The 56,335-nt window shown below is 66.3% G+C and carries 53 protein-coding genes and 1 pseudogene (1 of these 54 cut by a window edge); 24 read left to right on the forward strand and 30 right to left on the reverse strand.

The genetic code is table 11. The features are described from left to right. Positions 1-1,341 (forward strand): annotated as a pseudogene (locus AC5Y47_RS06940) (PE family protein); the annotation flags it as partial. After that, positions 1,338-2,015, forward strand: a complete 678-nt coding sequence (locus tag AC5Y47_RS06945) for a hypothetical protein (protein WP_499943177.1) — start codon at positions 1,338-1,340, stop codon at positions 2,013-2,015. The pseudogene AC5Y47_RS06940 and the gene AC5Y47_RS06945, both read left to right, overlap by 4 nt. Here AC5Y47_RS06945 and AC5Y47_RS06950 read toward each other — a convergent pair. Genes AC5Y47_RS06950 through AC5Y47_RS06965 form a run of 4 tightly spaced genes read right to left on the reverse strand, consistent with a single transcriptional unit; the run spans position 2,001 to position 6,844 of the window. Beyond that, complete coding sequence (locus AC5Y47_RS06950; RefSeq protein ID WP_499943178.1) at positions 2,001-3,548, reverse strand: acetolactate synthase large subunit; 1,548 nt, start codon at positions 3,546-3,548, stop codon at positions 2,001-2,003. The two genes, AC5Y47_RS06945 and AC5Y47_RS06950, sit on opposite strands and share 15 nt — an antisense overlap. Then, positions 3,545-4,384, reverse strand: coding sequence for an amidohydrolase family protein (locus AC5Y47_RS06955; protein WP_499943179.1), 840 nt, complete (start codon positions 4,382-4,384; stop codon positions 3,545-3,547). Before AC5Y47_RS06955 ends, AC5Y47_RS06950 begins: the two co-directional genes overlap by 4 nt. Positions 4,385-4,397: 13 nt before the next feature. Then, complete coding sequence (locus AC5Y47_RS06960; RefSeq protein WP_499943180.1) at positions 4,398-5,165, reverse strand: fructosamine kinase family protein; 768 nt, start codon at positions 5,163-5,165, stop codon at positions 4,398-4,400. Further along, entirely contained in the window at positions 5,162-6,844 is a 1,683-nt protein-coding gene (locus tag AC5Y47_RS06965; protein ID WP_499943416.1) for an acyl-CoA synthetase, read from the reverse strand. Before AC5Y47_RS06965 ends, AC5Y47_RS06960 begins: the two co-directional genes overlap by 4 nt. 4 nt (positions 6,845-6,848) lie before the next feature. Between AC5Y47_RS06965 and AC5Y47_RS06970 the strand changes: the two genes are divergently transcribed. Beyond that, positions 6,849-7,688 (forward strand): crotonase/enoyl-CoA hydratase family protein, encoded by an 840-nt coding sequence (locus tag AC5Y47_RS06970; protein ID WP_499943181.1) that lies wholly within the window; start codon positions 6,849-6,851, stop codon positions 7,686-7,688. A 398-nt stretch (positions 7,689-8,086) separates the two neighbouring features. Beyond that, complete coding sequence (locus AC5Y47_RS06975; protein ID WP_499943182.1) at positions 8,087-9,004, forward strand: type IV toxin-antitoxin system AbiEi family antitoxin; 918 nt, start codon at positions 8,087-8,089, stop codon at positions 9,002-9,004. Here the strand turns inward: AC5Y47_RS06975 and AC5Y47_RS06980 are convergent. The 3 genes from AC5Y47_RS06980 to AC5Y47_RS06990 form a co-directional block, all read right to left on the reverse strand. Next, positions 8,941-9,603, reverse strand: coding sequence for a sensor domain-containing protein (locus tag AC5Y47_RS06980; protein WP_499943183.1), 663 nt, complete (start codon positions 9,601-9,603; stop codon positions 8,941-8,943). The two genes, AC5Y47_RS06975 and AC5Y47_RS06980, sit on opposite strands and share 64 nt — an antisense overlap. Positions 9,604-9,635: 32 nt before the next feature. Then, positions 9,636-11,279 carry a serine/threonine-protein kinase PknH/PknJ gene (locus AC5Y47_RS06985; RefSeq protein ID WP_499943184.1) on the reverse strand — a complete coding sequence of 548 codons (1,644 nt, stop codon included), beginning with the start codon at positions 11,277-11,279 and terminating at the stop codon, positions 9,636-9,638. A gap of 93 nt (positions 11,280-11,372) precedes the next feature. Continuing rightward, complete coding sequence (locus AC5Y47_RS06990) at positions 11,373-12,590, reverse strand: cytochrome P450 (protein WP_499943185.1); 1,218 nt, start codon at positions 12,588-12,590, stop codon at positions 11,373-11,375. 45 nt (positions 12,591-12,635) lie between these two features. On the opposite strand from AC5Y47_RS06990, the gene AC5Y47_RS06995 reads away from it, so the two are divergent. Then, positions 12,636-13,346 (forward strand): acetoacetate decarboxylase family protein, encoded by a 711-nt coding sequence (locus tag AC5Y47_RS06995; RefSeq protein ID WP_499943186.1) that lies wholly within the window; start codon positions 12,636-12,638, stop codon positions 13,344-13,346. A gap of 57 nt (positions 13,347-13,403) precedes the next feature. On the opposite strand, the gene AC5Y47_RS07000 is transcribed toward AC5Y47_RS06995, so the two are convergent. Continuing rightward, on the reverse strand, positions 13,404-14,435 hold the full coding sequence (locus AC5Y47_RS07000; RefSeq protein WP_499943187.1) for an LLM class F420-dependent oxidoreductase: 1,032 nt from the start codon (positions 14,433-14,435) through the stop codon (positions 13,404-13,406). Between the two features lie 61 nt (positions 14,436-14,496). Between AC5Y47_RS07000 and AC5Y47_RS07005 the strand changes: the two genes are divergently transcribed. Genes AC5Y47_RS07005 through AC5Y47_RS07020 form a run of 4 tightly spaced genes read left to right on the forward strand, consistent with a single transcriptional unit; the run spans position 14,497 to position 18,631 of the window. Then, the gene (locus AC5Y47_RS07005) at positions 14,497-15,486 is read left to right on the forward strand and encodes a Zn-ribbon domain-containing OB-fold protein (RefSeq protein ID WP_499943188.1); all 990 of its coding nucleotides are present in this window, start codon (positions 14,497-14,499) and stop codon (positions 15,484-15,486) included. 15 nt (positions 15,487-15,501) lie between these two features. Further along, a complete protein-coding gene (locus AC5Y47_RS07010) occupies positions 15,502-16,563 on the forward strand; it encodes a thiolase family protein (protein WP_499943189.1) in 1,062 nt (353 codons plus the stop codon). After that, positions 16,563-17,741, forward strand: coding sequence for a thiolase family protein (locus AC5Y47_RS07015; protein WP_499943190.1), 1,179 nt, complete (start codon positions 16,563-16,565; stop codon positions 17,739-17,741). The genes AC5Y47_RS07010 and AC5Y47_RS07015 overlap by 1 nt, the downstream gene beginning before the upstream one ends. Positions 17,742-17,749: 8 nt before the next feature. After that, complete coding sequence (locus AC5Y47_RS07020) at positions 17,750-18,631, forward strand: TIGR03619 family F420-dependent LLM class oxidoreductase (protein ID WP_499943191.1); 882 nt, start codon at positions 17,750-17,752, stop codon at positions 18,629-18,631. Positions 18,632-18,715: 84 nt separating this feature from the next. Here the strand turns inward: AC5Y47_RS07020 and AC5Y47_RS07025 are convergent, their stop codons facing one another. After that, positions 18,716-19,243 (reverse strand): gamma carbonic anhydrase family protein, encoded by a 528-nt coding sequence (locus tag AC5Y47_RS07025; protein ID WP_499943192.1) that lies wholly within the window; start codon positions 19,241-19,243, stop codon positions 18,716-18,718. 114 nt (positions 19,244-19,357) lie between these two features. Between AC5Y47_RS07025 and AC5Y47_RS07030 the strand changes: the two genes are divergently transcribed. Both AC5Y47_RS07030 and AC5Y47_RS07035 read left to right on the forward strand, forming a co-directional pair. Continuing rightward, entirely contained in the window at positions 19,358-20,515 is a 1,158-nt protein-coding gene (locus tag AC5Y47_RS07030; RefSeq protein ID WP_499943193.1) for a 3-ketosteroid-9-alpha-monooxygenase, oxygenase component, read from the forward strand. A gap of 5 nt (positions 20,516-20,520) precedes the next feature. Further along, the gene (locus AC5Y47_RS07035; RefSeq protein ID WP_499943194.1) at positions 20,521-20,967 is read left to right on the forward strand and encodes a hypothetical protein; all 447 of its coding nucleotides are present in this window, start codon (positions 20,521-20,523) and stop codon (positions 20,965-20,967) included. Between the two features lie 16 nt (positions 20,968-20,983). Here the strand turns inward: AC5Y47_RS07035 and AC5Y47_RS07040 are convergent, their stop codons facing one another. From AC5Y47_RS07040 to AC5Y47_RS07070, 7 genes are all read right to left on the reverse strand, one after another. Next, positions 20,984-22,129, reverse strand: a complete 1,146-nt coding sequence (locus AC5Y47_RS07040; RefSeq protein WP_499943195.1) for a sulfotransferase family protein — start codon at positions 22,127-22,129, stop codon at positions 20,984-20,986. Continuing rightward, the gene (locus AC5Y47_RS07045; protein WP_499943196.1) at positions 22,129-22,911 is read right to left on the reverse strand and encodes an SDR family oxidoreductase; all 783 of its coding nucleotides are present in this window, start codon (positions 22,909-22,911) and stop codon (positions 22,129-22,131) included. The genes AC5Y47_RS07040 and AC5Y47_RS07045 overlap by 1 nt, the downstream gene beginning before the upstream one ends. Next, a complete protein-coding gene (locus AC5Y47_RS07050) occupies positions 22,908-24,035 on the reverse strand; it encodes a hypothetical protein (protein WP_499943197.1) in 1,128 nt (375 codons plus the stop codon). The genes AC5Y47_RS07045 and AC5Y47_RS07050 overlap by 4 nt, the downstream gene beginning before the upstream one ends. Positions 24,036-24,126: 91 nt before the next feature. Further along, positions 24,127-24,408, reverse strand: coding sequence for a hypothetical protein (locus AC5Y47_RS07055; RefSeq protein ID WP_499943198.1), 282 nt, complete (start codon positions 24,406-24,408; stop codon positions 24,127-24,129). A 52-nt stretch (positions 24,409-24,460) separates the two neighbouring features. Continuing rightward, positions 24,461-25,504 carry a 4-hydroxy-2-oxovalerate aldolase gene (gene dmpG, locus AC5Y47_RS07060; protein ID WP_499943199.1) on the reverse strand — a complete coding sequence of 348 codons (1,044 nt, stop codon included), beginning with the start codon at positions 25,502-25,504 and terminating at the stop codon, positions 24,461-24,463. Then, the gene (locus AC5Y47_RS07065; RefSeq protein ID WP_499943200.1) at positions 25,501-26,415 is read right to left on the reverse strand and encodes an acetaldehyde dehydrogenase (acetylating); all 915 of its coding nucleotides are present in this window, start codon (positions 26,413-26,415) and stop codon (positions 25,501-25,503) included. Before AC5Y47_RS07065 ends, dmpG begins: the two co-directional genes overlap by 4 nt. Before the next feature lie 21 nt (positions 26,416-26,436). Continuing rightward, on the reverse strand, positions 26,437-27,222 hold the full coding sequence (locus AC5Y47_RS07070) for a 2-keto-4-pentenoate hydratase (RefSeq protein WP_499943201.1): 786 nt from the start codon (positions 27,220-27,222) through the stop codon (positions 26,437-26,439). Between the two features lie 72 nt (positions 27,223-27,294). On the opposite strand from AC5Y47_RS07070, the gene kstD reads away from it, so the two are divergent. Then, positions 27,295-28,977, forward strand: coding sequence for a 3-oxosteroid 1-dehydrogenase (kstD, locus tag AC5Y47_RS07075; RefSeq protein WP_499943202.1), 1,683 nt, complete (start codon positions 27,295-27,297; stop codon positions 28,975-28,977). 1 nt (position 28,978) lies between these two features. Then, positions 28,979-29,839 (forward strand): enoyl-CoA hydratase ChsH3, encoded by an 861-nt coding sequence (gene chsH3 / locus AC5Y47_RS07080; protein WP_499943203.1) that lies wholly within the window; start codon positions 28,979-28,981, stop codon positions 29,837-29,839. A 264-nt stretch (positions 29,840-30,103) separates the two neighbouring features. Here the strand turns inward: chsH3 and AC5Y47_RS07085 are convergent, their stop codons facing one another. From AC5Y47_RS07085 to AC5Y47_RS07115, 7 genes are all read right to left on the reverse strand, one after another. Beyond that, entirely contained in the window at positions 30,104-30,973 is an 870-nt protein-coding gene (locus AC5Y47_RS07085; protein ID WP_499943204.1) for a hypothetical protein, read from the reverse strand. Between the two features lie 602 nt (positions 30,974-31,575). Further along, complete coding sequence (ltp2, locus tag AC5Y47_RS07090; protein WP_499943205.1) at positions 31,576-32,733, reverse strand: 17-hydroxy-3-oxo-4-pregnene-20-carboxyl-CoA lyase; 1,158 nt, start codon at positions 32,731-32,733, stop codon at positions 31,576-31,578. Further along, positions 32,733-33,134: a MaoC family dehydratase gene (locus AC5Y47_RS07095; RefSeq protein WP_499943206.1), complete on the reverse strand. Its 402-nt coding sequence runs from the start codon at positions 33,132-33,134 to the stop codon at positions 32,733-32,735. Before AC5Y47_RS07095 ends, ltp2 begins: the two co-directional genes overlap by 1 nt. Next, on the reverse strand, positions 33,131-34,075 hold the full coding sequence (locus tag AC5Y47_RS07100) for a bifunctional MaoC family dehydratase N-terminal/OB-fold nucleic acid binding domain-containing protein (protein ID WP_499943207.1): 945 nt from the start codon (positions 34,073-34,075) through the stop codon (positions 33,131-33,133). The genes AC5Y47_RS07095 and AC5Y47_RS07100 overlap by 4 nt, the downstream gene beginning before the upstream one ends. Further along, a complete protein-coding gene (gene fadE29, locus AC5Y47_RS07105) occupies positions 34,072-35,235 on the reverse strand; it encodes an acyl-CoA dehydrogenase FadE29 (protein ID WP_499943208.1) in 1,164 nt (387 codons plus the stop codon). Before fadE29 ends, AC5Y47_RS07100 begins: the two co-directional genes overlap by 4 nt. Continuing rightward, on the reverse strand, positions 35,235-36,239 hold the full coding sequence (locus tag AC5Y47_RS07110; RefSeq protein WP_499943209.1) for an acyl-CoA dehydrogenase family protein: 1,005 nt from the start codon (positions 36,237-36,239) through the stop codon (positions 35,235-35,237). Before AC5Y47_RS07110 ends, fadE29 begins: the two co-directional genes overlap by 1 nt. A gap of 7 nt (positions 36,240-36,246) precedes the next feature. Next, positions 36,247-37,485 carry a cytochrome P450 gene (locus tag AC5Y47_RS07115; RefSeq protein WP_499943210.1) on the reverse strand — a complete coding sequence of 413 codons (1,239 nt, stop codon included), beginning with the start codon at positions 37,483-37,485 and terminating at the stop codon, positions 36,247-36,249. A gap of 121 nt (positions 37,486-37,606) precedes the next feature. Here AC5Y47_RS07115 and AC5Y47_RS07120 point away from each other — a divergent pair, with 121 nt between their 5' ends. Genes AC5Y47_RS07120 through AC5Y47_RS07130 form a run of 3 tightly spaced genes read left to right on the forward strand, consistent with a single transcriptional unit; the run spans position 37,607 to position 40,481 of the window. Further along, positions 37,607-38,770, forward strand: coding sequence for a steroid 3-ketoacyl-CoA thiolase (locus tag AC5Y47_RS07120; RefSeq protein WP_499943211.1), 1,164 nt, complete (start codon positions 37,607-37,609; stop codon positions 38,768-38,770). A gap of 31 nt (positions 38,771-38,801) precedes the next feature. Further along, a complete protein-coding gene (locus AC5Y47_RS07125; RefSeq protein ID WP_499943212.1) occupies positions 38,802-39,254 on the forward strand; it encodes a nitroreductase family deazaflavin-dependent oxidoreductase in 453 nt (150 codons plus the stop codon). 3 nt (positions 39,255-39,257) lie between these two features. Next, positions 39,258-40,481: a class I SAM-dependent methyltransferase gene (locus tag AC5Y47_RS07130; protein ID WP_499943213.1), complete on the forward strand. Its 1,224-nt coding sequence runs from the start codon at positions 39,258-39,260 to the stop codon at positions 40,479-40,481. On the opposite strand, the gene AC5Y47_RS07135 is transcribed toward AC5Y47_RS07130, so the two are convergent. Then, positions 40,478-41,398, reverse strand: coding sequence for an SDR family oxidoreductase (locus AC5Y47_RS07135; protein ID WP_499943214.1), 921 nt, complete (start codon positions 41,396-41,398; stop codon positions 40,478-40,480). The two genes, AC5Y47_RS07130 and AC5Y47_RS07135, sit on opposite strands and share 4 nt — an antisense overlap. A gap of 17 nt (positions 41,399-41,415) precedes the next feature. Further along, entirely contained in the window at positions 41,416-42,207 is a 792-nt protein-coding gene (locus tag AC5Y47_RS07140; RefSeq protein ID WP_499943215.1) for an SDR family oxidoreductase, read from the reverse strand. A gap of 57 nt (positions 42,208-42,264) precedes the next feature. Between AC5Y47_RS07140 and echA20 the strand changes: the two genes are divergently transcribed. From echA20 to AC5Y47_RS07165, 5 genes are read left to right on the forward strand one after another with little or no spacing between them, the layout of a single operon-like run. Then, positions 42,265-43,020 (forward strand): (7aS)-7a-methyl-1,5-dioxo-2,3,5,6,7,7a-hexahydro-1H-indene-carboxyl-CoA hydrolase, encoded by a 756-nt coding sequence (echA20, locus tag AC5Y47_RS07145; RefSeq protein ID WP_499943216.1) that lies wholly within the window; start codon positions 42,265-42,267, stop codon positions 43,018-43,020. Beyond that, the gene (ipdA, locus tag AC5Y47_RS07150; protein ID WP_499943217.1) at positions 43,017-43,901 is read left to right on the forward strand and encodes a cholesterol ring-cleaving hydrolase subunit IpdA; all 885 of its coding nucleotides are present in this window, start codon (positions 43,017-43,019) and stop codon (positions 43,899-43,901) included. Before echA20 ends, ipdA begins: the two co-directional genes overlap by 4 nt. Beyond that, a complete protein-coding gene (ipdB, locus tag AC5Y47_RS07155; RefSeq protein ID WP_499943218.1) occupies positions 43,898-44,644 on the forward strand; it encodes a cholesterol ring-cleaving hydrolase subunit IpdB in 747 nt (248 codons plus the stop codon). Before ipdA ends, ipdB begins: the two co-directional genes overlap by 4 nt. Beyond that, entirely contained in the window at positions 44,641-45,708 is a 1,068-nt protein-coding gene (gene ipdC, locus AC5Y47_RS07160; RefSeq protein WP_499943219.1) for a (3aS,4S,5R,7aS)-5-hydroxy-7a-methyl-1-oxo-octahydro-1H-indene-4-carboxyl-CoA dehydrogenase, read from the forward strand. The genes ipdB and ipdC overlap by 4 nt, the downstream gene beginning before the upstream one ends. After that, a complete protein-coding gene (locus AC5Y47_RS07165; RefSeq protein WP_499943220.1) occupies positions 45,705-47,759 on the forward strand; it encodes a fatty acid desaturase in 2,055 nt (684 codons plus the stop codon). Before ipdC ends, AC5Y47_RS07165 begins: the two co-directional genes overlap by 4 nt. Positions 47,760-47,819: 60 nt before the next feature. Here the strand turns inward: AC5Y47_RS07165 and AC5Y47_RS07170 are convergent, their stop codons facing one another. From AC5Y47_RS07170 to kstR2, 3 genes are all read right to left on the reverse strand, one after another. Further along, the gene (locus AC5Y47_RS07170) at positions 47,820-48,692 is read right to left on the reverse strand and encodes a DUF559 domain-containing protein (RefSeq protein WP_499943221.1); all 873 of its coding nucleotides are present in this window, start codon (positions 48,690-48,692) and stop codon (positions 47,820-47,822) included. A 147-nt stretch (positions 48,693-48,839) separates the two neighbouring features. Further along, positions 48,840-50,000, reverse strand: coding sequence for a steroid 3-ketoacyl-CoA thiolase FadA6 (fadA6, locus tag AC5Y47_RS07175; protein WP_499943222.1), 1,161 nt, complete (start codon positions 49,998-50,000; stop codon positions 48,840-48,842). Positions 50,001-50,002: 2 nt separating this feature from the next. Further along, positions 50,003-50,605, reverse strand: a complete 603-nt coding sequence (gene kstR2, locus AC5Y47_RS07180) for a TetR family transcriptional regulator KstR2 (protein ID WP_499943223.1) — start codon at positions 50,603-50,605, stop codon at positions 50,003-50,005. Positions 50,606-50,775: 170 nt separating this feature from the next. Between kstR2 and AC5Y47_RS07185 the strand changes: the two genes are divergently transcribed. Continuing rightward, positions 50,776-52,479, forward strand: a complete 1,704-nt coding sequence (locus AC5Y47_RS07185; RefSeq protein WP_499943417.1) for a PPE family protein — start codon at positions 50,776-50,778, stop codon at positions 52,477-52,479. A 59-nt stretch (positions 52,480-52,538) separates the two neighbouring features. Here the strand turns inward: AC5Y47_RS07185 and ipdF are convergent, their stop codons facing one another. Together ipdF and ipdE1 are read right to left on the reverse strand one after the other, a co-directional pair. After that, the gene (ipdF, locus tag AC5Y47_RS07190; protein WP_499943224.1) at positions 52,539-53,327 is read right to left on the reverse strand and encodes a (5R,7aS)-5-hydroxy-7a-methyl-1-oxo-2,3,5,6,7,7a-hexahydro-1H-indene-carboxyl-CoA reductase; all 789 of its coding nucleotides are present in this window, start codon (positions 53,325-53,327) and stop codon (positions 52,539-52,541) included. Then, positions 53,324-54,472 carry an acyl-CoA dehydrogenase IpdE1 gene (gene ipdE1 / locus AC5Y47_RS07195; protein WP_499943225.1) on the reverse strand — a complete coding sequence of 383 codons (1,149 nt, stop codon included), beginning with the start codon at positions 54,470-54,472 and terminating at the stop codon, positions 53,324-53,326. Before ipdE1 ends, ipdF begins: the two co-directional genes overlap by 4 nt. 48 nt (positions 54,473-54,520) lie before the next feature. Between ipdE1 and fadD3 the strand changes: the two genes are divergently transcribed. Continuing rightward, positions 54,521-56,050 (forward strand): 3-((3aS,4S,7aS)-7a-methyl-1,5-dioxo-octahydro-1H-inden-4-yl)propanoate--CoA ligase FadD3, encoded by a 1,530-nt coding sequence (gene fadD3, locus AC5Y47_RS07200; protein WP_499943226.1) that lies wholly within the window; start codon positions 54,521-54,523, stop codon positions 56,048-56,050. Continuing rightward, a protein-coding gene (locus AC5Y47_RS07205) for an acyl-CoA dehydrogenase family protein (protein ID WP_499943227.1) crosses the window boundary here: on the forward strand, positions 56,050-56,335 show its 5' portion. Its footprint extends 848 nt past the window's final position; the window shows 286 of its 1,134 coding nt (coding positions 1-286); it begins with the start codon at positions 56,050-56,052; its stop codon lies beyond the right edge, outside the window. Before fadD3 ends, AC5Y47_RS07205 begins: the two co-directional genes overlap by 1 nt.

Genomic DNA, 56,335 nt, shown 5'->3' on the forward strand with positions numbered 1-56,335 from the left:
GGCGACGGGGGCGGCGGCGGCATCGGCAGCAAGGGTGGCGACCCCGGCGCCGGCGGGGCTCCCGGCGGCGCCGGCGGTTTCGGCAATCTGGGCAAAGGTGGCGACGGCGGCAACGGCGGCGCCGGTGGCAAGGGCGGCAGTGGCGCCAACGGTGTCAACACGCCGATACCCACGACGGTGGCGCAGGCCGGTACCGGCGGCAACGGCAGTCCGGACGGCACCACTGCGACCGGCGGTGATGCCGGCACCGGTACAGCCGGCAGCCCCAGCAGTGGCTCTCCGAATGGTCAGGTTCAGCAGGGCGGTAACGGTGGCAACGGCGGCGCCGGAGTCAACGCTGCCGCAGGCGGCACCGCGACCGGTGGCAAGGGCGGCCAGGGCGGCGACGGCAGCCTGTTCGGCGGACCCGGCGGCAACGGCGGAACGGGTGGCACCGCCACCGAAAACGGCACTTCCGGAATTGCCGCAGCCGGAATCGGGGGCAACGGCGGAGACGGGAATGGCGGTGACGGCGGCAAGGGCGGAACGGGCGGCAATGCCACCGTGACCGGCGATGCCGGGAAGGCTACCGGCGGAAACGGCGGCAACGGTGGCGACGCCAATCCCGTCATCATCTCGAGCAAGGCGGTCAGCAACGGCGCCGACGGCGGTGCCGGCGGCAACGGCGGAAACGCCACAGTCGCTACCAACGGGCAGGCCTTCGGCGGCAAGGGTGGCAACGGGGGCAGCGGTGACCACGGCACGGTCAATGCCGGCATCGGCGGCAACGGTGGGCTCGGCGGTGCGGCAGGTGCCGGCGGCAGCAACGGTGGCAGCGGTGGCACCGGCGGTGCCGGCGGCGCCGGTGGTGCCGGCGGTGACGGTGCCGTCGGCGGCAAGGGCGGCACCGGCGGCAACGGTGGCTTCACCACCGTCGGTGCGGGCTCGACAGGCTTAGGCGGCGTCGGCGGCAATGGCGGCGGCGGCGGCACCGGCGCCATCGGCGCAGCGGGCGGCGTGGGCGGCAACGGCGGCCAGGGCGGCGCTTCGGGTGGCGGCACGGCCGGCAACGGCGGTGCGGGCGGTGTCGGTGGCGAGGGTGGCGACGGCGGCAAGGGTGGCGACGGCGGCGCGGCCGGAACCGGCTCGTCGTCCGGCACCGGCGGCACGGGCGGCACCGGTGGCACCAGTGGCGCCGGCGGTCAGGGCGGATCGGGCGGCCAGGCCGGCAACGGCAATCCGTTTGGCACGGGCGGCGCCGGGGGCGCAGCACAAACCGGGAACGCCGGCACCATCACCGGTGGCGGCACGGGTGGCGGCGGCGGCGCGGGCGGCACCGCGGGCGCCGGCGGCATCGCTTGACGTTGCCCCTCAACGGTTTTCACGGTGCTCCGGCGCTCGACCCGGCAACATGCGGCATCGCCGTCTCGGGTACCCGGCACTTCTCCTGGGGCAGCTGGTCGACCGGCGTGGCGTGGTCCACGATCAAAGTCCCGCTGGCCATCGCAGCGCTGCAGGCTGACCGCCGCAGCGCGGAGCCCCTGGTAGTCAAGGCCATCACCGAATCCGACAATCCCGCCTCCGAGCAGTTGTGGTCGCAACTCGGCGAACCGGTCGAGGCGGCGGGGCGGGTTCAAGCTGTTCTGGCCGCCGCCGGAGATTCGTCGACCATCGTCGAATCTCAGCGCCTCCGAACGGGATTCACCGCATTCGGCCAAACGGTCTGGCCGCTCGACCGGCAGGCACTGTTCGCGGCGAACATGATTCGGATTCCCGAAGCCGGCCGCGTCGTCGAACTCATGCACCGGCTGATTCCCGAACAGCGATGGGGTCTGGCCGCCAAAGGCATTGCCGCCAAAGGTGGTTGGGGACCTGGCCGGAAATCCGGATACCTGGCCCGCCAGTTCGGCATTCTGTCTGCGGCAGCAGACCATCTGGGCGTGGCCCTAGCCGCCGAGGCCGAAACGTTCGAGGCCGCAACGACTGTCGTCAACCAGCTCGCGGACTGGCTGTACGAACAACTACCCCAGCAGTGACGGCACCACCGCGTCGATCAGATGTGGGCCCGGTTCCGCGAACGCGTTGCGCAGCGCGTCGGCCAAGTCCTCGGCTGTGTTCACCCGCCGCGCAGGTATCCCCATGCCTTCGGCCATCTTCACGAAATCCATTGTCGGGCGCGATATGTCGAGCAGGTCCACCGCCTTCGGTCCCGGCGCGGACCCGGCTCCGACCCGCTGCAACTCGAGGCGCAGGATGTCGTAGGCGCCGTTGTTGTAGATGATCGTGGTGACGTCGAGGTTCTCCCGGGCCTGCGTCCACAGCCCCGAGATCGTGTACATCGCCGACCCGTCGGACTCCAGGCACAGCACCGGGCGATCCGGGGCCGCCACCGCGGCACCCACGGCGGCCGGGATGCCGTAGCCGATCGCTCCCCCGGTCAGCGTCAGCCAATCATGTGCCGGCGCACCGGCGGTGGCCTGCGGCAGCAGCGGACCCGAGGTGTTGGATTCGTCGACGACGATCGCCCGTTCGGGTAGCAGCGCACCGATCACGTCGGCCGCCGACGCCGCCGTCAACGAGCCCGACGGCAGCTGCGGACGCGACGGCGCCGCTACCGGCGCCGTCGTCCCCGGGGCCACCTCCTCGGCCAACGCCACCAAAGCCAGTCCCGCGCCGCGGCTTTCGGCCAACACGTGCACCTGACACCCCGCCGGCACCAGATCGCTCGGCATATCGGGGTAGGCGAAGAACGACACCGGCGACTTGGCCCCGGCCAGCACCAGGTGCTTGGCGCCGCTCAGCTGCGCGGCCGCGGCCTCGGCGAAGTAGCCGAGCCGTTCGACGGCGGGCACGCCGGCGCCGCGCTCCAGCCGCGTCGGGAACGTCTCACACAACAAGCGTGCACCGGTGGCCTCGGCGATGCGCGCCGCCGCGGCCAACCCTTCTCCATAAGTGGCGTCTCCCCCGATCAGGATCGTCGTCGGCTCGCCGGAACGCAGCACCGCGGCAACCGAACCGTCGTCGATCCTGGCACCCGACCACGACGTCGCGACCGCTCGCGCGGGTTCGGCCCCCTCCGACCAGGAGGCGTCGGCGGGCAGGATCAGCGTCGCGACGTGTGCCCCGGACACGCTGGCCGCGATTGCCTCGGCGGTGTCGGCTGCGACCTCACCGGCGGTCGAACTGCGGCGCACCCATCCCGAGACGGTGCCGGCAACCGCGTCGATGTCGGATTCCAGTGGGGCGTCGTACTTCTTGTGATAGGTGGCGTGGTCGCCGACGACCACCACCATCGGCACCTTGGCGCGCCGCGCGTTGTGCAGGTTGGCCAGCCCGTTCCCAAGACCCGGGCCCAGGTGCAGCAACACCGCGGCCGGGCGGCCGGCGATGCGGGCGTAGCCGTCGGCGGCGCCGGTGGCCACCCCTTCGAAAAGCGTTAGCACACCCCGCATCTCGGCCACCGTGTCCAACGCCGCCACGAAATGCATCTCGGAGGTACCGGGATTGGCGAAGCACACGTCGATACCGCCGTCGACCAATGTGTTGATCAGCGCCTGAGCACCGTTCATCTGTCCACCTTTCCGTGCAGTTCCGGCAGCTTGAAGACCCGTTCGGCATTGCGCAGCAGGAAGTCCCGACGGGCCTCGTCGCCGAGTCCGAGTTCGTCGAGACCTGCCAGGGCGTGGGTGTGGGTGATCATCGGGTAGTTGGTGCCGAACAGCACTTTGCGTTGCCCGGTACCGGTTTTCATGAAGCGTACGAGCTCGTCGGGCAACCGCTTGACGGTGTAGGCAGAGGTGTCGATGTAGACGTTCTCGTGTTTGCGGGCCACCGCGACCATCTCCTCGGTCCAGGGATAGCCGACGTGCCCGCACACGATCACCAGTTCCGGGAAGTCCAGCGCCACCTGGTCGATGTAGGGAATCGGGCGCCCGGTCTGCGACGGTCGCAGCGGGCCGGTATGCCCGACCTGGGTGCAGAACGGCACCCCCGACTCGACGCATTGCGCGAACAGCGGATAGTAACGGCGATCGGTGGGCGGCGCATCCCACAACCACGGCACCACCCGCAGGCCGACGAACCCGTCGGCAACCCGTCGGCGCAGTTCGCGAACCGCGACCATCGGACGGTTCAGGTCGACGGCGGCCAATCCGGCAAACCTGTCGGGATGCGATGAAACCCATTGCGCGACTTCATCGTTGGACACCAGATCCTGGCCGCCCGGACCCAGCCACGCGCTCAGCAGGCCGAACTCGACGCCCGCCGCGTCCATCGAAGCCACCGTCGCTTCGATCGGGAGGTCGGCGTCCGGGATCGACCCACCGGTCCAGCGCCGCAGCGAGGCGAGCATGTCGCTGCGCAGGAACCGTAAGGTCGGGTGCTGCATCCACACATCGATCGTCATCGCGGTTTCGACTCTAGACGTCGAGTGCGGCGCGGGCGGCAGCGTATGTCTGCCGCGCGTACCCGCCGCCGAACAGCACCACGTGTGCCAGCAGCGGGAACAGTTGGTGCAGTCCGACCCGGTCGCGCCAGCCGGGTTTCAGCCGATGCGCCCGCTGGTAGCCGTCCAGGACGGATTCGTAGTGCGGACAGCCGAACAGCGCCAGCATGGCCAGGTCGGTCTCCCGGTGACCCCCGTGAGCGGCGGGGTCGATCAGCACCACCCCGTCCCGTGTCCACATCACGTTGCCGCTCCACAGATCCCCGTGCAGGCGCGCCGGCGCGTCGTCGTCGTCGTAGTCGCCGGCCCGGCAGCGTGTCATGACCGCGTCGAGAGCGGTGCGGGTCGCGGCATCGAGTCGGGCCGCCGCGCGGTCAGTCATCGGGGCCAGCCGCTCGTCGGCGTAGAACGAGCCCCAGCGACGGTGGTGCCGCAACGACATGGGCAGCGGCTGCGACAACGGTCCGAAGAATCCGGGCCCGTCCCACCCGTCGGGTCCCGCGCCGAAGGCCACCGCGCCCGCGTCGTGCGTGACCGCCAGTCGGGTACCGAAGACACGCGCCGCTTCGGCGTCGGGAGCTACCGGGTCGAGTCGGCCCAACGTCAGACTGGTCGCGTCGACAGCGACCACCCGCGCGCAGGGGACGCCGCCCTCGACTCCGCCCAGCCACCGCAGCCCGGCGGCCTCGCAGGCGAAGAATCCTGCCGGGGCGCCCCGTCGCTGCTTGACGAAGTCGCTCAAGCGGTTACGTGAGCGGCATGCACATCGTCGGCCTGGCGAGCCTCGGTCTGCTCCTTGGCCCAGCGGTAGTCCGGCTTGCCGGCCGGTGAACGCTTCACCTCGTCGACGAACCAAAGACTGCGCGGCACTTTGTATCCCGCGATCTCCGAGCGCACGAAGCTGTCCAGTTCCGCCAGCGTCGGCCGCGCCCCCTGACGCGCCTGCACCACGGCCGCGACGTGCTGACCGTAGCGCGGGTCGGGCACACCGACCACCAGGGCGTCGAAGACGTCGGGATGACCCTTCAGTGCCGCCTCGACCTCTTCGGGGTAGATCTTCTCCCCGCCGCTGTTGATCGACACCGAACCGCGGCCCAGCATCGTCACGGACCCGTCCTCTTCGACCAGCGCCCAGTCGCCCGGAATCGCGTAGCGCACACCGTTGATCGTCTTGAACGTCTCGGCGGTCTTCTTCTCGTCCTTGTAGTAGCCGACGGGGATGTTGCCCTTCTTGGCGATGAAGCCGCGTACGCCGGAGCCGGGCTTGACCTCGTTGCCTTCTTCGTCGAGGACGACGGTGCGGTGGTCGATGGTGACCCGCGGGCCACCGCTGTGCGGCGCGTCCTTGGCCACGATGCTGGTGCCACCGAAGCCGGTCTCCGAGGAGCCGATCGAGTCGGTGATCACCCGATTCGGCAGCAACTCCAGCAGTTTCTCCTTGATGCTCGGCGAGAACAGGGCCGCCGTGCTGGCCAGCAGGAACAGCGACGAGAGGTCGTACTCATTACCCGCGTCCTGATGCGCCAGCAGCGCATCGAGCAACGGACGGGCCATCGCGTCGCCGGTGAAGAACAGCAGGTTGACCTTGTGGTCGTGGATGGTGCGCCACACCTGGTCGGCGTTGAATTCCGGTGCCAGCACGGTGGTTTGGCCCGAGAACAGTGACATCCAAGTGGCGGATTGGGTGGCGCCGTGGATCATCGGCGGGATCGGGTACCGGATCATCGGCGGGTTCGCGGCGGCGGCCTTGGCCAGGTCGTACTCGTCCTTGACGAATTCGCCTGTGGCGAAGTCGGTTCCGCCGAACAACACCCGGTAGATGTCTTCGTGGCGCCACATCACGCCCTTCGGGAAGCCCGTCGTGCCACCCGTGTACAGCAGGTAGATGTCGTCGGCGCTGCGCTCGCCGAAGTCACGCTCGGGCGAGCCGTCGGCGATGGCGGCGTAGAACTCGACGCCCCCGTAGCGCTGGTAGTCGTTGTCGCTACCATCCTCGACCACCAACACGGTCTTGACGTTCGGCGTCTCCGGCAGCACGTTGGCGACCCGGTCGGAGTATTGCCGCTCGTGCACCAGCGCGACCATGTCGGAGTTCTCGAACAGGTAGCGCAGCTCGCCCTCGACGTAGCGGAAGTTGACGTTGACCAGGATCGCGCCGGCTTTGATGATGCCGAGCATCGCGATCACGATCTCGATGCGGTTGCGGCAGTACAGACCGACCTTGTCGCCCTTCTGCACTCCTTGGTCGATCAGGTAGTGCCCCAGGCGGTTGGCCTTCTCTTCCAGTTCGGCGTAGGTCAACTGCTCGTCACCGCAGATGAGGGCTACACGGTCGGGCACAGCGTCGATGGCGTGCTCGGCGAGGTCAGCAATATTCAAGGCCACGGACCCTAAATTAGAACGTGTTACATTTCTTGACAAGCTGATGCCCAACGTCGCGCGAAAGGCGGTCACGGTGACCGAGACTCCAGCAAACGAATCCGAACCGGACGCCCTGGTCGAGCAGCGCGGTCACACGTTGATCGTCACGATGAACCGCCCGCACCGTCGCAACGCCCTGAGCACCGAAATGATGGAGATCATGGTGCAGGCGTGGGACCGCGTCGACAACGATCCCGACATCCGTTGTTGCATCCTCACCGGTGCCGGTGGCTACTTCTGCGCCGGGATGGACCTCAAAGCGGCAACCGCGAAGCCACCGGGCGATTCTTTCAAGGACGGCAGCTACGACCCGTCGCGCATCGACGCGCTCCTCAAGGGTCGCCGGTTGACCAAACCCCTGATCGCGGCCGTCGAGGGACCGGCGATCGCCGGCGGTACCGAGATCCTGCAGGGCACCGACATCCGCATCGCCGGCGAGAGCGCCAAGTTCGGCATCTCCGAGGCCAAGTGGAGTCTGTACCCGATGGGCGGCTCGGCGGTGCGCCTGGTGCGCCAGATTCCCTACACGGTGGCGTGTGACCTGCTGTTGACCGGCCGGCACATCACCGCGGCCGAGGCCAAGGAGATGGGGCTGATCGGTCACGTCGTCCCGGACGGTCAGGCGCTGGCGAAGGCGTTGGAACTCGCGGAGATCATCGAGAACAACGGTCCGTTGGCCGTCCAGGCGATCCTGAAGACCATCCGCGAGACCGAGGGCATGCACGAGAACGAGGCCTTCAAGACCGACACGCAGGTCGGGATCAAGGTGTTCCTCTCCGACGACGCGAAAGAGGGTCCGCGGGCGTTCGCCGAGAAGCGTAAGCCGCAGTTCCAGAACAAGTAAGCCCCCCTTCGCCGAGCGTGTAACCACTGCCAAATTCGGGCCGAAATTTCGCAACAGCGACACGCTCGGCGAACCTGTCAGTCCCACTCGGCGAACCTGTCCGCCCCCCTCGCCGAACGTGTAACCACTGCCAAATCCAGGCCGAAATTTCGCAGCAGCGACACGCTCGGCGAACCTGTCAGTCCCGGACGGCGAACCTGTCCGCCCCCTTCGCCGAGCGTGTAACCACTGCCGCTCGGCGAACCTGTCCGCCCCTTCCGCCGAACGTGTAACCACTCCCGTTCGGCGAACCCGTCCGCCCCTTCGCCGAGCGCGTAACCACTGCCAAATCCAGGCCGAAATTTCGCAACAGCGACACGCTCGGCGAACATGTCAGTCCCGGACGGCACACTGCGCTCATGGTCGAGCCATTTGTCGGCAGCGAAGCAATAGCGTCCGGCGTGATCACGCCCTACCAGCTGCGTAGCCGCTACACCGCGGTGCACCGGGACATCTACCTCCCGGTCCACACCGAACTGACCGCGACACAACGCGCGCATGCCGCCTGGCTGTGGTCGAAGCGGCGCGGTGTCGTTGCCGGCCAATCCGCCGCAGCGCTGCACCGCGCAAAGTGGGTCGATGACGAGCAGCCTGCACAGCTGCTTTACGACTGCCGCCGTCCCCCGCGGGGCGTCATCACCTGGTCAGACCGCATCACGGCGGACGAAACCCAGCTCATCCGGGGCATACCGACAACCACGCCGGCCCGCACCGCCTTCGATCTCGCCTGCCGGTATCCACTGGACAAAGCGGTCGCCGCGATCGACGCGCTCGCCCGCGCAACCAGACTCGACACCCCCGACATCGAGGCGCTGACGGAGCGCCATAGCGGCCACCGCAACATCAGGCGGGCGCGACAGGCTCTCGCCCTCGTCGATCCGGGCGCGGAGTCCCCGCAAGAGACCCGGCTGCGGTTACTGGTCATCAGTGCCGGCTACCCGCCACCGCAGACCCAGATACCGGTGTACGGCTTATACGGGGAGCTGGTCGGGATCGTCGACATGGGTTGGGAGCAACTGAAACTCGCACTGGAGTACGAGGGGGCACACCATCGCACGCCCGACCGGTTCGGCCAAGACATCGCCCGCTACGAAACGATGAACACCGATCTGGACTGGATCACCATCCGGGTCACCAGCCGCGACACCGACGGCGGCATCCTGGGACGGCTGGGGTCGGCCTGGGCGCGGCGCGGAATGCCGCCACCCACGACTCAAGGATTTTCGAGATTGTCGACCAACTTGCCGGTGATGCGGTTGGCCACCACCTGCGCCTGATCGACGATGTCGTAACCGCACGCCACCACGTCGATGACGTACTTGGTGTGGATGGTCAGTACATGCTGGCAGAGGTATCGCGCGTTCTCCTGGTTGATGCCGGCCGTCAGCGTGGTGCCCGTCTGCTCGAACGACTTCATCACCCAGTGCCCGACGCTGCCGCTGGCATCGGCGGAGTAAGACTTGCCGTTGCACTGTTGCCAGGCCTGGGCCGCGGTTTTCAGGTAGCTGCGCGCCGCGTCGGGCGTATCGAGCGCAGCGATCCCCTGCGCGACATAGTGCGAATGTTCCCCTTGTGGTGACGATCCCACGGCCCCCCTGAGCGCCTGCCAGTCGACGCCGGACAACGAGGTGGGCGGCAGAATCATCGAGACGCCGATGCAGGTGGTGGGATCGACCTTGACCGGATCCTTCGAAAGCCTGGTGAAGCGACTCGATGTCACGAAGTTGTTGTCGCTGACCGCCGATCGCACCTCGGCCTCGGTGAGCGTCGACGACGTCAGGCCCGCGGCCACCGGCTGATCGGTCAGCTTTCTGGTCTCGCCGCCACCGGCGGCACGCAGGACGGCGGTCGTGACGATCACTGCGACGGCGGTCAACGCGATGATTATGCACGCCAGCACTTTTCGGTTCACGAGGCGTCCATGATCTTGGCAGCGATGGTGTCTGTCTTGGTCGCGACGCCCGACCGGTCGTCACAGACGATGACGCTAGCGATCGCGGTGCCGGCGGTTGTGATGTCCTGTTGGCAGAGGAAGCTGTCGTCGGCGGCGAAACGGTACTGGGCGGAGATCTTGTCGCGGCCATCCGCGACGATCGTCGCGGTCATCTTGACCCCGCCGGCCGAGTATTGCTGTTTGTTGCAGCCCCGCCAGGCTTGCAAGCGTTGTTGCATAAAGCGATTCGCCGCGGTAGTCGACGGCGCTGTCGCGACATACTGGTCGACGCTGCCGCGGATGTCATTGCCGGTGGCGTGCAGCGTCTCCGATTGGATCGAGTTGACGCCGACGGCAGCGAAGGCCGATTTGAGGTCGATTGACTGGATGGCTGCGCACTGTTGGGGCGTGACGGTGAAACCGGGCTCGGTCAGTTTCGTCGTCGCGTCGATGAGTCGGTAATTCGTTTCACCCATCACCGCGTTGACTTCCTGCACCGACAACAGCGACGGCCCGGACGCCTGCGACGACCCGGTGGTCATGAAGATGATCGGCAACGCGATCGCCACGGCGGCGACCGCACAAACCGCGGTGATGGCAACGGCATGCCGCTTCCATCGCGACTCTTGTCCCGGCCGCTCGGGGCCGGGGCGCGGCGCGGAGAACGCGGGTGCCGGTGCGACGAAGGCCGCCGGTTGCGGCCAGGGCGGCGGGGTGGCCGGCGATTGTTGCCACGGTGCGGGAGCGACGGGTCCCGGGCCGGGTCGGGACGGCTGTGGATGCGGCGCAGGGTGCGGCCCGGTGTTAGGGGTGTTGATGGCAGCGCGTGCCGCCGCGATCAGTTCCTTGGTGGTGGCGTAGCGCTCGTCGGGGTTCTTGGCCATCCCCTTGGCGACGACGTCGTCGAGTTGCGGTGGAATGCCGGGACGCAGCGTGGACGGGCGCGGCGGCGGCAGGGTCAGATGCCCACCCAGTTGTTGCTCGAGGCTGTCACCGGGGAAAGGTTGGCTGCCGGTCAGGCACTCGTGCATCACGCAGGTCAGCGCATAGATGTCGGCGCGGTTGTCGTTGCGGTCGCTGGTCAATCGTTCGGGCGCCAGATAGGCCCAGCTGCCGACGACGCTTCCGGTGTTGGTCAGCGACGTCTGCCCGGTCGCGCGCGCGATACCGAAGTCGATCAGATAGGCGAAGTCGTCCTCGGCCACCAGGATGTTGGACGGTTTGACGTCGCGGTGCACCAGATTGACCCGGTGCGCGGCGTGCAATGCCGAAGCCACCTGCCCGATGATGTGCAACATCCGCGCGGGCTCCAGCGGGCCTTCGGTCAATGCGGTTTGCAGGTCGCGGCCCTGGATGAGGCGCATCGTGACGAACAGCCGTCCCTCGATCTCACCGAAGTCGTAGATCGGAACCACGTGAGGTTCGTCGAGTCCGGCCGCCGAGCGGGCTTCGCGGCGGAACCGCTGCTGGTAGGTCTCATCGTCGGCGAACTGCGCGGGCAGCACCTTGAGCGCGACCACGCGCTCGGTGGCTGTGTCGAACGCCCGCCAGACCTCGCCCATGCCGCCGCGCCCCAGCAACTCGATCAACCGGTAGCGGCCGAACGGCGTCCCTTCCACGTGCACCTCCCCCTAGGTTGCCTGCAGCGGTAACGATAGGGTTCGGCCACAGCATTCACCGAAGAAACTCAAAAACTCTGCCGCGGACGGGCGCTAAAACACCCGCGCGGTCGGCGTGAACACCACCGGCATCGATTCCAGTCCGGACACGAAGTTCGCCGGCCGCAGCGGCAACGCCGACTCGTCGGCCAGCCGCAGATCCGGCAAACGCTGCAACACCCGCGACGTCATCAAAGACAACTCGAGCCGCGCCAGCTGATTCCCCATGCAGAAATGGGTACCGAAGCCGAATGCCAAGTGGCTGTTGGGGTTTCGGCGGATGTCGAAGTGTTCCGGCTGATCGAACACCGACTCGTCGAAGTTCGCCGACTCGAAGAGCAGCATGATCTTCTCGCCCTCGGTCAACGAGGTGCCGTGGAATTCGGTGTCCGCGGTCAGCGTGCGGCACATGTTCTTCACCGGTGAAGTCCAGCGCAGCATCTCCTCGATCGCACCGGGAAGCAATTCCGGGTCGGCCACCAGATCCGACCACTGATCGCGATGGCGCACCAGTTGCTCGGTGCCGCCGCTCAGCGTGTGGCGGGTGGTTTCGTCACCGCCGATCAGGATCAGCAGCGTCTCCATGACGATCTCTTCGTCGGCCATCCGCTGACCCTCGACCTCGGCGTTGATCAGGATCGAATAGAGGTCGTCGGTCGGCTCCGCGCGACGCTTCCCGATCAGGTCCATGGTGAACGCGGTATAGGCGGCGAACGCCTCCATCACCGTCTGAAATTCCACTGAGGTGGGGTCGATGTGCGAACTCAGTCCGCAGACCAGATCGTCGGACCACTTCAGCAACATGCTGCGGTCCTCAGGCAGCACGCCGAGCATGTCGCCGATCACCGCCATCGGCAACGGCGCCGCGATGTCGCGGACGAAGTCGCACTCGCCGCGCTCGCACACCGCGTCGATCAACGTGTCGCACAATTCGCCGATCGAGGCTTCCTTGTCCTTGACCCGCTTGCGCGTGAAGCCGGCGTTGACGAGCTTGCGACGCACCAGGTGTGCGGGGTCGTCCATGTCGATCATGTACGGCATGCCGGGCTGATCCGGCCGGATGCCGCCGGTGCTGGAGAACAACTCCGGGTTGCGCTCGGCGTCCAGGATGGCCTGATACGTTGTCGCACCGGCCAATCCGTTGCGGTCCCGGAACACCGGCTGGTTGGCGCGCATCCACCGGTACGCTTCGCGCGCCGCGACGCCGTCGGCATAGAAGTTGCCGTCCGCCAGATCGATGTCGCGGATTGTCTCCGGGATGATCGCAGTCATCTACAGCCTCCAGTTTTCTGTTTCGAGCCCATTACAGTAAGCCCCATGCCTGTCTCGCAACACACCATCGCCGGCACCGTCCTCACCATGCCGGTGATCATCCGCAAAGCCGACCAGCACTCGGCGATGTTCTCGGTCGACGCCGCCGCCGCGCAACGTCTCATCGACTACAGCGGCCTGCAGATCTTCGAATACCTGCCCGGCCGGGCCATCCTGCTGCAGCTGCTGGTCCGCTACATCGACGGTGACCTGGGCAAGTACCACGAGTACGGCACCGCTTTCATGGTGAACAAACCCGGCACCACGGCCAGGGGCCTGAGAGCGATGGCCGACGCGGCCACCTTCATTCACCACCTGCCGGTGGACCAGGAGTTCACCCTCGAAGCGGGGCGCACCATCTGGGGTTACCCAAAGATCATGGCGGACTTCACCGTTCGCGAGGGCCGCAAGTTCGACTTCGACGTCAGCGCCGACGGCCAACTGATCGCCGGTATCGAGTTCAGCCGGGGCCTGCCGCACCCCGCGATGAAGGCACAGAACTTGACGACCTACTCCCACCTCGACGGCGTCACCCGGGAGACCTCGTCGCAGATGAGCACCTCCGGGGTGCGCACCCGCCTCGGCGGCGCTCGGATCCGGCTCGGCGATCACCCCTACGCCAGGGAACTGGCGTCGCTGGGCCTGCCCAAGCGGGCGCTGATGACGCAGTCGGTGAGCAACGTGGAGATGTCGTTCGACGACGCACACGCCGTCTGAGCCCATCCCCATCGGGCCAATCTAGAACGCGTTCTAGCGGTCTCGCAAGCCTGCGCGTCAGGTCAGCGCGGCGAGGTCTCGTACCTGCTCAACGCTGCGAGCGCTCACCACCATCATGGTGACGCCGGATGCCTCCCACGCCTCGATCTGCTTACGCACGTAGTCCAGATCGCCGACGATCATCGCGTCGTCGACGAGTTCGTCCGGAATGGCCTTGCCGGCCTCGTCCTTGCGGTCGGACCGGAACAGTTTGGTGACCTCGTCGACCACCTCGCCGTAACCCATCCGGCGGTAGACGTCGGCGTGGAAGTTGGTGTCCTCGGCGCCCATGCCGCCCATATAGAGCGCCAGGAACGGTTTGATCCCCTCGAACGCGGCCGCGCGGTCCTCGGTGACGACGATCTGGGCCGTCGCGCAGATCTCGAAGTCCTCCCGGCTGCGTCGGGCGCCCGGCCGGGCGAACCCCTCGTCGAGCCACTCGTTGTACATGTCGGCCATGCGCGGCGAGTAGAAGATGGGCAGCCAGCCGTCGCAGATCTCGGCGGCCAGCGCGACGTTCTTGGGACCCTCGGCGCCGAGCATGATCGGGATGTCGGCGCGCAGCGGGTGGGTGATCGGCTTGAGTGCCTTGCCAAGTCCGGTGGTCCCAGAACCGCTCAGCGGCAACGGATAATGCGGTCCGTCGCTCGTCACCGGCGCCTGCCGGGCCCACGCCTGGCGCACGATGTCGATGTATTCACGCGTGCGGGCCAGCGGCTTGGGGAACCGGGCCCCGTACCAGCCCTCGACCACCTGCGGCCCGGATACGCCCAGCCCCAGGATGTGCCGACCGCCGGACAGGTGGTCCAGCGTCAACGCCGCCATCGCGCACGCGGTCGGGGTGCGCGCCGACAACTGCACCACCGAAGTGCCCAGACGGACCCGCTGCGTCGAGGACCCCCACCAGGCCAACGGGGTATAAGCGTCCGAACCCCATGCTTCGGCGGTGAAGACGGCGTCGAATCCGACCTCTTCGGCGGCGGCGACCAGCTCCGCGTGGTTCTCCGGCGGCTGAGCGCCCCAATAACCCAACTGCAGCCCGAGCTTCACGATGGTCGCCTCCTTGGGGCCAGTATTGAAACCAAACTTAGAACCTGTTCTACTCGATGGCGTGACAGCCAGTTCGAGCGGCCCGACCCTGATCGATCACCCTGAGCCGCCCCTCTCCGCACCGTTGACGTTGTCCTTCGACTACACCCGTTCGGTGGGTCCCACCCTCGGCAAGTTCTTCACCGGGCTACGTGACCGCCGCGTTCTGGGGGTACGCGGTTCCGATGGCCGGGTGCATGTGCCGCCTCCGGAATACGACCCGGTCACCTACGAACCGCTGGGCGAGATGGTACCCGTGTCCAGCGTCGGGACCGTCGTGTCGTGGACCTGGCAACCCGAGCCACTCGGTGGGGAACCGCTGGACCGTCCGTTCGCGTGGGCGCTGATCAAGCTGGACGGCGCCGACACCCCACTCATTCACGCCGTCGACGCCGGATCCTCGGACAAGATCGAGACCGGCGCCCGGGTGCACGTGCACTGGGCCGACGAAACGGTGGGCGCCATCACCGACATCGCCTACTTCGCACTGGGCGAGGAGACCGAACCCGAAGGCACGGAGTCCGACCAGGACCCGGTCAGCATGGTCGTCACGCCCATCTCGTTGACCATTCAGCACACCGCCTCGCACGAGGAAAGCGCCTACCTGCGCGCCATCGCCGAGGGAAAGTTACTGGGCGCCAAGACCGGTGAAAAAGGCAAGGTCTACTTCCCGCCGCACGGCGCCGACCCCGCCACCGGCCGGCCCACCACCGATTTCGTCGAGCTGCCGGACAAGGGCACGGTCACGACGTTCGCGATCATCAACATCCCGTTCCAAGGCCAGCGCATCAAACCGCCGTACGTGGCGGCTTACGTGCTGCTCGACGGCGCCGACATCCCGTTCCTGCACCTGGTCGCCGACGTCGACGCGCACGAGGTGCGGATGGGCATGCGGGTGGAGGCGGTGTGGAAACCCCGCGAGGAGTGGGGATTCGGCATCGACAACATCGAATTCTTCCGGCCGACCGGCGAACCGGACGCCGACTACGACACCTACAAACACCACCTGTAAAGGGCCCACTCACAAATGAGCACTCGCAATGTCGCGGTGGTCGGCTTCGCGCACGCGCCGCACGTGCGCCGTACCGACGGCACCACCAACGGCGTCGAAATGTTGATGCCGTGCTTCGCCCAGCTCTACGAAGACCTGGGCATCACCAAGGCCGATATCGGCTTCTGGTGCTCCGGCTCGTCGGATTACCTTGCCGGACGGGCGTTTTCCTTCATCTCGGCGATCGACTCGATCGGGGCGGTGCCGCCGATCAACGAGTCGCACGTCGAAATGGACGCCGCCTGGGCACTTTACGAGGCCTACATCAAGATCCTCACCGGCGAGGTCGACACCGCACTGGTTTACGGGTTCGGCAAGTCCTCGGCGGGCATCCTGCGCCAGATCCTGACCCGGCAGACCGACCCGTACACCGTCGCGCCGCTGTGGCCGGACTCGGTGTCGCTGGCCGGGTTGCAGGCCCGCATCGGTCTGGACTCCGGCAAGTGGACGCCCGAGCAGATGGCGCAGGTCGCCCTCGACTCGTTCGCACAGTCCGAACGCACCGATTCCGAGAAACCGGCCAAGGACATCGACGAGCTGCTGTCCCGGCCGTTCTTCAACGACCCGCTGCGCCGCCACGACATCGCACCGATCACCGACGGCGCGGCCGCGATCGTGCTCGCCGCCGACGACCGGGCCCGTGAACTTCGCGAAAAGCCCGCCTGGATAACGGGAATCGAACACCGCATCGAGACTCCGGTGCTGGGTGCGCGCGATCTCACCGTCTCGGCGTCCACGGCGGCCTCGGCGGCAGCGGCCACCGGTGGCGACACCGGATTCGACGTCGCCGAGATCTACGCGCCGTTCACCCACCAGCACCTGATCCTGGCCGAGGCCATCGGACTGAACGGGTCGACCAAGGTGAACCCGTCCGGCGGTGCGCTGGCCGCCAACCCGATGTTCGTCGCCGGCCTGGAGCGCATCGGCTTTGCCGCACAACACATCTGGAACGGTTCGGCGGGCCGCGTGCTGGCACACGCGACCAGCGGGCCTGCGCTGCAACAGAACCTGGTCGCGGTCATGGAAGGAAAGAACTGATGGCAGGCGCAGGGGCGAACCTCGCCGCGGTGCTGGGCACCGGACAGACCAAGTACGTCGCGAAGCGCAAAGACGTTTCGATGAACGGCATGGTGCGCGAAGCCATCGACCGTGCGCTGCAAGATTCCGGATCCACGTTCGACGACATCGACGCCGTCGTCGTCGGCAAGGCACCGGACTTCTTCGAGGGCGTCATGATGCCCGAACTGTTCATGGCCGACGCCGTCGGAGCCACCGGCAAGCCGCTGATCCGCGTGCACACCGCGGGCTCGGTCGGTGGCTCCACCGGAGTCGTGGCCGCCAGCCTCGTGCAGTCCGGCAAGTACCGCCGGGTGCTGGCGATGGCGTGGGAGAAGCAGTCTGAGTCGAATGCCATGTGGGCGTTGTCGATTCCGATCCCGTTCATCAAGCCGGTCGGTGCCGGCGCAGGCGGGTATTTCGCCCCGCACGTCCGCTCCTACATCCGCCGCTCCGGTGCACCGACCAACATCGGCGCCATCGTCGCGGTGAAGGACCGGCTGAACGGTGCCAAGAACCCGCTGGCGCACCTGCATCAGCCCGACATCACCGTCGAGAAGGTGATGGAGTCGCCGATGCTGTGGGACCCGATCCGGTTCGACGAGACCTGCCCGTCGTCCGACGGCGCCTGCGCGGTGGTGATCGGCGACGAGGACAGCGCCGATGCCCGTCTGGCGGAAGGACATCCGGTAGCCTGGATTCACGCCACCGCGCTGCGCACCGAGCCGCTGCAGTTCTCCGGACGTGACCAGGTCAGCCCGCAGGCCAGTCGGGACGCGGCGGCCGCACTGTGGAAAGCCGCCGGCATCACCAGCCCGATCGACGAGATCGACGCCGCCGAGATCTACGTGCCGTTCTCGTGGTTCGAGCCGATGTGGTTGGAGAGCTTGGGTTTCGCACCCGAAGGCGAGGGTTGGAAGCTCACCGAGGCGGGCGAGACCGCGATCGGCGGCCGGTTGCCGGTGAACCCGTCGGGCGGTGTGCTGTCGTCCAATCCGATCGGCGCCTCGGGTCTGATCCGCTTCGCCGAGGCCGCGATCCAGGTGATGGACAAGGGCGGTGACCACCAGGTGCCCAATGTGCGAAAAGCGTTGGGGCACGCCTACGGTGGCGGCTCGCAGTACTACTCGATGTGGGTCGTCGGGCGCGACAAACCGTGACCACGCGGATGAAGTACACCCTGAGCATCGCGATGGGTCCGCTGGACCAGCTGACCGAACTCGCCAAGACCGCGGAGGAAGTCGGTTTCGATTCGATCGCGCTGCCGGACTCGATCTTCTATTTCGAGAAGCAGTCCGTCGACTATCCCTACACCGCCGACGGTAAGCGGATGTTCGACGAGAACACGCCGTGGGCCGATCCGCTGATCCTGGCCGCGACGCTGGGCGCGGTCACCTCCAAGCTGCGTTTCTACACCAACGTGATGAAACTCGGGTCGCGCAACCCGCTGCTGCTGGCGCGCCAGGTCGGCACGGTGGCCAACCTGACCAACAACCGGTTCGGCTTCGGGGTCGGAATCGGCTGGGCGCCCGAGGAATTCGAGTGGTGCGGGGTGCCGTTCCAGCGTCGCGGCAAGCGCGTCGACGAGATGATCGAAGTCATCAAAATGGTGCTGGCCGGCGGCATGGTCGAATTCCACGGCGAGTTCTACGATTTCGACCGCCTGCAGATGAGCCCGGCACCCACCGAGCCGGTGCCGTTCTACGTCGGCGGGCACACCGAGGTCGCCCTCAAGCGCGCCGCTCGGGTCAGCGACGGCTGGACCAGCGCGATGATGACGCATGCACAGCTGGACGAGACCATCGGCAAACTCAAGGCGCTGCTCGCCGAAAATGGCCGGGCGGATGATCCTTTCGAGTACCAAGCCGTCTGCATGGACAAGTTCGGGGTGGACGGTCATCGCGAGCTCGTCCAGATCGGCGTGACCGACTACATCACCATCCCCTGGATTTTCGACGGTCTGGGTTTCGATGCGCCGCTGGACAAGAAGCGGGACTCGATGAAGCGCTTCGCCGACACTTACATCCACTCCGGCTGGCAGGACGGATGACCGGCGCGTCCACCCGTCGAGTGTGAATCTCACGACCCGACACGCCGTTTCGGCGTCGCACACTTCACACTCGATGCGCCGCGCTCACTCCACCGGTTCCACGCCGGCGAGGTGCCGTTGCGCCAGGTCGCGGTAAGCCTGCGGATTGACGTTGACCCACATTTCGGCACCGGTTCCCTCGATCGGGCCCTTCACCTTGGCCGGCGCGCCGGTCACCAGCATCCCGGCCGGGATCTGCGTGCCGCCGGTGACCAAAGATCCCGCCGCCACCAGGCAACGCGCGCCGATCACCGCGCCGTCGAGCACCGTGGCGTGGTTGGCGATCAACGCCTCGGATCCGATGTGGGCGCCGTGGATAACGCACAGGTGGGCCACCGTAGCTCCCGGGCCGATGTCGACCGGAATTCCCGGCGGCGCGTGCAACACCGACCCGTCCTGCACGTTGGCGCCTTCCCGGATCACGACGGGGGCGTAGTCGCCGCGCAGGACTGCGTTGTACCAGACGGAGGCTCCCGCCTGGACCGTGACGTCGCCGATCAGCGTCGCGGTCGGGGCCACGAAGGCGGTGGGATCGACCCGCGGCGATCGACCCTCGAATGAATACAACGGCATTGCCTACATATACCGCACCATGCATATGCCGTGGTTAGGGTCCCCGTCGTTGCGCTCCCCCGCCCCAAAACTGTAACGTGTTCTAGTTAGCAGCCCATTATTGGAGGTAACAAGGTGAGTACCGGCACAAGCGGCGTCGGTGTTCGGGAAATCGATCCCGGCGCCTTACCGACCAGGTATGCCCGAGGCTGGCACTGCCTGGGCGTCGCGAAGGACTTTCTCGACGGCAAGCCGCACTCGGTGCAGGCTTTCGGCACGAAGCTGGTGGTGTTCGCCGACTCACACGGGGACATCAAGGTTCTGGACGGCTACTGCCGGCACATGGGCGGTGACCTGTCCGAGGGCACCATCAAGGGCGACGAGGTCGCCTGCCCGTTCCACGACTGGCGCTGGGGCGGCGACGGCCGCTGCAAGCTGGTGCCCTACGCCAAGCGCACCCCGAAGACGGCCCGCACCCGGTCCTGGACGACCGACGTGCGCAGTGGGCTGCTGTTCGTCTGGCACGACCACGAGGGCAACCCACCGGACCCCGCGGTGCGCATCCCCGAGTTGGCCGAAGCCGCCAGCGACGAATGGACCGAGTGGCGGTGGAACAGCATCCTGATCGAGGGATCCAACTGCCGTGACATCATCGACAACGTCACCGACATGGCGCACTTCTTCTACATCCACTACGGATTGCCGACGTACTTCAAGAACGTCTTCGAGGGTCACATCGCCTCGCAGTACCTGCACAACGTGGGCCGCCCCGACGTCGACGACCTCGGAACCACCTACGGCGAAGCGCATTTGGATTCCGAAGCGTCCTACTTCGGGCCGTCGTTCATGATCAACTGGCTGCACAACAGCTACGGCGGGTACAAGGCGGAGTCGATTCTGATCAACTGCCACTACCCGGTCACGCAGAATTCGTTCGTGCTGCAGTGGGGCGTCATCGTCGAAAAGCCCAAGGGCATGGACGAAAAGATGACCGACAAGCTTTCCCGGGTGTTCACCGACGGCGTGAGCAAGGGCTTCCTGCAGGACGTGGAGATCTGGAAGCACAAGACGCGCATCGACAATCCGCTGCTGGTCGAGGAAGACGGCGCGGTCTATCAGCTGCGCCGCTGGTATCAGCAGTTCTACGTCGACGCCGCCGACGTCGCCCCGGAGATGGTGGAGCGCTTCGAGATCGAGGTCGACACGACGCGCGCCAACGAGTTCTGGAACGCCGAGGTGGCCGAGAACTTGAAGGCGCGGGACACCGAGTCCGACGAGGTCCCGGCGAACTGACGGACATGTCCGACGATCAGCCGGCCGTTCCCGACGTCGACCGCTTGGCACGGTCGATGCTGGCACTGCACGGCGATCACCATGACCATGACGAGGCGCCGTCGACGAACGGTGGTTCCGGGGCCTGGTCGAAGTCAAGGGATTTCAGCAACGACCCCGATCGCGCCGCCTCGGTGGCCGAAGCCAGCCGCGCCGACCGCGAGCGCTACCTGTCCGCCGGGTTGCGGCCGGTGGACTGTCGGTTCTGTCACGTCACGGTGACCGTGCGCAGGCTTGGGCCGGGTCACACTGCGGTGCAATGGAATAGCGACGCCGCGCAGCGTTGCGCGCACTTCGCCGAAGTGCGCGCATCCGGCGGGGATACCGCGCGCACCCGGTCCTGCCCGCGGCTTTCCGACAGCATCGAGCACGCGGTGGCCGAGGGGATTTTGGAGCACGAGGCGGCCGAGTAGAGCCGCTGCCGTCAGGTCACAGCCCGGCGAACCGCTCCTTGACCGCTTCGGCCGTCAACCCGTAATCAGCCAGGGAGTAGCGGTGTTTCGGCGCCCGATCGCCCTGCTGGCTCGCCGCGTGACTGGCTTCCATCGCCTGCGTGGCCTCGTCGGTCAGCGTGATTCCAAAGTGCCGGTAGATGTCGGCCACCGTGCCCAGCGGGTCGGCGATCAACTCCTTGTAGTCGACGTCGTAGAACTGCGCCGAATCATATTTGGCGCGTGCGGTGTTGAACCGTTCCAACCCCCGCGACCACGTCTCCATCGAGTCTGCGCCGATCTGGGCTCCGGTGTAGGTCGTCGACCATCCTTCCGCGGTGTGCTGGGCCAGCGAGCACATCGACGCCATGATCGTCTCCACCGGCCGGTGGGTCTGAATCACCAGGGCGTCAGGATAAGTCGCCATCAGCGCGTCCAGGGCAAACAGATGGCTGGGGTTCTTCAGCACCCAGCGCTTGTCGGCGTCGTTCATGCCGATCAACTGCAGGTTGCGCTTGTGCCGCTGATACGACGGCGTCCAGTCCTGCTGGGACAGCCACTTCGCGTAAGTCGGTAGGTGCGCGAGGGTCTCGTAGGACACCGAGTGCAGCGACTGGCGCAACAGCTGCCAGCACTCCTCCAGCTCATAGGCGGCCATGAAGTGCAGGCCGGTGTAGCCGGGGTTGTCGGCGTGATGCTGGTTGAACTGGTCATCGAGCCTGCGGTACAACGGGTTCGAGTCCCAGGTGTCACGCGGCGGTCGCGGCTGCGGGAACTCCGCCAGCCACATGTGCAGCCCCTGATGGGCCGGGTCAGCGCCCAGCAACCGGTGCAGCGCCGTCGTGCCGGTGCGCACCAGGCCCGTGACGAAGATCGGGCGCTCGATGGCGACGTCCCGGTAGGCGGGGTTCTGTTTCCACGCCGACTCGGACAGCAACCGGGCGACCAGCGCGCCGCGCAGGAAGAACCGGTTCATCTTGCTGCCCAACACCGTCAGGCCCGCCTCGTTGCGGTAGGAGTCGAGCAGCACCTCGAGAGCTTCGCGGTAGTTGTCGTCGTCGGGGCCGAAATCGTCCAGGCCGGTGAGTTTGGTTGCCGACGTGTGCAATTCGTCGACGGTCGCGATGTCGGTGCGCTGGGTCATTACGTGTGGTACTCCCCGCAGTTGACGTCCAGGGTCTGCCCGGTGATGCCGCTGGACAGATCGCTGGCCATGAACAGGATCGCCGACGCCACCTCGTCCTCGGTGGGCAGCCGTTTGAGGTCGGACTGCGCCGCCGTGGCCTGATAGATCTGCTCGGCGGTGGTCCCGTACTTACCCGCCTGGTGGTTGAAGTAGCCCTGCAGCGTGTCGCCCCAGATATAGCCGGGTGCAACGGAATTGACGCGGATGCCCTGCTCGCCGAGTTCGGTGGCCAGGGACTGCGACATGGACAGCAGCGCCGACTTGGCCATCTTGTAGGCACCGTACTTGGCCTGCGAGTGCCGGATCACCATGGAGTTGACGTTGACGACCGAACCGTTCGACTCGGCCAATGCCGGTGTGAAGCCCTGGATGAGCCGCAAAGCCCCCAGTGCGCTGAGCTCGATCGCGTCCCGGATGTGCTGAAAGGTGGTGCCGGCCAACGGTTTCATCGACGGCACCCGGAAGGCGTTGTTGACCAGCACGTCGACCTTGCCGTAGGCCTCCAGGCTCGAGTCGACGAGATTGCTCACCTGGTCGTCGTCGGTGATGTCGGTGCGCACGGCCACCGCTTTGCGGCCCAGGTCGACCACCTGCTTGGCGACGTCGTCGAGCCGGTCCGCGCTGCGGGCCGCCAACACCAGGTCGGCCCCTTCCAGGGCACATCGACGTGCCAGGGTGGTGCCCAACCCGGGGCCCACCCCGCTGATCACCACTACCTTGCCGTCCAGCAGATCGGTCATCCCAGCATCCTTGCCGCAATTTGCTGCTGGCGCAACGTGATTCGTGCCCGCCAGTCGTCCTCGGAGATCTTGTTGTGGTCGTAGTACGGCAACGCGGCCGCCACCTTGTCGACATCGACCAACTCGACGGTGGGCCCGTCGGCCTCGGTCAACTCGCGCGAGACCCGCTGCCAGCGGAACTGCAGGAAGCCGCGTCGATGGTTCAGCGTCTCCACCCAGTTGGTGACCCCGGGGTTCTGGTCGCTGACCACGATCCGGACCTTGCCGTCCGGATCCGCCTGTGCCTGAGTATTGTTCAGCGACGTCTGGTGGTTGATGTAGTCCAGCGAGATGTACCACAGGCTGCCCAACTGGAAACCCAGATACGGGGCATCGCTGACGGGCACGGTGATCACTAGCGCCTGATCCGGCTCCAGGTCGAAGTGCCCGACCGAGGAGTACTGGGTCGACAGACCACCCGGGGTCAGCCGCGGCGCCACCATGGTGTTGACCGGGATGTCGAGATAGAACCACTGCGGGAACTGCAGCCAGGTCTTGACCCGGTTGACTAATTGCTTTCCCGCTGTGGCGTAACGTTTTTCGATCAGCTGACGGGTCAGCGCGGGTGGCGCGGTGCCCGCGGTGTCGAGTCGCTCGATGGTCAGCGTCCCGCGCCGAGCCGACCAGTCGCCGTACACCTCGCGGATCACCAACTGGCTGGGGCTTGTCGGGCGGACCCGCCACTCGAAGCTGCCGTCGGGGGCGATGTCGAGTTCGCGGTCGTCGAACGCGGCCTGGCTCGCCGGCACGTTGTCGTCGGTGTACTCACCGCCGAGCAACTGGAAACTCAGGTCGGTGGTGGTACCACGCACGCCGCGGACCACGTAATCGCGGTTGGCGTGCACCCGCGTTCCGAAATAGAGGGTGTCGGGATTGTCCAGGCCCATCTTGGTGAACGGGCCGGTTCCCGACTGCAGAAATGGATGGTCGCGCTCGTAGTCGAACGCCAGGTGGAGACAGCCGGCCACACATCCGGCCAGGTATTGCAGTCCTTCCAGCAGGTCGGCTTCGGTCTCGATGAACGGAGCATCTGCGACCAGACTCTCGGCTTCGGCGATCGCTGCAGTCAGCGTGTCAGAGAACACGACTCTGACGCTAGAACGTGTTCCTGTTTTGAGTCAACCGCTAACATTTCCGCGCGTCATGCGCGCGGTAGTGGGACGAAGCCCGCTCACCTCACGACGTGCACTGGTTGGCGAGCGTGATCAACGCCTGCCGCACGTCGGGGTGCCGGTTGAGGTAGTCGGTGAGGTCGGTGCCGGACCCCGCCCTGGCTTGCAACTGAGCCCGCACGTCGGGGTGGCGGTCCAGATAGCCGTTGACTTGTTCGCCCGCCGTCTGCCCCACGGTGGTGTTGCAGGGATCGGCATTGGCGACCGGCAGCGCGATCGCTGCCGAAGCGATGACGGTGAACAGGCCGCCGGCAAACCAGCCGACGGTCCTTGATGTGCTGGTCATGCGATCGAGGTTACTCGCGAAATCAAGGCCCGGGGGCCCCGCTTTTCCGGTACTAGGCCGGCGCTTCCTGCTCGCGCCTGATCTCCAGTGCGATGTCGATCAACTGGTCTTCCTGGCCGCCGATCAACTTGCGCTGCCCGGCGCGGTGCAGCAGTTCGTGCGGCGGGACGCCGTAACGCTCACCCTGCCGGATGGCGTGCTTGAGGAAGCTCGAGTAGACGCCCGAGTACCCCATGATCAGCGCGTTGCGGTCCAGCAGGCATTCGGCCGGCATGGCCGGGCGCACCACGTCCTCGGCTGCGTCGGCGATGTCGAAGAAGTCGATGCCGGTTTTGACGCCGATCTTGTCGAACACCCCGATCAACGCCTCGACCGGCGCGTTGCCCGCCCCGGCGCCGAAGCGGCGCACGCTGCCGTCGATCTGCTTGGCGCCGGCGCGTACCGCCTCCACCGAGTTGGCCACCCCGAGACCGAGGTTCTCGTGACCGTGGAAGCCCACCTGCGCGTCCTCGCCGAGCTCGGCGACTAGGGCCGAGACCCGGTCAGCGACCCCGTCGAGCACCAACGCGCCGGCGGAGTCGACGACATAGACGCACTGGCAGCCGGCGTCGGCCATGATCCGCGCCTGCGCGGCCAGCTTCTCCGGCGGGATGGTGTGCGCCATCATCAGGAACCCGACGGTCTCCAGGCCCAGCTCGCGGGCCAGCCCGAAGTGCTGGATGGAGACGTCGGCCTCGGTGCAGTGGGTGGCGATCCGGCAGATCGTCCCGCCGTTGTCCTGCGCTTCTTTGATGTCCTCCTTGGTGCCCACGCCGGGCAGCATCAGGAACGCGATCTTGGCTTCGGTCGCGGTTTCGGCGGCGAGCTTGATCAGCTCCTGTTCGGGGGTTTTGGAGAAGCCGTAGTTGAAGCTCGACCCGCCCAGGCCGTCGCCGTGCGTCACCTCGATCACCGGTACCCCGGCGGCATCCAGCGCCGTCACGATGGAACGCACCTCGTCCTTGGTGAACTGGTGACGTTTGTGATGCGAACCGTCACGCAGCGAGGTATCGGTGATCCGGACGTCCCACGCGCCCTCGAAAATGTGGCCGGTCATCGTGCGCCTCCCGTCACCGCGAGCGTCTCTTTGGCGATCTCCTCGCCCACCTTGGTGGCCGCCGCGGTCATGATGTCGAGATTGCCGGCGTAGGGCGGCAGGTAGTCGCCCGCGCCTTCGACCTCGACGAACGTGGTGACCAGCGCCTGTCCGCCGGAGTTGATCGACGGCTCGTCGAACTGCGGCTCGTTGAGCAACCGGTAGCCAGGCACGTAGGTCTGGACTTCGGCGACCACGTCCCTGATCGACTGGGCGATGGCGTCGCGGTCGGCATCCTCGGGGATGGCGCAGAAGATGGTGTCGCGCATGATCATCGGCGGGTCGGCCGGGTTCAGGATGATGATCGCCTTACCCCGTGCGGCGCCGCCGATGGTCTGCACGCCGCGCGAGGTGGTCTTGGTGAACTCGTCGATGTTGGCCCGGGTGCCCGGGCCGGCCGAGACCGACGCCACCGACGCCACGATCTCGGCGTACGGAACGTCCACCACCCGGGACACTGCGTAGACGATCGGGATCGTCGCCTGTCCCCCGCAGGTGATCATGTTGACGTTCGGGGCGTCGAGGTGTTCCCGCAGGTTCGCCGGCGGGATCACCGCCGGGCCCACCGCGGCCGGTGTGAGGTCGATGGCCCGGATACCGGCGGCCTCGTACTTCGGTGCGGCGTCGCGGTGCACGTAGGCGCTGGTGGCCTCGAACACCAGGTCGGGTTTCTCGGACTGCTCGAGCAACCAGTCGGCGCCCTTGTGGCTGGTCTCCAGTCCCAGCTTGCGGGCCCGCGCCAGACCTTCGCTGTCCGGGTCGATGCCGACCATCCAGCGTGGTTCCAGCCAGTCCGATCGCAGCAGCTTGTAGAGCAGGTCGGTGCTGATGTTTCCCGACCCGACAATGGCCACACTCGCCTTGTCTGGCATGACGCGCTCCTCTTACTTGAGCTATTCGAACGACAAACGAACGGCACCCAGGCCGGCGAAGTCGGCGACGAACTCGTCGCCGGCATGCACGTCGACCGCAAAGGTGCACGACCCGGGCAACACCACGTCACCCTTTTTCAACCGCACCCCGAAGCTTTCCACCTTGCGAGCCAGCCAGGCCACCGCCGTGGCGGGATTGCCCAGCACGGCGTCGCTGCGGCCCTCGGCGATCAGCTCCCCGTTGCGGGTCAGCTTCGCGTCGATCGCGGTGATGTCGACGTCGTCAGGCGACACCCGGGCCTCGCCCAGCACGAATCCGGCCGACGAGGCGTTGTCGGCGATGGTGTCGCACAACGCGATCTTCCAATCCCGGATCCTGGTGTCGATCAGTTCGATGGCGGGGGCGACGGCCTCGGTGGCGGCCAGCACGTCGTCCTCGGTGCAGCCCGCTCCGGGCAGGTCCTCGCCCAGGATGAAGCCGACCTCGACCTCGACCCTCGGCAAGAGGTACCGGCCGGTCTTGACCGGGGTGGACTCGAACACTTCCATCTCGTCGAGCAAGTGCCCGTAGTCGGGCTCGTCGACGCCCATCATCTGCTGCATCACCTTCGACGACAGCCCGACCTTGTGCCCGACCACCCGGGCGCCCTCGGCCACCCGTTGCCGGATGTTGATCAGCTGGATTTCGTAGGCGTCCACGACGTCGATGTCGGGGTACGCGGATGTCAGCGGGGCTATCCCGACGCGGCTACGTTCGGCCTGTGCGAGGTCGGCAGCCAGCTCGTCGCGGGTCGCAACATGCAGCATTTACCGAATTCCCTTCGCGCTTGTGACCGGGCCAGTAGCGCCCGACCCGGGCAATTCTATAACGTGTTCTACATGACAGCACAGGAGTACGACGTCGTCGTGGTAGGCAGCGGCGCCGCCGGCATGGTGGCTGCCCTCACCGCCGCGCACCGCGGCCTCTCGACAGTAGTCGTCGAGAAGGCTCCGCACTTCGGCGGATCGACCGCCCGGTCCGGCGGCGGCGTCTGGATCCCGAACAACGAGGTGCTGCAGCGGGACGGCGTGCGCGACACACCCGAGGCGGCTCGGCAGTATCTGCACGGCATCGTCGGCGATGTCGTCGAACCGAAACGCATCGACACCTACCTGCAGCGCGGGCCCGAGATGCTCTCGTTCGTCCTCAAGCACACACCGCTGAAGATGTGCTGGGTGCCCCGCTACTCCGACTACTACCCGGAAGCGCCGGGCGGCCGCGCGGACGGGCGGTCAATCGAGCCGAAGCCGTTCAACGCCCGCAAACTCGGTCCCGACGAGGCCGGACTGGAACCGGCGTACGGCAAGGTCCCGCTGAATGTCGTTGTGATGCAGCAGGACTACGTGCGCCTGAACATGCTCAAGCGGCACCCGCGGGGGGTGGCCCGCAGTTTGAAGGTCGGTGCGCGCACCATGTGGGCCAAGGCAACCGGCAAAAACCTGGTCGGCATGGGTCGCGCGTTGATCGCGCCACTGCGGATCGGGTTGCAGCGGGCCGGTGTCCCGGTGGTGCTCAACACCGCGCTGACCGACCTGTATGTGGAGGACGGCGTGGTGCGCGGGATCTACGTGCAGGACACCGCGGCGCCGGAATCGGCTGAACCACGGCTGATCCGGGCCCGGCGCGGCGTGATCCTCGCCTCCGGCGGCTTCGAACACAACGAGCAGATGCGGGTCAAGTACCAGCGCGCACCGATCACCTCGGAGTGGACCGTGGGCGCCAAAGCCAACACCGGTGACGGCATCGTCGCCGGCGAAAAGCTGGGCGCCGCACTCGATTTGATGGAAGACGCCTGGTGGGGTCCGACGGTGCCGCTGGTCGGTGCGCCGTGGTTCGCGCTGTCCGAGCGCAACTCGCCGGGTTCGATCATCGTCAACATGTCCGGCAAGCGGTTCATGAACGAATCGATGCCCTATGTCGAGGCCTGCCACCACATGTACGGCGGCGAACACGGCCAGGGCCCCGGGCCGGGGGAGAACATTCCGGCCTGGCTGGTGTTCGACCAGCAGTACCGCGACCGTTACATCTTCGCCGGACTGCAAGCCGGGCAACGGATTCCGCGCAAGTGGATGGAATCCGGGGTGATCATCCAGGCGGACACGCTCGAGGAGCTGGCCGCCAAGGCCGGTCTGCCGGCCGAGGAGTTCAGCAAGACCGTGGCGCGTTTCAACGGCTTCGCGCGGTCCGGCGTCGACGAGGACTTCCACCGCGGTGAAAGCGCCTACGACAAGTACTACGGCGACCCGACCAACAAGCCCAATCCGAACCTGGGCGAGATCAGCCATGCCCCCTATTACGCCGCCAAGATGGTTCCGGGTGACCTGGGCACCAAGGGCGGCATCCGCACCGACGTGCACGGACGTGCCCTGCGCGACGACGGCAGCATCATCGACGGCCTCTATGCCGCAGGCAATGTCAGTGCGCCGGTGATGGGTCACACCTACCCGGGTCCGGGTGGCACAATCGGCCCGGCCATGACCTTCGGATACCTGGCGGCACTGCACATTGCCGGAGAGGGCTGAAATGCCGATCGATGTAGCGACCGCACTGGCCGCCGAGTTGGACCCGATCGAATTCTCTTGGACCAGTAGCGATATCCAGCTCTACCACCTCGGTCTGGGCGCGGGCGCCGACCCGATGGATCCGCGCGAACTGCGTTACCTGGTGGACGACACCCCGCAGGTGTTGCCGACGTTCGGCAACGTGGCCGCGTCGTTCCACATGACGGAGCCCCCCACCGTGCAGTTCCCCGGCATCGACATCGAGTTGGCGAAGGTGCTGCACGCCTCCGAGCGGGTGGAGGTGCCCGCGCCACTGCCGCCGTCGGGTTCGGCGAAAGCCGTCACCCGGTTCACCGACATCTGGGACAAGGGCAAAGCCGCGGTGATCTGGAGCGAGACAACGGTGACGGCGCCGGACGGCACGTTGTTGTGGACGCAGCGACGGTCGATCTTCGCCCGCGGTGAAGGCGGATTCGGTGGCGAGCGTGGGCCCTCGGGATCGGACGCGGCACCTGACCGTGCACCCGATCTGCAGATCCCGCTGCCGTTGCTGCCGCAGCAGGCGCTGCTGTACCGGTTGTGCGGTGACCGCAACCCGCTGCACTCCGATCCCGAATTCGCCTCTGCCGCAGGCTTTCCCAAGCCCATTCTGCACGGTCTATGCACCTACGGCATGACCTGCAAGGCGATAACCGACGCGTTGCTGGATGGGGACGCGTCGGCGGTGGGGGCGTACGGTGCCCGCTTCGCCGGTGTCGCGTTTCCCGGCGAGACGTTGCAGGTCAACGTCTGGAAAGAGGACGGTCGTTTCCTGGCCGGGGTGGTCGCGCCGTCGCGCGACGATGCGGTGGTGCTGACCGGCGTGGAGCTCGTCCCCGCGTAGGTGGGGGCTTCGCCCCTCGCCCCTCGTCCCTCGCCCCTCGCCCCTCGCCCCTCGCGCCGAGCGTGCGGCTGCCGCAGCGCCCCCTTCTCGCCGAGCGTCACGCTAGCGTGGCCGTCGACGCCGAGCGTCACGCTAGCGTGACTCGCGACGGACCGCCGCAGCTCTCGCCACGCCCCCTCGCCACGCCCCTCTCGGCACGCCCTCTCGCCACGCCCCCTCTCGCCGAGCGTCACGCTAGCGTGACTGCCGACGCCGAGCGTCACGCTAGCGTGGCATTCGGAGGCGATCGGACGTCACACCCCGTCTGGCGCGAGCGGCTGCGACACGTCGGACGATGTCCGCGGGTCGATCGCTCGCGACGACGCGGATGTTGATCCAGCCGCATCGCTCGACCTTTTCCTGTCGGCGGACGTCCCACTTGTATCGCCGCCTATCCGTGCGGTGCTGTTCGCCGTCGTACTCGGCAGCGACCTTGACGTCTTGCCAGCCCATGTCCAGATAGGCAAACTCGTCGCCATACTCGTCGACGACTGGGATTTGTGTTTGCGGACGCGGGAATCCCGCCCTGATCAGCAGCAACCGAAGCCATGTTTCTTTGGGTGATTGGGATCCGCCGTCTGCCAGTGCGAGGGCGGACCGCGCTCGGCGTATTCCGCGCCGCATCGGGTACCGCTCGGCGAGCACGTTTGCCTCGGCAACCTGCAGATTGCCGGCCGCGAGCAAGGCGTCAATCGCCGCAACGGCATCGTCGGTCGGGTACCAGCAGCCCAGGTCGAGTGCCGTCCGGGCGGGACTCGTCACAGGTATATCGGCGCGACGGACGATCTCGTCGGCCCCGACGGCATCGCCGTGAACTCTGATCCCTGGCAACGGATTTCGATTGGTATGGAGAATCTCCATCGGCCCGCAAGGATCGACCCACTTGGCGCCGTGTACCGCACTGGCTGTCAACCCTGCGACAATTCCTCGCCGTCTCGACCACAGCCATGCCGCTTTGGCCCGCATTTCCGGCGTCAGCTCCGCGTGCGGGTCGACATACACGTCACGAAGCAGCTTCCGGTACCGCGTGCGCAGAACACTCTTGATCAAATCCCCGCTCGCGACGGCTTCGCTGCCGATAAACGGGTCGCCCATCGCCGCAAGGTGACACGCGGCGGCGTCAACGTCACTTCATTCATCCACAGCGCCACACTGGCGTGACGCTCGGTGATCACGGACGCTCTGGTGAGAGGGGGCATGGCGAAGCCGCGGCGGTCCCCGTCGCGAGCCACGCTAGCGTGACGCTCGGCGTCGACGGCCACGCTAGCGTGACGCTCGGCGCTCATGGACGCTCGGCGAGAGATCGGCGCGAGGGGGCATGGCGAAGCCGCGGCGGTCCCCGTCGCGAGTCACGCTAGCGTGACGCTCCGCGTCGACGGCCACGCTAGCGTGACGCTCGGCGAGAGATCGGCACGAGGGCGCGTGGCGGAGCCGCGGCGGTCCCCGTCGCGAGTCCCGCTAGCGTGACGCTCCGCGTCGACGGCCACGCTAGCGTGACGCTCGGCGAGAGATCGGCACGAGGGCGCGTGGCGGAGCCGCGGCGGTCCCCGTCGCGAGTCACGCTAGCGTGACGCTCGGCGTCGACGGCCACGCTAGCGTGACGCTCGGCGAGAGATCGACCGAGGCCAGGCCAGGCGAGGGGTAAGGCGCGGCGGCGAGTGATCGCGGCGAGGCCAGGCCAGGCGAGGGCCCGGGGGCTACCCCAGAATCAACCCCGACGTCGGCACACCCGTCCCAGCAGTCACCAGCACATGCTCGACGTCAGGCACCGGGTTCACCGAGGTCCCGCGCAGCTGACGCACACCCTCCGCGATGCCGTTCATGCCGTGGATGTAGGCCTCACCGAGTTGACCACCGTGGGTATTGATGGGCAGCCGCCCGCCGATCTCGATCGCACCGTCGGCGACGAAGTCCTTGGCCTCACCCCGACCGCAGAATCCCAACTCCTCCAACTGGATCAGCGTGAACGGCGTGAAATGGTCGTAGAGCACCGCAGTCTGAATATCGGCGGGCGTAAGACCCGACTGCGCCCAAAGCTGTTGGCCGACAAGACCCATCTCGGGCAGACCCAGCTCGGACCGGTAATAGCTGACCATCGTGTACTGGTCAGGACTGGAGCCCTGCGCCGCCGCCTCGATCACCGCGGGCCGGTGCTTGAGGTCGCGTGCCCGCTCCGCCGACGTCACGACGATCGCCACCGCACCGTCGGTTTCCTGGCAGCAGTCCAGCAACCGCAGCGGTTCGGCGATCCAGCGCGAATTCTGGTGATCCTCAATGGTTATCGGCTTCTCGTAGAAGTACGCCTTGGGATTTTTCGCTGCATGTCGACGGTCTGCCACCGACACCGCACCGAAGTCCCGGCTCGTAGCCCCCGACCAGTGCATGTAGCGCCGGGCGATCATCGCGACCTGCGCGGCCGGCGTCGACAGCCCGTGCGGGTAGCAGAACGAGTTGTCCACACCGGTGGAGTCGGCGTTCTCGGTCAACCGGGTCTGCACCTGGCCGAACCGCATCCCGGAGCGCTCGTTGAAGGCGCGGTACGCAACGACGACGTCGGCGACACCGGTCGCGACGGCAATCGCCGCCTGCTGCACCGTCGCACACGCCGCGCCACCGCCGTAGTGGATCTTGGAGAAGAACTTCAGATCGCCGATCCCAGCCGCCCGCGCCACCGCGATCTCGGTGTTGGTGTCCATCGTGAACGTGGTCAGACCGTCGACGTCGGCAGGCGAAAGCCCGGCGTCGTCAAGCGCGTCCTGCACCGCCTCGGCCGCCAGCCGCAGCTCGGACCGACCGGAGTTCTTGGAGAAGTCGGTGGCGCCGATCCCGACAATGGCCGCCTTGCCCGACAGCATCACACGTCCCCAATCGTCAGCGTCACCGTCGCGATCACATGATTGCCAAGGCTGTTGGCGCCGATCACCTTCACCGTGATCAGACCGTCCTGCACCGCGGTCACCTCACCGGAGAAGGTCACCGTGTCGTAGGCGTACCACGGCACACCGAGCCGCAGCCCGATCGACTTGATCAACGCCGACGGCCCCGCCCAGTCGGTGACGTAACGCTGCACCAACCCGGTGTCGGTCAGGATGTTGACGAAGATGTCCTTGGACCCCTTGGCCTGCGCCAGATCCCGATCGTGGTGCACATCCTGAAAATCCCTGGTGGCCAACGCAGTCGAGATGATGAACGTCGGGGTCCCTTCCAGCTTCAACTCGGGCAGCTGCAAGCCCACTTCCACAGCGGGCGCGCTCATGCTTCCGGCTCCCACGCGTAGAGGGTCCACGACGGCCCGTAATCGCCGGCCGGGAAATCGATATACGTTGCCCGCACGGGCATTCCGATTTCGACGGCCGCCGGGTCGACGCCCCGCAACTCGCCGAGCATCCGCACACCCTCCTCCAGTTCCACCAGCGCGATCACGAACGGCAATGTCCGGCCGGGGACCCGAGGCGCATGGTGCACCACGAAACTGAACACGGTGCCGCGGCCGCTGGCCACCGCATACGCGACCGGCTCAGCGGGGTCCTGCCACACGGCCGGTACCGGCGGGTGCTGCAACGAACCGTCGGCCAGCTTCTGGATCCGCAACTCGTGCGCGTTGACGCCTTCCCAGAAGAACGCGGTGTCGCGCGACGAGGCCGGACGCATCATCGCGTCGGCGTCGAGGTCGTCGGGAACAGCCGAAGAAGACTCGGCGGGTTTGAATTTGAGGATGCGCCAATTCATTTCGGCTACATCCTCGTCACCCACCCGCCAGGTGATGAGTTGGTTGATGAAGTAGCCCTCACCGAGCGCGGTCTGCTTGGGCCCGACCACATCGCGCATCTCCGAAACAATGCTGACCTGCTCGCCGGGGCGCAGATACCGGTGGTAGGTCTGCTCACAGTTCGTCGCCACCACACCGATGTATCCGGCGTCGTCGAACAGCTGCATGATCGGACCCATGGGATCGTCGGTCGGGCGCTGGCCACCCTGGCCGAACATCGTCCACACCTGAATCATGGCCGGCGGAGCCACGATTCCGGGATGACCGGCCGCACGAGCCGCGTCTTCGTCCACATAGATCGGATTGCGGTCACCCAGCGCTTCGACCCAGTTGTTCACGATCGGCTGGTTCACCGGGTCCCGCGCTTCGCGCGGCTTGGCGACGACCGTCGCGATCACCTCCGCGACGGCTTCTTTCAGGTCGGTCATCGAGGCACCCTCGGCACCTTCAAACCGGCAGCAGCGATCATCTCCCGCATCACCTCGTTGACGCCCCCGCCGAACGTGATCACCAGATTGCGTTTGGTCTGGGAGTCCAGCCACTCGAGCAGCTCCGCCGTTTCCGGCTCGGCCGGGTTGCCGTACTTGCCGACGATTTCCTCGGCCAGCCGACCGATGTACTGAATCTTCTCGGTACCAAAGACTTTCGTCGACGCGGCGTCGGCGACGTTGATGTCCTCACCGGCCGCGGCCACCTGCCAGTTCAGCAATTCGTTGATCCGCCAAAGCGAATAGATCTCGCCGAGGGCGCGCTTGACGTCATGGTGGTCTATCGGAGTGACGCCGTCGCCGCCGGGCTTGGAGGCCCAAGCGTGCACGCGGTCGTAGATGCCGGCGGTGCGGCCGGCCGGTCCGAGCATCACCCGCTCGTTGTTGAGCTGCGTGGTGATCAACCGCCACCCGCCGTTCTCCTCGCCGACCAGCATGTCGGCCGGTACCCGCACGTCGTTGTAGTAGGTGGCGTTGGTGTGGTGCGCCCCGTCGGACAGAATGATCGGCGTCCACGAGTAGCCGGGATCCTTGGTGTCGGCGATCAGGATCGAAATGCCCTTGTGCTTAACGGCTTCCGGGTCGGTGCGGCAGGCCAGCCAGATGTAGTCGGCGTCATGGGCGCCGGTGGTGAAGATCTTCTGTCCGTTGACGATGTACTCGTCACCCTGGCGCACCGCGGTGGTCCGCAGCGACGCCAGGTCGGTGCCCGCATCCGGTTCGGTGTAGCCGATCGCGAAGTGCACCTCGCCGGCCAGGATCGCGGGCAGGAACTTCTTCTTCTGCTCCTCGCTGCCGAACTGCTGCAGCACCGGACCGACCGTCTGCAACGTCACCGCCGGCAACGGCACGTCGGCGCGATGCGCCTCGTTGACGAAGATGGACTGCTCGATCGGCCCGAAACCCAAGCCGCCGAACTCCTTCGGCCATCCGACGCCGAGCTTGCCGTCCTTGCCCATCCGGCGGATCACCGCGCGGTAGGCCGCGTTGTGCCGGTCGGACTCCATCGCTTTGGCTTCGTCGGACGAAATCAGGTTGGAAAAGTATTCCCGCAGCTCCGCTTGCAGCTGACGCTGCTCCGGAGTCAAGTCTATGTACATCAGACTCCCACCAGATCGAGACGATGCGAAGGCCCACCCAGCAACCGGGTCAGATCCTTGATCGTGGAGTAGTACCGGTGCATGGGATAGGTGACGTCCATGCCCATGCCGCCGTGCAGATGGTGACAGATCTGCATCACCGGAGGCGCCTGCGACGCCAGCCAGTAGCCGAGCACATCGAGATCCGACGCCGCATCCAGCCCTTCGGCGAGCTTCCAGATCACCGCCTTGGAAGCCAGATCGATGGTGCGCGAGGCGATGTAGACCTCGGCCAACTGTGCGGCCACGGTCTGGAACGTCGACAACGGTTTGCCGAATTGCTTGCGTTCGGCGACATAGTCGGCGGTCAGCCGCAACGCGCCGGCCACCAACCCGTCGGCGTAGGCGCCGATCATGGCCAGCGCCAGCTGATTTACCCGCGTCGCTGAAGCACCGGCAAGGACGTCACCGTCAGCAACCGAGACGTCGTCGAACGTCACGGTGTATTCCTCGGCGTCGTTGGACGTGGGCGTACGAACCAAGCCGACGCCCTCGGCCTTCGGCGAGACGACCACCACCGCGTCGTCGGCGGTCACCAGCAACCATTCTGCCGAGTCTGCGTATCCCACACCGACTTTCACACCCGACAGCCGACCACCGTCGAATGCGACCGACGGCCGTTCCGGCAACGCGCGACCGGGTTCGTTCAGGGCGGCGGTCAACACCCCGCCTTTGGCGACGCCGGCCAGGAAACGATCCTGCTGCTCGTCGGACGCCAACTCGAGCAACGGCACCACACCGAATCCCAAGGTGGCCAACGCCGGTGTGATCGCGCCATGCCTGCCCACTTCGGTGAGCACGGTGCCCACCTCGGTCAGCCCGACCCCGTCACCGCCGAGACGTTCCGGCACCGCCAACGCCGTCACGCCACCGGAAACCAAAGCCTCCCAGGACAATTCGCGGTCCAACACGGAGGTTACGACGTCGGCGACGGCCTCTTGCTCTGCACTGAGATCGAAGTCCATGCCAGGATCACCGGGCGCCGGTGTAGTCGACCTGCCAGTGCTTGATGCCGTTGAGCCAGCCGGACCGCAGCCGCTCGGGCTCGGAGACCGGCTTGAGGTTCGGCATGTGGTCGGCGATCGCGTTGAAGATCAAGTTGATCGTCATCCGGGCCAGGTTGGCACCGATGCAGTAATGCGCTCCGGTGCCGCCGAAGCCGACGTGCGGGTTGGGGTCGCGCAGGATGTTGAACGTGTGCGGGTCGTCGAAGACGTCTTCGTCGAAGTTGGCCGACCGGTAGGACATCACCAACCGCTGACCCTTCTTGATCTGAACGCCGTTGAGCTCCAAGTCTTTATTGGCGGTGCGCTGGAACGCCGACACCGGCGTGGCCCAGCGGACGATCTCGTCGGCCGTGGTGGACGGCCGTTCCTTCTTGAAAAGCTCCCACCGGTCGGGGTTGTCCGCGAAGGCGATCATTCCGTGCGTGATCGAGTTACGGGTGGTCTCGTTGCCGGCCACCGCCAGCATGATCACGAAGAAGCCGAACTCGTCGTCGGACAGCTTCTCTCCCTCGATGTCGGCCTGGATCAAGGTGGTGACGATGTCGTCGGTCGGGTTCTCGTTGCGCTCCGCGGCCATCGCCATCGCGTAGGTGATCAGCTCCAGCGACGACTGTGCGGGGTCGATGTCGGCGTATTCGGGATCCTCTCCGCCCGTCATCTCGTTGGACCAGCGGAACAACTTGTCCCGGTCGTCCTGCGGCACGCCCAGCAGCCCGGCGATGGCCTGCAGCGGCAGCTCGCACGACACCTGCTCGACGAAGTCGCCGGAGCCCGCCGTTGCCGCCTCCTCGGCGATGCTCTGGGCCCGGCGGGAGAGCTCATCCTCCAGCCGTCCGATCGCGCGCGGGGTGAAGCCGCGCGAGATGATCTTGCGCAGCCGGGTGTGATGCGGAGCGTCCATGTTGAGCATGACGTTGCGCTGCAGATCGACGCTCTCGCGGGTCATCTCCTTGGGCCAGGTCGGGATCGCGCCGTTCTCCCAACTCGAGAAGTCGTCACTGCGCCGCGACACCTCCTTGACGTCGGCGTGCTTGGTCACCAGCCAATAGCCGTTGTCCTCGAAGCCCGCGCAGCCGTCGGGCACTTCCACCCAGTGGATCGGTTCCGACTCGCGAAGCTGGGCGAGTTCCGCGACGGGAAGCCCGGCAAGGTTAATGTCGGGGTCGAGGAAGTCGAAGTCCGCCGGAATTTCCGAGTGTGCCATTCGGGTGCTCTCCTAAATTGCAACGAGTTCTAGTGCCAGTAAAACACGGCTCCACCGCAGACAAAAGGCGGTCCGGCATCCTCGCTTGTCATAGTAATGAAACGTGTTCTAGCCTGGCTCCATGGGTAACCCGGTAATCGTCGAAGCCACCCGCAGCCCGATCGGGAAGCGCAATGGATGGCTGTCTGGACTGCACGCCACCGAGCTCCTGGGCGCCACCCAGAAGGCGCTGGTGGACAAGGCCGGCATCGACGCGAGCGACGTCGAACAGATCGTCGGCGGCTGCGTGACGCAATTCGGCGAGCAGTCCAACAACATCACCCGGGTGAGCTGGCTGGTCGCCGGGCTGCCGGAGCACGTCGGCGCCATGACCGTCGACTGCCAGTGCGGCAGCGGCCAGCAGGCCAACGGTCTGGTCGCCGGGCTGATCGCGGCGGGTGCCATCGACATCGGCATCGCCTGCGGCATCGAGGCCATGAGCCGCGTCGGCCTGGGCGCCAACGCCGGTCCCGACCGCAGCATCCTGCGGCCGGCGTCGTGGGACATCGACCTGCCTGACCAGTTCACCGCCGCCGAACGGATCGCCAAGCGGCGCGGCATCACCCGCGACGAACTCGACGAGTTCGGCTATCAGTCCCAAGCCAAGGCAAAGCAGGCCTGGGCCGAAGGCCGCTTCGATCGCGAGATCTCGCCGCTCGAGGCCCCCGCGCTCGACGAGAACAAGCAGCCGACGGCCGACCGCGTCACGATCAACCGCGACCAGGGGCTGCGGGAGACGTCGCTGTCGGGGCTGAGCACGCTGAAGCCGGTGCTGGACGGCGGCATTCACACCGCGGGCACGTCGTCGCAAATCTCCGACGGCGCCGCCGCGGTGTTGTGGATGGACGAGGACAAGGCGAAGGCGCTGGGTCTCAAGCCGCGGGCGCGAATCGTCAGCCAGGCGCTCGTCGGCGCCGAGCCCTACTACCACCTCGACGGCCCGGTGCAGTCGACGGCGAAGGTGCTGGAGAAAGCCGGCATGAAGATCGGCGACATCGACCTGGTCGAGATCAACGAGGCGTTCGCGTCGGTCGTGCTGTCCTGGGCGCGGGTGCACGAGCCCGACATGGACCGGGTCAACGTCAACGGCGGCGCGATCGCACTCGGCCACCCGGTGGGCAGCACCGGCAGCCGGCTGATCACCACCGCGCTGCACGAGTTGGAGCGCACCGACAAGAGCACCGCGCTGATCACCATGTGCGCCGGCGGCGCCCTGTCGACCGGGACCATCATCGAACGCATCTAGCACTTGCGCGCGACACCCATAAGATGTGCCCATGCCGAAATCACCGCCACGGTTTCTGAATTCGCCATTCAGCACTTTTTTCATCAAATGGATGTCGCGGCTGAACACCTGGATGTATCGCCGCAATGGCGGTGAAGGTCTGGGCGGCACCTTCCAGAACATCCCCGTCGCGCTGCTGACCACCATCGGCCGCAAGACCGGCGAGGAGCGGGTGAGTCCGCTGTATTTCCTGCGCGACGGTGACCGGGTGGTCGTGGCGGCATCGCGGGGCGGGTCGGCGAAAAACCCGATGTGGTACCTCAACCTGAAGGCCAACCCGAAGGTGAAAGTACAGATCAAGAAAGAAGTCCTGGACCTGACCGCTCGCGACGCCACCGACGAGGAGCGCGGCAAATACTGGCCGAAACTGGTCGACATGTATCCGACCTACGAGGACTACCAAGCCTGGACCGACCGCACGATCCCCATCGTCATCTGCGAGTGACAAATGACTGATCGGCTGAACGATGTCGTTTCCGCGCAATACGAGAAGTGGACATATCCCGAACCCATTCAGGACATCACCGAATGGCTTGTCGACGGCTGGCAATGGTTCGATCCGAGTCACGCACACCTGCAACTCTGGCCGGACCGTGAGTACCAGCCCGACTCGGACATTCTGATCGCTGGATGCGGCAGCAATCAGGCCGCGATCATCGCCTACAACAACCGTTCCGCCAGGGTGGTGGCGATCGACGTCAGCCAACGGTCACTGGATCACGAGCAGTACCTCAAAGACCGGCACGGGCTGTCCAACCTGGAGTTGCACCGGCTGCCCATCGAAGAGGTGTCGACGCTCGGGCGCGATTTCGACCTGATCATGTCCACCGGGGTGCTGCACCACCTGGCCGATCCGGCGCTGGGGATGAAGGCGCTCGCCGATTGCCTGCGGCCCGGCGGCGCCGTGGCACTGATGCTGTATGCGCGCTACGGCCGGGTCGGCGTCGAGTTGTTGCAATCGGTCTTCCGCGATCTGGGGTTGGGTCAGGACGAGGACGGGATCCGGATGGTCAACGCGACCATCTCGATGCTCGATCCCAATCATCCGTTCCTGGCATACCGCGACACGGCTCCGGACCTGTATTACGATGCGGGCCTTGTCGATACGTGTCTGCACGGCCGCGACCGCAGCTTCACCACCGGAGACTGCATTGATCTGGTCACCTCGGCCGGACTGGTGTTTCAGCGGTGGTTCCACAACGCGCCGTACTACCCGCACGACCTCAATTCCCTGTCCAACCCGGCCACCGAATTCTTCGCAACGATGAGCGCGTTGCCGGAGCATCAAATGTGGGCTCTGCTGGAAAAACTCAGGACGGCCAATTCGTGCCACTTCTTCATCGCCGCGCACCCCGACCGGCCGAAACAGAGCTACACCATTGACTTTTCGTCGCCCGACGCCCTGGACTACGTGCCGCGGATGCGGCTGAGCTGTCGCCTGACCGGCGCCGAGCTCCATCGCCCGCAGTGGGACATGACCCTCAATGCCGCCGAGCTGCCATTCGTCCAATACATCAACGGGCAGCGCACAATTCGCGAGATCGCGGCCGCCGTCGCCGGCGACGGGACCGACAGCATCAAGCTCGAACTGTACGAAAAGTTCGGGCGCGGACTGTTTCAGTCGCTGTGGCGGCTCGACTTCGTCGACATGAGCCTGGAGGCCGTGCGCTAGGAGCCGGCTCCGTAAACCGGTACCGGCGTGCGCGATTTGGCCAGTAGGTCGGTGACGACGGGCCCCAGCTCAGCCGGATCCCACCTGGCGCCCTTATCGATCTGCGGGCCGTGCGCCCACCCTTCGGCGACCCGGATCAGCCCGGCTTCGACCTCGAACACCTTGCCGGTGACGTCGCGGGATTCGACGCTGCCCAGCCACACCACCAGCGGCGAGACGTTCTCCGGGGCCATCGCGTCGAAGCCGCCGTCCTCGGGAGCCGCCATGGTCTCGGCGAACACCGCCTCGGTCATCCGGGTGCGCGCGGCCGGGGCGATCGCATTGACGGTGATCCCGTAGCGGCCGAATTCGGCGGCACCGACCAGGGTCAGCGCGGCGATGCCGGCCTTCGCGGCCGAGTAGTTGCCCTGCCCCACGCTGCCCTGCAGACCGGCGCCCGAACTGGTGTTGATGATGCGGGCGTTGAGCGTGTCCGGGCCCACCGCACCGGATTTGATCTGGCGACGCCAGTAACCGGCGGCGTGCCGCAGGGTCGCAAAGTGCCCCTTGAGGTGGACGCGGATCACAGCGTCCCACTCACTTTCACTGGTATTGGCCAACATTCGGTCGCGGATGAAGCCGGCGTTGTTGACCAGCACGTCCAGACCACCGAAGGTGTCGACGGCGGTGTCGATCAGATTCTGCGCGCCCGTCCAGTCGGCGACGTCGTCGCCGTTGGCGACCGCTTCGCCCCCGGCCGCGGTGATTTCGTCGACGACCTGTTGTGCCGGGCTCTCACCGGCCGACCCGTCCAGGCCCACCCCGATGTCGTTGACCACCACCCGCGCACCCTCGGCCGCGAAGGCCAACGCGTGCGCGCGACCGATCCCGCGGCCCGCACCGGTGACGATGACAACCCGGCCGTCCACCACGCCCATACCCATTACACCTTTCGTTATTTGTTGGCACTCGAGGTGTTCAGGTACTGCGGCGGCTCCCCTCCGCCGTGCACCTCGAGCGTGGCACCGCTGACGTAGGAAGCCACATTGGACACCAAAAACGCTGCGGCCCAACCGACGTCGGCCGGGAGTGCGAGCCGTCCCAGCGGCACGGTGGCCGAGATCCGTTCGATCGACTCGGCATCGCCGTAGAACAGGTCGGCCTGCTCGGTTTCGACCATGCCGACCACGACGGCGTTGACCCGGACCTTGGGCGCCCACTCCACCGCCAGGGTGGTGGTGAGGTTCTCCAGGCCGGCCTTGGCGATGCCGTAGGCCGCCGTGCCAGGGGTGGGCCGCCGGCCACTGACACTGCAGACGTTCACGATGGATCCCCCGCCGTCCTGCTGTTGCATCAGCGCGTTGGCGTGCTGCGAAACCAGCAGTGGGGCAAGCACATTCAGGTCGACGATCTTGCGGCTGAAGTTGTGCGGAGCTTCGGCCGCCAGCACGTACGGCGACCCTCCGGCGTTGTTGACCACGACGTCGAGGCGGCCGTGTTGCTCGGCTATCGAGTCGACGAGCCGTTTGACCGAATCCTCGTCGCGGACGTCGCAACTGTGGAATTCGTGCGGATATCCCTCGACCGGCCGGCGCGCGCAGGCGATGACCGTCGCGCCCTGCTCGGCGAAAACCGCGCTGATCCCGGCGCCGACGCCGCGGACTCCGCCGGTCACCAGCACCACCCGCCCGGTCAGGCCGAGACTGATCCCGTCGCCGTTCGGGGGGGCTGATCGAGGATGGGGCACTGTGCTAGCGTACCAAGCAAGTGCTTGCTTAGGTAATCGACCCCAGCAGGAAGTGCCATGACGATCACCTCTTCTACCCTCGAACCGGGCATAGTCGCCGTCACGGTCGACTACCCGCCCGTCAACGCCATCCCGTCGAAAGGATGGTTCGAACTGGCCGACGCGATCACGGCCGCGGGCGCCGATCTCGAGACCCACGCGGTGATCCTGCGGGCGGAGGGCCGGGGCTTCAACGCCGGCGTGGACATCAAGGAAATGCAGCGTACCGAGGGTTTCACCGCGCTGATCGACGCCAACCGGGGCTGCTTCGCCGCATTCCGCGCGGTCTACGAATGCGCGGTGCCGGTGATCGCCGCGGTGAACGGATTCTGCGTCGGCGGCGGCATCGGCCTGGTCGGCAACTCCGACGTGATCGTCGCCTCCGACGACGCCACCTTCGGTCTGCCGGAGGTCGAACGCGGTGCGCTCGGCGCGGCCACCCACCTGTCCCGCCTGGTGCCCCAGCACCTGATGCGGCGACTGTTCTTCACCGCGGCCACCGTGGACGCCGCCACCCTGCACCACTTCGGGTCGGTGCACGAGGTGGTGCCGCGCTCCGAGTTGGACGAAGCCGCCCTGCGGGTGGCCCGCGACATCGCCACCAAGGACACCCGCGTCATCCGCGCGGCCAAGGAGGCGCTGAACCTCATCGACGTGCAACGGGTCAACTCGAGTTACCGCATGGAGCAAGGGTTTACCTTCGAACTCAACCTCGCCGGCGTCGCCGACGAGCACCGCGACGCGTTCGCCGGCACGGCGAAGGGCAAGAAGTGAGCGACAAACGCACCACCCTGGACGAGGCCGTCGCGCAGGTCGAAAGCGGCATGACCGTCGGCATCGCCGGCTGGGGATCCCGGCGCAAGCCGATGGCCTTCGTCCGCGCCCTGCTGCGCACCGACGTCACCGACCTCACCGTCGTCACCTACGGCGGACCCGACCTGGGCCTGCTGTGCTCGGCCGGCAAGGTGAAGCGCGTCTACTACGGGTTCGTCTCGCTGGACTCCCCGCCGTTCTACGACCCGTGGTTCGCCAAGGCGCGTACCACCGGCGCCATCGAGGCCCGCGAGATGGACGAAGGCATGCTGCGTTGCGGATTGCAGGCGGCGGCCCAGCGGCTGCCGTTCCTGCCGATCCGCGCCGGGTTGGGCAGCTCGGTGCTCGACTTCTGGGAAGGTGAACTGCAGACCGTCACCAGCCCGTATCCGTCGGCGGGCAGCGGGCACGAGACGCTGATCGCCATGCCCGCGCTGACCTTGGACGTCGCCTTTGCGCACCTCAATCTCGGTGACGCAGCGGGCAATGCGGCCTACACCGGCATCGACCCGTACTTCGACGACCTGTTCCTGATGGCCGCGCAGCAGCGCTTCCTGTCGGTGGAACGCGTGGTGTCCACCGAAGAACTGGTCAAAGCCGTTCCGCCGCAGGCACTGTTGATCAACCGAATGATGGTCGACGGTGTCGTGGAAGCGCCGGGCGGTGCCCACTTCACCACCGCCGCACCCGATTACGGACGGGACGAGAAGTTCCAGCGACACTACGCCGAGGCCGCCTCGACCGACGAGGGCTGGCAGCAGTTCGTGCAGACCTACCTGTCCGGCAGCGAAGAGGACTACCAGGCGGCGGTACGCAAGTTCGGTGAGGAGGCGGGCAAGTGAGCACCACCCGAGCCGAGGTCTGCGCGATCGCGTGCGCCGAATTGTTCCGCGACGCAGGCGAGATCATGATCAGCCCGATGACCAACATGGCGTCGGTGGGCGCCCGGCTGGCGCGGCTGACCTTCTCCCCCGACATCCTGCTCACCGACGGCGAAGCCCAGCTGCTGGCCGACACCCCGCCGTTGGGCAAGACGGGTGCCATCGAGGGCTGGATGCCGTTCGGCCGGGTCTTCGAGACCCTGGCCTGGGGCCGGCGGCACGTCGTCATGGGCGCCAATCAGGTTGACCGCTACGGCAATCAGAACATCTCGGCGTTCGGGCCGCTGCAACAGCCGACCCGGCAGATGTTCGGCGTCCGCGGCTCGCCCGGCAACACCATCAACCATGCGACCAGCTACTGGGTCGGCAATCACTCCAAGCGGGTCTTCACCGATACGGTCGACGTCGTCTCCGGCATCGGCTACGACAAGGTCGACGCGAGCAACCCGGCGTTCCGGTTCGTCAACGTCTACCGGGTGGTGTCCAACCTCGGTGTGTTCGACTTCGGTGGACCGGACGGCACCATGCGCGCGTTGAGCCTGCACCCCGGCGTTGCCCCCGACGAGGTACGGGAGGCGACTTCGTTCGAGGTGCACGGGCTCGATGAGGCCGGCGAGTCCAGGCTGCCGAGCGACGACGAACTCCGCCTGATCCGCGAGGTCATCGACCCGAAGGCGCTGCGCGACAGAGAGATCCGGCAGTGAGGCTGCGTACCCCGCTGACCGAGCTGGTCGGCATCGAGCATCCGGTGGTGCAGACCGGGATGGGTTGGGTGGCCGGTGCGCGGCTGGTTTCGGCGACGGCCAATGCCGGCGGGTTGGGCATCCTGGCGTCGGCGACCATGACGCTGGACGAACTGGCTGTGGCGATCAAGAAGGTCAAGGCTGCCACCGACAAGCCGTTCGGGGTGAACATGCGCGCCGACGCGGCCGACGCCGGCGATCGGGTCGAGCTGATGATCCGTGAAGGTGTCAAGGTGGCCTCGTTCGCGTTGGCGCCCAAACAGGAGCTGATCGCCCGGCTGAAAGAAGCCGGCGCCGTGGTGGTTCCGTCGATCGGCGCCGCCAAGCACGCACGCAAGGTCGCCGCCTGGGGTGCGGACGCGATGATCGTGCAGGGTGGGGAGGGCGGCGGGCACACCGGTCCCGTCGCGACCACGCTGCTGCTGCCGTCGGTGCTGGATGCTGTGAAGGACAGCGGGATCCCGGTGATCGCCGCGGGCGGGTTCTTCGACGGACGCGGTCTGGCCGCTGCGCTTTCCTACGGTGCCGCCGGGGTCGCCATGGGCACCCGGTTCCTGCTCACCTCGGACTCCACCGTCCCCGACGCCGTCAAGCAGCGGTACCTGGAGTCCGCGCTGGACGGCACCGTAGTCACCACGCGGGTCGATGGCATGCCGCACCGGGTGCTGCGCACCGGACTCGTCGAGAAGCTTGAAAGCGGCTCGCGGGCAAGGGGTTTCACCGCGGCAGTGCGTAATGCGGGGAAGTTCAAGCAGATGTCGCAGATGACCTGGCGCTCGATGATCCAGGACGGGCTGGCCATGCGCCACGGCAAGGAACTCACCTGGTCTCAGGTGGTGATGGCGGCCAACACCCCGATGCTGCTCAAGGCCGGGCTGGTCGAGGGCAACACTGAAGCCGGGGTGCTGGCATCGGGGCAAGTGGCCGGGATCTTGGACGACCTGCCGTCCTGTGCGGAGCTGATCGACACGATCGTGCGCGACGCGATCACGCATTTACAAAAGGCATCTGCGCTGGTCGAGTGAGTGGCGCGTGTCAAATAGGCTACGCTATCGCAGCTATGGCGACCGTCGAGATGGAACCAGCGGCCCCAGAAGCTACCCACCACGCGCTGCCCGACCCGGGTGAAGCGGTACCCAAGCTGGCGCTGCCCACAGTCGGAGTCTTTTTCGCCGCACTGACCTCGTTCGTGGTGGCGACCGTCGGTTATCTGCACGGCTGGGCGCCCTGGTGGGTGACCATCCCGGTCAACGCGGCGGTGACATTCGTGATGTTCACCGTCGTGCACGACGCGTCGCACTACTCGATCAGCTCGACGCGCTGGGTGAACGGGCTGATGGGACGGCTCGCTTGGCTCTTCGTCGGTCCGGTGGTCGCCTTCCCGTCGTTCGGCTACATCCACATCCAGCATCACCGGCACTCCAACGACGACGATCAGGACCCCGACACCTTCGCTTCGCACGGCAAGTGGTGGCAGCTGCCGCTGCGGTGGTCGCTGGTCGAGTACTTCTATCTGCGGTACTACCTGCCGCGGGCGCGCAGCCGGCCGGTCGGCGAGGTCGCCGAGACGCTGGTGATGATGGCTTTGAGCGTGACCGGGCTGGTGGTCGCGATCGTCACCGGAAACTTCTGGGCACTAGCCGTCGTCTTCCTGATCCCGCAGCGCATCGGGCTCACCGTCCTGGCGTGGTGGTTCGACTGGCTGCCGCACCACGGACTGGCCGACACCCAGCGCACCAACCGCTACCGTGCCACCCGCAACCGGGTCGGCGCCGAATGGTTGTTCACCCCGGTGCTGCTGTCGCAGAACTACCACCTGGTGCACCACCTGCACCCGTCGGTGCCGTTCTACCGCTACGTGCGCACGTGGAAGCGCAACGAAGAGGCTTACCTGGAACGCAACGCGGCGATCTCCACGGTCTTCGGTCAGCAGCTGAATCCGGACGAGTTCCGGGAGTGGAAGGAACTGAACGGCCGGCTGGCGAAATTGCTGCCGGTGCGGATGCCGAGCCGGTCCAGCTCTCCGCACGGGGTGTTCCACCGCATCCCGGTGGCCTCCGTCGATCCGATCACCGCCGACAGCACCCTGGTCACCTTCGCCGTGCCGGAAGCATTGCGGGACGCGTTCCGGTTCGAGCCGGGCCAGCACGTGACGGTGCGCACCGACCTGGGCGGTCAGGGGGTACGCCGTAACTACTCGATCTGCGCCGCCGCGACCCGTGCCCAGTTGCGCATCGCGGTCAAACACATTGGCGGCGGGGCGTTCTCGACGTTCGTGGCCGAGCGGTTGCAGGCCGGTGACGTCCTGGAGCTGATGACACCCACCGGGCGGTTCGGCACGGCGTTGAATCCGTTGCACCGCAAGCACTACGTGGGCCTGGTGGCCGGCAGCGGGATCACGCCGGTGCTGTCCATCCTCGCGACGACCCTCGAGGTCGAGACCGAAAGCCGGTTCACGCTGATCTACGGCAACCGCACCAAGGAATCGACGATGTTCCGCGCCGAGCTGGATCGGCTGGAGGCGCGCTATGCCGACCGGCTGGAGATCCTGCACGTGCTGTCGGGTGAGTCGATGCACACGCCCGCACTGCGCGGCCGCATCGACCGCGACAAGCTCAACCTGTGGCTGACCGGAAACCTGCAGCCGGATGCCGTTGACGAGTGGTTCATCTGCGGACCGATGGAGATGACGACGACGGTCCGTGAGGTGCTGCTCGAGCATTGCGTGGACTCCGAACGGATCCACCTCGAACTGTTCCACGGCTTCGGCACCGCATCGCCGGCCGAACACGAATACGGCTCGGCGACAGTGACTTTCACGCTGTCCGGCGAGCAGTACAGCTACGACCTGGCCCCCGGCGACTCGATTCTGGAAGGCACGCTGCAGGTGCGCGACGACGCGCCGTACGCCTGCATGGGCGGGGCGTGCGGGACGTGCCGGGCGCGGCTGGTCGAGGGGCAGGTGGAGATGGATCACAACTTCGCGCTGGGGCAGGCCGAACTCGACGCCGGCTACATTCTGACGTGCCAGTCGCATCCGACGACGCCGTTCGTGGCGGTCGACTTCGACGCTTGATTTCCTTCCCGGCCGAACGTGAATTACACGACGCGACACGCCGATTCGGTGTCGCGCCGTTCACACTCGTTGTGATGCCTGCCATCCGGCGGCGTGCATCGCCCGGTAGACGCGGGAGATGATGGTGCCCTGCCGGTAACGCAGGAGATCACGACTGACCCTGATGACTGTCCACCCGAGCTCCGTCAACGCGACTTGCCGCTCGATATCGCGGGCCTGCTGGTCGGGCTCCGTCCAGTGTTGCGGCCCGTCGTATTCAACGGCGACCCGAAACTCCCGATAGCCCATATCGACGCGGGCGACGAAATCCCCGTATTCGTCGTAAACCCTGATCTGCGTCTGCGGTTTCGGCAGGCCCGCATCGATTAACACCAATCGGAGCCGCGTCTCCTGGGGCGATTCCGCACCCCCGTCGACAAGCGGCAACACCCGTCGCAGCCTGGTCAGCCCGCGCACACCGCGATGTTCGGAGATCACGGCTTCGATGTCGGCGATCTTGACGTCGGTCGCGTTCGCCAACGCGTCGAGTCGCTGGACGGCGTGTAACCGGACGGTGGTTCGTCGTCCGATATCGAAGGCGGTGCGCGCCGGGCTGGTCACCGGAATCCCCGCCCTGGTCATCGTCTCGTGGAGCGCCAACCTGTCCGAATGAACAGTGATGCGGGCCGGTGGTTTTCGGTTGTCGTGGACCAATTCCGCATCAAGCTTCGAGCTGACCCACTTCGTACCGAGCAGTGCCGCCGCCGAGTTGCCGGCAACGACCGCACGCCGGCGCGACCATAGCCAAGCCGCCTCGGCACGCTGAACCGCCGTCAGTTCGATACCCGCCGGGCTGTACACCCCGGGATAGACGGGTTCGTAGAGCAGTCGCATTGCCCGCTCTGGAATCACCCCGCAGGCCAGTGCTTCGGCGCCAAGAAACGGCCAGTCCATGCGGGCATGCTGCCAACAATGTGCGGCGGCTCGTCACCACTGATCCACAGCCCCTAAACCGCCGCCCGGCGGGGCCCGCCCGAGTGTGAAGTTTACGACCCGACACGCCGCGTGGACGTCGGGAGATTCACGCTCGGCGGTGAGGGGTCAGAGCCGTTCGATGATGGTGACGTTGGCGGTGCCGCCACCCTCGCACATGGTCTGCAGACCATAGCGACCCCCGGTGCGCTCCAACGTGTTCAGCATCGTGGTGAACAGTTTGGCTCCGGTGGCGCCCAGCGGATGCCCGAGCGCGATAGCGCCGCCGGACGGGTTGACCTTCTCCGGGTCGGCCTTGATCTCCTTGAGCCAGGCCAGAACTACCGGTGCGAATGCCTCGTTGATCTCCACGGTGTCGATGTCGTCAATGGACAGGCCGGTCTTCTCCAGCGCGTAGCGGGTGGCCGGAATGGGACCGGTCAGCATGAACACCGGGTCGGCGGCCCGGGCACTGATGTGATGGATGCGGGCCCGGGGGGTCAGTCCGTGATCCTTGACCGCCTGCTCGGAGGCCAGCAACACCGCCGACGCTCCGTCGGAGATCTGGCTGGCCATCGCCGCCGTCAACCGGCCACCTTCGACCAGGGGCTTGAGGCCGGCCATCTTCTCCAGGGACGATTCGCGCGGCCCCTCATCGACCCGGAACGGCCCGGTTTCGGTTTCCACGGTGAGGATTTCGTTGTCGAAGTTGCCGCCGCGGATGGCGGCGAAGGCGCGCTCATGGCTGGTCAGCGAGTAGCGTTCCATCTCTTCGCGCGACAGGTTCCACTTCTCGGCGATCAGCTCCGAGCCGCGGAACTGCGAGATCTCCTGGTCGCCGTAGCGGTGGAGCCACTGCTTGGATTCGCTGGTCGGCGAGGTGAAGCCGAACTGCTCGCCGACGGTCATCGCCGACGAGATCGGAATCTGACTCATGTTCTGCATGCCGCCGGCCACAATCAGGTCGGCGGTTCCCGACAAGATCGCCTGTGCGCCAAACGAAACCGCTTGTTGGCTGGAGCCGCACTGCCGGTCGACGGTGACGCCGGGCACCTCTTCGGGGTAGCCGGCAGCCAACCACGACAGCCGGGCGATGTTGCCGGCTTGGCCGCCGATGGCGTCGACACAACCCGCGATCACGTCGTCGACCGCACCCGGATCGACGTCGTTGCGGTCGAACAACCCGCGCCAGCCCAGCGCGCCCAGGTCGACGGGGTGTACCCCGGCCAGCGCGCCGCCGCGCTTGCCAACCGCGGTCCGCACAGCGTCGATGACGTACGCTTCCGGCATTTTCAGACTCCTTCTTTTGCGATCCCGCCCAGCACGATGGCGAGGTATTTCTGACCGACCTCGTGCGCGGTGAGCGGTCCGCCGGGTTGATACCAGCGCACCGACACCCACGTGGTGTCTCGGATGAAGCGGTAGACCAGGTCGACGTCCAGATCGGGCCGGAAGTAGCCCTCCTCGATGCCCTGGTGCAGGACGTCGACCCACATTTTCCGCTGCTGCTTGTTCAGGTCTTCGATGTAGGAGAACCGCGGCTGCGACGAAAGTCGTTGCGCCTCATCCTGATAGATGACGACTTGCGCGTGCCGGTGCTCGATGGCCTCGAACGACGTCATGAACAGGCCCTTGAGCCGTTCCAGCGGATTGGTTTGACTGTCGACGATCTCGCGGTAACGGCTGAAGAGCCAGTCCAGGAACCCGCGCAGCAACTCGTCGACCATCTCCTCTTTGGACGCGAAGTGGTGGTACAGGCTGCCCGACAGGATGCCGGCGCCGTCGGCGATGTCACGTACCGTAGTGGCGCGCAACCCGCGCTCGGCGAACATCACCGCGGCGAGTTCCAACAACTCGTCTCGGCGGCTGTTTGCCTGACCGGTCACTCGGTCCACTGCATCAGGGTATCAACCAAGCGCTTGCTCGGCCAAGGTGGGGGTTTTCGTGCTGGGCTTTCTCGTCCAGGAAGTTCTGCAAAAACTGCACATCACGGCGGCATCGGATCTTATCCTTTGATGAAGTTCGAGCTCGCGGGGAGACGAGCGACGGGGATCATCGGGGGTTCATTGTGAGTTTTTTTGCTCTTCCACCAGAGATCAATTCCCTGCGGATGTTCCTGGGTGCAGGTTCGGCGCCGTTGCTGCAGGCGTCGGCCGCCTGGTCCGGACTCGCCGAGGAATTGGCTTCGGCGGCCGACTCGTTCTCCTCAGTGACCACCAACCTGGCCAGCCAGGCGTGGCAAGGTCCGGCTGCCAAGGCGATGTCCGCGGCGGCAGCGCCATACTCGGCGTTCTTGCAAGCCGCATCTGAGCGAGCAGTCAACGCTGCCGGCTCAGCCCAGGCCATAGCCGGAGCATTCGAAGCGGCCAAGGCTGCGACAATCCACCCGGAGGTCGTCGCGGCAAACCGCAACGCATTCGTGCAGCTGGTCCGATCAAACTTCTTCGGACTGAACGCACCTGCGATCGCCGCAGCGGAAAATATCTACGAAGAATTCTGGGCCGCAGATGTGGCCGCCCTGGTTAACTATCACGGTTTGGCGTCTGCAGCGGCAACGCAATTGTCCTCGTGGCAGCAGACATTAAGGGGCCTACCCGGTATCGGACAATTCGTCAGCGGAATCGGATCAGCCGCCCCGGGCGACCCGAATTTTGGTATCGGGAACCTTGGCGGCGGCAATATCGGGAACGGCAACAACAGCTTTACCGGGCCTGGCAACTTCGGTAACGGCAACCTCGGTTCAGGCAACATCGGCAGCGGCAACTTCGGCAACGACAATGTCGGCAGTGGCAACATTGGCAGCGATAACCGAGGCGCTGGGAATGTCGGCTACGGCAACGTCGGCTTCGGAAATGGGGGCTTAGGAAGCAGCGGTGGCTTGTTTAGCCAGCCCACGCTGGGCAGTAACAACGTAGGCCTGGGCAACAGTGGTAATAATAATTTTGGGTTAGGGAACAGCGGTAACGGAAACCAAGGTGCCGGTAACACCGGGAACAACAACATCGGATTCGGACTCACCGGAAACAATCTGATCGGCGTCGGCGGCGCTCACTATGACCTGGCGTCGGGTCAATTCCACTTCGACGGACTGAACTCCGGCACCAACAACATCGGCTTCGGCAACTCGGGTAGTAACAACATCGGGTTCTTCAACTCCGGCGACGGCAACATCGGCTTCTTCAGTTCAGGCGCCAACACCCTTACCGGCGGCCTCAATAGCCTGGGCTTGGGCAACTCGGGAACGGGGGCGATTGGCTTCGGGAATTCGGGCGTCGGAAACTTCGGCTTCGGCAATGCGGGTGCCCTGAACACGGGCCTTGCGAATGCGGGGCCGGGAAACACCGGGTTCGGAAACTCTGGCGGGTGGAATACCGGCATGCACAACTCGGGTACCTACAACACGTTCTCCGGGAATTCGGGAAACACCAATACGGGTTTCTGGAATGCCGGAGACTTCAACACTGCGATCGGCTCTAGCACCGATGTGCCCGGCACATTCAGCTCTGGCTTCAACAACTCGGGTGGCTTCGTCTCCGGCTTCAATAATTCGCTGTCCGGTCCCAATGCGTACGGGGTTTCAGGGTTCGGAAATACGGTGGGTGGCGCGAACAGTTTGAACAGCATGATGTCGGGCTTTTTCAACACTGGCGTCCCGAAGAGCTTGCCGCCCTTCCCCCCTGCCGTCACAGTTAGCGGATTGAATTCTGGTTTATTCAACGTAGGCACGGCGATTTCAGGACTATTCAGCCTACAATCCGCGCTTTCCTGAAAAATTCGACTTCGCACCTACCCCTAGGCCAGCAGCCTTTCAGCCGCTCAATCAAAACCCTACGGGTGCTGGCTGGACACCGAAATCACTTCTCCGGTCAGGTAACTGGCGTAGTCACTGGCCAGGAACGCGATGGTGGCCGCCACCTCCCACGGTTCGGCGGCCCGCCCGAACGCCTCACCGGCCGATAGCCGGTCCAGCAACTCCGAAGACGACGTCTTGTCCAGGAATTTGTGCCGCGCGATGCTGGGTGACACAGCGTTGATCCGCACTCCGTATTCCGCGGCTTCGATTGCGCTGCAACGCGTCAACGCCATCACGCCGGCCTTGGCGGCGGCGTAGTGCGACTGCGAGTGCTGGGCCCGCCAGCCCAGGACGCTGGCATTGTTGACGATCACCCCGCCGTGCGGGGCGTCCCGGAAGTACCGCAGCGCGGCCCGGGTGGCGCGGAACACCGACGTCAACGACACGTCCAGGACGCGGTCCCACTCTTCGTCGGTCATGTCAGCAACCGGCGTCTGACCGCCCAGGCCCGCGTTGTTGACCAGCACGTCCAACCGGCCGAATCGTGCTGTGGCGGTGGATATCAGCGCGTCGACCTGCGCGGTGGAAGTCACGTCGCATACCACGCTCTCCACCCGGCCCTGTCCGAGCGCCGCCAACTCCGCAGCCGTCTCACCCAACCGTCGTTCGTGGTGGTCGGACACCAGCACATCGGCACCCTCGGCCAGGGCCCTACGAGCGGTGGACGAACCGATCCCGGTGCCGGCCGCCGCCGTCACCACCACCACCTTGCCGTCCAGAAGACCGTGTCCGGCAATCTCTTTCGGCGCTTCCGACAAGCTCATCCCTTGACCTCCCGAGGCAGGCCGAGCACCCGCTCGGCGATGATGTTGCGCTGGATCTCATTCGACCCGCCGTAGATGGTGTCGGCGCGGGTGAACAGGAACAACCGCTGCCATTCGTCGAAATCGCCGTCGGTCAGCGTCAGTCCCGGCTTGCCCAGCACATCCATCGCCAGCTCGCCCAGACTGCGATGCCAGTTGGCCCACAACAACTTCGACACGTTGTCCTGGCCCGGCTGCTCGACATCCATCGTCGCCAACGCATACGAACGCATCGCCCGCAACCCGGTCCAGGCCCGGGTCAGCCGTTCCCGAATGGCCGGGTCTTCGGCCGCGCCGGTGCGCCGGGCGAGGTCGGCCAAGTTGGAAAGCTCACGGGCATAGACGATCTGCTGCCCCAGCGTGGAAACACCCCGCTCGAAGGTCAGCGTTCCCATCGCCACCCGCCAACCGTCGCCGGGCTGGCCGACCACCAGCGAGGCTTCGGTGCGGGCGTCGTCGAAGAACACCTCGTTGAACTCCGCGGTGCCGGTGATCTGGATGATCGGACGCACCTCGACACCGGGTTGGTCCAGTGGCACCAGCAGATACGACAGCCCGGCGTGCCGCTTGGAACCCTTCTCGGTGCGCGCGACGACGAAACACCACTGCGACAAATGTGCCAGCGACGTCCACACCTTCTGCCCATTGATCACCCACTCGTCACCGTCCAGCTCGGCGGTGGTGGAGACGTTGGCGAGGTCACTGCCGGCGCCGGGTTCGGAATATCCCTGGCACCACAGCTCGGTGACGTCGAGGATGCGCGGCAGGAAACGCTGCTGCTGCTCGGGTGTCCCGTAAGCGATCAGCGTCGGCCCGAGTAGCTCCTCGCCGAAGTGGTTGACCTTGTCCGGGGCGTCGGCCAGCGCGTATTCCTCGTAGAAGGCCACCCGGTGCGCGGTGGAAAGTCCGCGTCCGCCGTGTTCAACCGGCCAGCCCAGACAGGTCAGCCCGGCTCTGGCGAGGTGCTGGTTCCAGGCCCGGCGTTCTTCGAACGCTTCGTGCTCGCGTCCGGGCCCGCCCAGACCCTTGAGTGCTGCGAAGTCGCCGACCAGATTGTCGGCGAGCCACTGACGGACCTCTGCCCGGAACTCTTCGACGTCCTGCATGACCTGTAGGCTAACCTACCAAGCACTTGCTTTGTTAGGAGTATCCCCGTGACCACCGATCCCCGCACCGTTCCCGCGGCGCTGGATCAATTCGCGCGCCGCCACCCCGATCACGCCGCCCTGATCACCGAGGAGCGCAGCTTCACCGCCACCACCCTGCGCGACGAGGTGCACCGCGCCGCCGCCGCACTGGTCAGCCTCGGCGTCGAACCGCAACAGCGGGTCGCCATCTGGTCGCCCAACACCTGGCACTGGGTGGTCGCGTGCCTGGCCATCCACCACGTCGGCGCGGCCATGGTGCCGCTGAACACGCGCTATACCGCAGCCGAAGCCGCCGACATCATCGCGCGCACCGATGCGCCGGTGCTGTTCGCCGCGGGCCGCTTCCTGGGCGCCGACCGGACCGCGGACCTGGACCGCGCCGCCCTGCCCGCGCTGCGGCACATCGTGCGGATCGGCATCGACGAACGCGACGGGAACTGGGACGAGTTCATCGCCCGAGGCGACGATCCCGCGGCCGCCCAGACCGTGCGCGAGCGTGCCGCCGCGGTCACCCCCGACGACGTCAGCGACATCCTGTTCACCTCCGGCACCACCGGCCGCAGCAAAGGCGTGCTGTGCGCGCACCGGCAGTCGCTGTCCGCCTCGGCGGCCTGGGCCGCCAACGGCAAGATCACCAGCGACGACCGCTACCTGTGCATCAACCCGTTCTTCCACAACTTCGGCTACAAGGCCGGCATCCTGGCCTGCCTGCAGACCGGCGCGACGCTGATCCCGCACCTGACCTTCGATCCGCTGCGCACGCTGCAGGCCATCGAGCAGCACCGCATCACCGTGCTGCCCGGGCCGCCCACCATCTATCAGACCCTGCTCGACCACCCGGCCCGCGGCGACTACGACCTGAGCTCGCTGCGGTTCGCGGTGACCGGCGCGGCCACCGTGCCGGTGGTCTTGGTGGAGCGCATGCAGTCCGAACTCGACATCGACATCGTGCTGACCGCCTACGGCCTGACCGAGGCCAACGGGATGGGAACGGCGTGCCGGCCCGAGGACGACGCGGTGACGGTCGCGACCACCTGCGGACGCCCGTTCGCCGACTTCGAACTGCGCATCGGGGATGACGGTGAGGTGCTGCTGCGCGGACCCAACGTCATGTTGGGCTATCTCGACGACCCGCAGGCGACCGCCGCCGCGATCGACACCGACGGATGGTTGCACACCGGCGACATCGGCACCGTCGACGCCGCAGGCAACCTGCGGATCACCGACCGGCTCAAGGACATGTACATCTGCGGCGGCTTCAACGTCTACCCCGCCGAAATCGAGCAGGTGCTGGCCCGGATGAACGGAATCGCCGATGCCGCGGTGATCGGAGTCCCCGACCAGCGGCTGGGCGAGGTGGGCCGCGCGTTCGTCGTCACCCGGCCCGGTGCCGAGTTGGACGAGGAATCGGTAATCGCTTACACCCGTGAGCATTTGGCGAACTTCAAAGCACCCCGTTCGGTGCGGTTCGTCGACGCGTTGCCGCGCAATCCCGGCGGCAAGGTGGTCAAACCACAACTGCGAGAGTTGGCTTGATGGATCTACATTTCGACGAAGAGACGTTGGCCTTCCAGTCCGAGGTGCGCGAGTTCCTCGAAGCCAACCGGGGCACGATCCCGACGAAGTCCTACGACAACGCCGAAGGCTTTGCCCAGCACCGTGACTGGGACAAGGTCCTGTTCGACGCCGGTCTGTCGGTGATCACCTGGCCGGAGAAGTACGGCGGCCGGGATGCTCCGCTGCTGCACTGGGTGGTCTACGAGGAGGAATACTTCCGGGCCGGGGCGCCCGGTCGGGCCAGCGCCAACGGCACCTCGATGC

The sequence above is a fragment of the Mycobacterium sp. NGS22 genome (assembly GCF_059813095.1).

Coding starts and splice junctions, on each gene's coding strand:
- AC5Y47_RS06995 (WP_499943186.1), top strand. CDS start 12,636: ATGCCTGTCTCGCAACACACCATCGCCGGCACCGTCCTCACCATGCCG.
- AC5Y47_RS07020 (WP_499943191.1), top strand. CDS start 17,750: ATGAAGTACACCCTGAGCATCGCGATGGGTCCGCTGGACCAGCTGACC.
- AC5Y47_RS06955 (WP_499943179.1), bottom strand. CDS start 4,384: ATGACGATCGATGTGTGGATGCAGCACCCGACCTTACGGTTCCTGCGC.
- AC5Y47_RS07100 (WP_499943207.1), bottom strand. CDS start 34,075: ATGACCGACCTGAAAGAAGCCGTCGCGGAGGTGATCGCGACGGTCGTC.
- AC5Y47_RS06975 (WP_499943182.1), top strand. CDS start 8,087: ATGGTCGAGCCATTTGTCGGCAGCGAAGCAATAGCGTCCGGCGTGATC.
- ltp2 (WP_499943205.1), bottom strand. CDS start 32,733: ATGCTGTCGGGCAAGGCGGCCATTGTCGGGATCGGCGCCACCGACTTC.
- ipdF (WP_499943224.1), bottom strand. CDS start 53,327: ATGAGCTTGTCGGAAGCGCCGAAAGAGATTGCCGGACACGGTCTTCTG.
- AC5Y47_RS07120 (WP_499943211.1), top strand. CDS start 37,607: ATGGGTAACCCGGTAATCGTCGAAGCCACCCGCAGCCCGATCGGGAAG.
- AC5Y47_RS06950 (WP_499943178.1), bottom strand. CDS start 3,548: ATGAACGGTGCTCAGGCGCTGATCAACACATTGGTCGACGGCGGTATC.
- AC5Y47_RS07045 (WP_499943196.1), bottom strand. CDS start 22,911: ATGACCGATCTGCTGGACGGCAAGGTAGTGGTGATCAGCGGGGTGGGC.
- AC5Y47_RS07065 (WP_499943200.1), bottom strand. CDS start 26,415: ATGCCAGACAAGGCGAGTGTGGCCATTGTCGGGTCGGGAAACATCAGC.
- kstD (WP_499943202.1), top strand. CDS start 27,295: ATGACAGCACAGGAGTACGACGTCGTCGTGGTAGGCAGCGGCGCCGCC.
- AC5Y47_RS07125 (WP_499943212.1), top strand. CDS start 38,802: ATGCCGAAATCACCGCCACGGTTTCTGAATTCGCCATTCAGCACTTTT.
- fadE29 (WP_499943208.1), bottom strand. CDS start 35,235: ATGTACATAGACTTGACTCCGGAGCAGCGTCAGCTGCAAGCGGAGCTG.
- echA20 (WP_499943216.1), top strand. CDS start 42,265: ATGACGATCACCTCTTCTACCCTCGAACCGGGCATAGTCGCCGTCACG.
- chsH3 (WP_499943203.1), top strand. CDS start 28,979: ATGCCGATCGATGTAGCGACCGCACTGGCCGCCGAGTTGGACCCGATC.
- AC5Y47_RS06990 (WP_499943185.1), bottom strand. CDS start 12,590: ATGACTGCGATCATCCCGGAGACAATCCGCGACATCGATCTGGCGGAC.
- AC5Y47_RS07135 (WP_499943214.1), bottom strand. CDS start 41,398: ATGGGCGTGGTGGACGGCCGGGTTGTCATCGTCACCGGTGCGGGCCGC.
- AC5Y47_RS07115 (WP_499943210.1), bottom strand. CDS start 37,485: ATGGCACACTCGGAAATTCCGGCGGACTTCGACTTCCTCGACCCCGAC.
- AC5Y47_RS07085 (WP_499943204.1), bottom strand. CDS start 30,973: ATGGGCGACCCGTTTATCGGCAGCGAAGCCGTCGCGAGCGGGGATTTG.
- AC5Y47_RS07010 (WP_499943189.1), top strand. CDS start 15,502: ATGAGCACTCGCAATGTCGCGGTGGTCGGCTTCGCGCACGCGCCGCAC.
- dmpG (WP_499943199.1), bottom strand. CDS start 25,504: ATGACCGGCCACATTTTCGAGGGCGCGTGGGACGTCCGGATCACCGAT.
- AC5Y47_RS07055 (WP_499943198.1), bottom strand. CDS start 24,408: ATGACCAGCACATCAAGGACCGTCGGCTGGTTTGCCGGCGGCCTGTTC.
- AC5Y47_RS07070 (WP_499943201.1), bottom strand. CDS start 27,222: ATGCTGCATGTTGCGACCCGCGACGAGCTGGCTGCCGACCTCGCACAG.
- AC5Y47_RS07035 (WP_499943194.1), top strand. CDS start 20,521: ATGTCCGACGATCAGCCGGCCGTTCCCGACGTCGACCGCTTGGCACGG.
- AC5Y47_RS07025 (WP_499943192.1), bottom strand. CDS start 19,243: ATGCCGTTGTATTCATTCGAGGGTCGATCGCCGCGGGTCGATCCCACC.
- AC5Y47_RS06970 (WP_499943181.1), top strand. CDS start 6,849: ATGCCCAACGTCGCGCGAAAGGCGGTCACGGTGACCGAGACTCCAGCA.
- ipdE1 (WP_499943225.1), bottom strand. CDS start 54,472: ATGCAGGACGTCGAAGAGTTCCGGGCAGAGGTCCGTCAGTGGCTCGCC.
- AC5Y47_RS07015 (WP_499943190.1), top strand. CDS start 16,563: ATGGCAGGCGCAGGGGCGAACCTCGCCGCGGTGCTGGGCACCGGACAG.
- AC5Y47_RS07130 (WP_499943213.1), top strand. CDS start 39,258: ATGACTGATCGGCTGAACGATGTCGTTTCCGCGCAATACGAGAAGTGG.
- fadA6 (WP_499943222.1), bottom strand. CDS start 50,000: ATGCCGGAAGCGTACGTCATCGACGCTGTGCGGACCGCGGTTGGCAAG.
- AC5Y47_RS07110 (WP_499943209.1), bottom strand. CDS start 36,239: ATGGACTTCGATCTCAGTGCAGAGCAAGAGGCCGTCGCCGACGTCGTA.
- AC5Y47_RS07095 (WP_499943206.1), bottom strand. CDS start 33,134: ATGAGCGCGCCCGCTGTGGAAGTGGGCTTGCAGCTGCCCGAGTTGAAG.
- AC5Y47_RS07040 (WP_499943195.1), bottom strand. CDS start 22,129: ATGACCCAGCGCACCGACATCGCGACCGTCGACGAATTGCACACGTCG.
- AC5Y47_RS07170 (WP_499943221.1), bottom strand. CDS start 48,692: ATGGACTGGCCGTTTCTTGGCGCCGAAGCACTGGCCTGCGGGGTGATT.